Source organism: Acidovorax sp. (assembly GCF_046291265.1).
Taxonomy (GTDB): domain Bacteria; phylum Pseudomonadota; class Gammaproteobacteria; order Burkholderiales; family Burkholderiaceae_C; genus Acidovorax.
Map to the genome: position 1 here is coordinate 109,697 of NZ_JBKBTV010000002.1, position 57,413 is coordinate 167,109.

Annotated in this window: 47 protein-coding genes and 5 tRNA genes (2 of these 52 running past the window's edge); 29 read left to right on the forward strand and 23 right to left on the reverse strand. The window is 63.3% G+C overall.

The window, feature by feature from the left end; all coding sequences use genetic code 11:
* Positions 1-235, forward strand: partial view of a lysophospholipase gene (locus tag ACK41V_RS01430; protein ID WP_409776767.1) — the final stretch only. It extends 647 nt beyond the left edge of the window; only the last 235 of its 882 coding nucleotides appear in the window; its start codon lies off the left edge, out of view; it ends in the stop codon at positions 233-235.
* A gap of 188 nt (positions 236-423) precedes the next feature.
* Here ACK41V_RS01430 and ACK41V_RS01435 read toward each other — a convergent pair whose 3' ends face one another.
* The 6 genes from ACK41V_RS01435 to hemH all read right to left on the reverse strand — a co-directional run bounded on the left by ACK41V_RS01435 (position 424) and on the right by hemH (position 7,553).
* Positions 424-2,334 (reverse strand): AAA family ATPase, encoded by a 1,911-nt coding sequence (locus ACK41V_RS01435; protein WP_409776770.1) that lies wholly within the window; start codon positions 2,332-2,334, stop codon positions 424-426.
* Positions 2,321-2,773 (reverse strand): ABC-three component system middle component 5, encoded by a 453-nt coding sequence (locus ACK41V_RS01440; protein WP_409776773.1) that lies wholly within the window; start codon positions 2,771-2,773, stop codon positions 2,321-2,323. Before ACK41V_RS01440 ends, ACK41V_RS01435 begins: the two co-directional genes overlap by 14 nt.
* 41 nt (positions 2,774-2,814) lie before the next feature.
* Positions 2,815-3,360 (reverse strand): ABC-three component system protein, encoded by a 546-nt coding sequence (locus tag ACK41V_RS01445; protein ID WP_409776776.1) that lies wholly within the window; start codon positions 3,358-3,360, stop codon positions 2,815-2,817.
* A 5-nt stretch (positions 3,361-3,365) separates the two neighbouring features.
* Complete coding sequence (locus ACK41V_RS01450; protein WP_409776779.1) at positions 3,366-3,551, reverse strand: hypothetical protein; 186 nt, start codon at positions 3,549-3,551, stop codon at positions 3,366-3,368.
* 265 nt (positions 3,552-3,816) lie between these two features.
* The gene (locus ACK41V_RS01455; protein ID WP_409776782.1) at positions 3,817-6,315 is read right to left on the reverse strand and encodes a Lon protease family protein; all 2,499 of its coding nucleotides are present in this window, start codon (positions 6,313-6,315) and stop codon (positions 3,817-3,819) included.
* Between the two features lie 125 nt (positions 6,316-6,440).
* Entirely contained in the window at positions 6,441-7,553 is a 1,113-nt protein-coding gene (hemH, locus tag ACK41V_RS01460; RefSeq protein ID WP_409776785.1) for a ferrochelatase, read from the reverse strand.
* A 150-nt stretch (positions 7,554-7,703) separates the two neighbouring features.
* On the opposite strand from hemH, the gene ACK41V_RS01465 reads away from it, so the two are divergent.
* From ACK41V_RS01465 to ACK41V_RS01515, 11 genes are all read left to right on the forward strand, one after another.
* Positions 7,704-8,375, forward strand: a complete 672-nt coding sequence (locus ACK41V_RS01465; RefSeq protein ID WP_409776788.1) for an amino acid ABC transporter permease — start codon at positions 7,704-7,706, stop codon at positions 8,373-8,375.
* Between the two features lie 12 nt (positions 8,376-8,387).
* Positions 8,388-9,041 (forward strand): amino acid ABC transporter permease, encoded by a 654-nt coding sequence (locus tag ACK41V_RS01470; protein ID WP_409776791.1) that lies wholly within the window; start codon positions 8,388-8,390, stop codon positions 9,039-9,041.
* 49 nt (positions 9,042-9,090) lie between these two features.
* Positions 9,091-9,897 carry a transporter substrate-binding domain-containing protein gene (locus ACK41V_RS01475; protein ID WP_409776794.1) on the forward strand — a complete coding sequence of 269 codons (807 nt, stop codon included), beginning with the start codon at positions 9,091-9,093 and terminating at the stop codon, positions 9,895-9,897.
* 36 nt (positions 9,898-9,933) lie between these two features.
* A complete protein-coding gene (locus ACK41V_RS01480) occupies positions 9,934-10,713 on the forward strand; it encodes an amino acid ABC transporter ATP-binding protein (protein WP_409776797.1) in 780 nt (259 codons plus the stop codon).
* 57 nt (positions 10,714-10,770) lie between these two features.
* Entirely contained in the window at positions 10,771-11,517 is a 747-nt protein-coding gene (locus ACK41V_RS01485) for a sugar phosphate isomerase/epimerase family protein (RefSeq protein WP_409776800.1), read from the forward strand.
* Positions 11,514-12,464, forward strand: coding sequence for a sugar kinase (locus tag ACK41V_RS01490; RefSeq protein ID WP_409776802.1), 951 nt, complete (start codon positions 11,514-11,516; stop codon positions 12,462-12,464). Before ACK41V_RS01485 ends, ACK41V_RS01490 begins: the two co-directional genes overlap by 4 nt.
* Entirely contained in the window at positions 12,461-13,480 is a 1,020-nt protein-coding gene (locus ACK41V_RS01495; RefSeq protein WP_409776805.1) for a 2-hydroxyacid dehydrogenase, read from the forward strand. Before ACK41V_RS01490 ends, ACK41V_RS01495 begins: the two co-directional genes overlap by 4 nt.
* Positions 13,477-14,541 carry a LacI family DNA-binding transcriptional regulator gene (locus tag ACK41V_RS01500; RefSeq protein WP_409776808.1) on the forward strand — a complete coding sequence of 355 codons (1,065 nt, stop codon included), beginning with the start codon at positions 13,477-13,479 and terminating at the stop codon, positions 14,539-14,541. The genes ACK41V_RS01495 and ACK41V_RS01500 overlap by 4 nt, the downstream gene beginning before the upstream one ends.
* A 138-nt stretch (positions 14,542-14,679) precedes the next feature.
* Positions 14,680-15,384 carry an HAD family hydrolase gene (locus ACK41V_RS01505; protein WP_409776811.1) on the forward strand — a complete coding sequence of 235 codons (705 nt, stop codon included), beginning with the start codon at positions 14,680-14,682 and terminating at the stop codon, positions 15,382-15,384.
* A 139-nt stretch (positions 15,385-15,523) separates the two neighbouring features.
* A complete protein-coding gene (locus tag ACK41V_RS01510; protein ID WP_409776814.1) occupies positions 15,524-16,369 on the forward strand; it encodes a DUF2189 domain-containing protein in 846 nt (281 codons plus the stop codon).
* The gene (locus ACK41V_RS01515) at positions 16,366-16,578 is read left to right on the forward strand and encodes a DUF2788 domain-containing protein (protein ID WP_409776817.1); all 213 of its coding nucleotides are present in this window, start codon (positions 16,366-16,368) and stop codon (positions 16,576-16,578) included. Before ACK41V_RS01510 ends, ACK41V_RS01515 begins: the two co-directional genes overlap by 4 nt.
* A gap of 192 nt (positions 16,579-16,770) precedes the next feature.
* Here ACK41V_RS01515 and ACK41V_RS01520 read toward each other — a convergent pair whose 3' ends face one another.
* The 7 genes from ACK41V_RS01520 to hpnD all read right to left on the reverse strand — a co-directional run bounded on the left by ACK41V_RS01520 (position 16,771) and on the right by hpnD (position 24,296).
* Positions 16,771-17,805, reverse strand: a complete 1,035-nt coding sequence (locus tag ACK41V_RS01520; RefSeq protein ID WP_409776819.1) for a Bug family tripartite tricarboxylate transporter substrate binding protein — start codon at positions 17,803-17,805, stop codon at positions 16,771-16,773.
* A 38-nt stretch (positions 17,806-17,843) separates the two neighbouring features.
* Positions 17,844-19,241 carry a sensor histidine kinase gene (locus ACK41V_RS01525; RefSeq protein WP_409776920.1) on the reverse strand — a complete coding sequence of 466 codons (1,398 nt, stop codon included), beginning with the start codon at positions 19,239-19,241 and terminating at the stop codon, positions 17,844-17,846.
* Between the two features lie 132 nt (positions 19,242-19,373).
* On the reverse strand, positions 19,374-20,057 hold the full coding sequence (locus ACK41V_RS01530) for a response regulator (RefSeq protein WP_409776822.1): 684 nt from the start codon (positions 20,055-20,057) through the stop codon (positions 19,374-19,376).
* A 147-nt stretch (positions 20,058-20,204) separates the two neighbouring features.
* Positions 20,205-21,218: a Bug family tripartite tricarboxylate transporter substrate binding protein gene (locus ACK41V_RS01535; RefSeq protein ID WP_409776825.1), complete on the reverse strand. Its 1,014-nt coding sequence runs from the start codon at positions 21,216-21,218 to the stop codon at positions 20,205-20,207.
* 131 nt (positions 21,219-21,349) lie between these two features.
* Positions 21,350-22,666, reverse strand: coding sequence for a hydroxysqualene dehydroxylase HpnE (hpnE, locus tag ACK41V_RS01540; RefSeq protein WP_409776923.1), 1,317 nt, complete (start codon positions 22,664-22,666; stop codon positions 21,350-21,352).
* 5 nt (positions 22,667-22,671) lie between these two features.
* Complete coding sequence (locus ACK41V_RS01545; RefSeq protein ID WP_409776827.1) at positions 22,672-23,424, reverse strand: hypothetical protein; 753 nt, start codon at positions 23,422-23,424, stop codon at positions 22,672-22,674.
* 32 nt (positions 23,425-23,456) lie between these two features.
* A complete protein-coding gene (gene hpnD / locus ACK41V_RS01550; protein WP_409776830.1) occupies positions 23,457-24,296 on the reverse strand; it encodes a presqualene diphosphate synthase HpnD in 840 nt (279 codons plus the stop codon).
* A 911-nt stretch (positions 24,297-25,207) separates the two neighbouring features.
* Here hpnD and ACK41V_RS01555 point away from each other — a divergent pair.
* Positions 25,208-25,909: a hypothetical protein gene (locus ACK41V_RS01555; RefSeq protein WP_409776833.1), complete on the forward strand. Its 702-nt coding sequence runs from the start codon at positions 25,208-25,210 to the stop codon at positions 25,907-25,909.
* A gap of 789 nt (positions 25,910-26,698) precedes the next feature.
* Here ACK41V_RS01555 and ACK41V_RS01560 read toward each other — a convergent pair.
* From ACK41V_RS01560 to hpnC, 3 genes are all read right to left on the reverse strand, one after another.
* On the reverse strand, positions 26,699-28,099 hold the full coding sequence (locus tag ACK41V_RS01560) for an L-serine ammonia-lyase (protein WP_409776836.1): 1,401 nt from the start codon (positions 28,097-28,099) through the stop codon (positions 26,699-26,701).
* 10 nt (positions 28,100-28,109) lie between these two features.
* The gene (locus ACK41V_RS01565; RefSeq protein ID WP_409776838.1) at positions 28,110-28,862 is read right to left on the reverse strand and encodes a hypothetical protein; all 753 of its coding nucleotides are present in this window, start codon (positions 28,860-28,862) and stop codon (positions 28,110-28,112) included.
* Between the two features lie 323 nt (positions 28,863-29,185).
* A complete protein-coding gene (gene hpnC, locus ACK41V_RS01570) occupies positions 29,186-30,163 on the reverse strand; it encodes a squalene synthase HpnC (protein WP_409776841.1) in 978 nt (325 codons plus the stop codon).
* Positions 30,164-30,310: 147 nt separating this feature from the next.
* On the opposite strand from hpnC, the gene ACK41V_RS01575 reads away from it, so the two are divergent.
* The 13 genes from ACK41V_RS01575 (at position 30,311) to ACK41V_RS01635 (ending at position 43,144) form a co-directional block, all read left to right on the forward strand.
* Positions 30,311-31,546 (forward strand): efflux RND transporter periplasmic adaptor subunit, encoded by a 1,236-nt coding sequence (locus ACK41V_RS01575; RefSeq protein WP_409776844.1) that lies wholly within the window; start codon positions 30,311-30,313, stop codon positions 31,544-31,546.
* An 8-nt stretch (positions 31,547-31,554) separates the two neighbouring features.
* A complete protein-coding gene (locus tag ACK41V_RS01580; RefSeq protein ID WP_409776847.1) occupies positions 31,555-34,830 on the forward strand; it encodes an efflux RND transporter permease subunit in 3,276 nt (1,091 codons plus the stop codon).
* Positions 34,831-34,920: 90 nt separating this feature from the next.
* Positions 34,921-35,007, forward strand: a tRNA-Leu gene (locus tag ACK41V_RS01585).
* Between the two features lie 75 nt (positions 35,008-35,082).
* Positions 35,083-36,396: a trigger factor gene (tig, locus tag ACK41V_RS01590; RefSeq protein WP_409776850.1), complete on the forward strand. Its 1,314-nt coding sequence runs from the start codon at positions 35,083-35,085 to the stop codon at positions 36,394-36,396.
* Between the two features lie 130 nt (positions 36,397-36,526).
* A complete protein-coding gene (gene clpP / locus ACK41V_RS01595; RefSeq protein ID WP_409776852.1) occupies positions 36,527-37,135 on the forward strand; it encodes an ATP-dependent Clp endopeptidase proteolytic subunit ClpP in 609 nt (202 codons plus the stop codon).
* A 102-nt stretch (positions 37,136-37,237) separates the two neighbouring features.
* Positions 37,238-38,503 (forward strand): ATP-dependent Clp protease ATP-binding subunit ClpX, encoded by a 1,266-nt coding sequence (gene clpX, locus ACK41V_RS01600; RefSeq protein ID WP_409776855.1) that lies wholly within the window; start codon positions 37,238-37,240, stop codon positions 38,501-38,503.
* Positions 38,504-38,628: 125 nt separating this feature from the next.
* Positions 38,629-41,061 (forward strand): endopeptidase La, encoded by a 2,433-nt coding sequence (gene lon / locus ACK41V_RS01605; protein ID WP_409776858.1) that lies wholly within the window; start codon positions 38,629-38,631, stop codon positions 41,059-41,061.
* A gap of 86 nt (positions 41,062-41,147) precedes the next feature.
* Positions 41,148-41,223, forward strand: a tRNA-Gly gene (locus tag ACK41V_RS01610).
* 56 nt (positions 41,224-41,279) lie between these two features.
* Positions 41,280-41,353, forward strand: a tRNA-Cys gene (locus ACK41V_RS01615).
* Positions 41,354-41,530: 177 nt separating this feature from the next.
* A tRNA-Gly gene (locus ACK41V_RS01620) sits at positions 41,531-41,606 on the forward strand.
* Positions 41,607-41,761: 155 nt separating this feature from the next.
* A tRNA-Leu gene (locus ACK41V_RS01625) sits at positions 41,762-41,854 on the forward strand.
* Between the two features lie 13 nt (positions 41,855-41,867).
* Entirely contained in the window at positions 41,868-42,500 is a 633-nt protein-coding gene (locus ACK41V_RS01630) for a DUF6806 family protein (protein ID WP_409776860.1), read from the forward strand.
* 101 nt (positions 42,501-42,601) lie between these two features.
* Positions 42,602-43,144 carry a YgjP-like metallopeptidase domain-containing protein gene (locus tag ACK41V_RS01635; protein ID WP_409776863.1) on the forward strand — a complete coding sequence of 181 codons (543 nt, stop codon included), beginning with the start codon at positions 42,602-42,604 and terminating at the stop codon, positions 43,142-43,144.
* Positions 43,145-43,214: 70 nt separating this feature from the next.
* Here ACK41V_RS01635 and ACK41V_RS01640 read toward each other — a convergent pair whose 3' ends face one another.
* The 4 genes from ACK41V_RS01640 to ACK41V_RS01655 all read right to left on the reverse strand — a co-directional run bounded on the left by ACK41V_RS01640 (position 43,215) and on the right by ACK41V_RS01655 (position 48,593).
* On the reverse strand, positions 43,215-44,153 hold the full coding sequence (locus ACK41V_RS01640) for a glutamate racemase (RefSeq protein ID WP_409776866.1): 939 nt from the start codon (positions 44,151-44,153) through the stop codon (positions 43,215-43,217).
* A gap of 127 nt (positions 44,154-44,280) precedes the next feature.
* Positions 44,281-45,867 (reverse strand): fumarate hydratase, encoded by a 1,587-nt coding sequence (locus ACK41V_RS01645; RefSeq protein WP_409776869.1) that lies wholly within the window; start codon positions 45,865-45,867, stop codon positions 44,281-44,283.
* A gap of 202 nt (positions 45,868-46,069) precedes the next feature.
* Positions 46,070-46,285: a hypothetical protein gene (locus tag ACK41V_RS01650; RefSeq protein ID WP_409776872.1), complete on the reverse strand. Its 216-nt coding sequence runs from the start codon at positions 46,283-46,285 to the stop codon at positions 46,070-46,072.
* Between the two features lie 121 nt (positions 46,286-46,406).
* On the reverse strand, positions 46,407-48,593 hold the full coding sequence (locus ACK41V_RS01655) for a putative bifunctional diguanylate cyclase/phosphodiesterase (RefSeq protein ID WP_409776875.1): 2,187 nt from the start codon (positions 48,591-48,593) through the stop codon (positions 46,407-46,409).
* Positions 48,594-49,007: 414 nt separating this feature from the next.
* Here ACK41V_RS01655 and fumC point away from each other — a divergent pair, with 414 nt between their 5' ends.
* The 3 genes from fumC to ACK41V_RS01670 all read left to right on the forward strand — a co-directional run bounded on the left by fumC (position 49,008) and on the right by ACK41V_RS01670 (position 54,460).
* A complete protein-coding gene (fumC, locus tag ACK41V_RS01660; protein ID WP_409776878.1) occupies positions 49,008-50,396 on the forward strand; it encodes a class II fumarate hydratase in 1,389 nt (462 codons plus the stop codon).
* Between the two features lie 27 nt (positions 50,397-50,423).
* The gene (locus tag ACK41V_RS01665) at positions 50,424-51,791 is read left to right on the forward strand and encodes a sigma-70 family RNA polymerase sigma factor (RefSeq protein WP_409776881.1); all 1,368 of its coding nucleotides are present in this window, start codon (positions 50,424-50,426) and stop codon (positions 51,789-51,791) included.
* Between the two features lie 224 nt (positions 51,792-52,015).
* On the forward strand, positions 52,016-54,460 hold the full coding sequence (locus tag ACK41V_RS01670) for a TonB-dependent siderophore receptor (protein ID WP_409776884.1): 2,445 nt from the start codon (positions 52,016-52,018) through the stop codon (positions 54,458-54,460).
* Positions 54,461-54,467: 7 nt separating this feature from the next.
* Here the strand turns inward: ACK41V_RS01670 and ACK41V_RS01675 are convergent, their stop codons facing one another.
* From ACK41V_RS01675 to ACK41V_RS01685, 3 genes are all read right to left on the reverse strand, one after another.
* A complete protein-coding gene (locus ACK41V_RS01675) occupies positions 54,468-55,664 on the reverse strand; it encodes a DNA topoisomerase IB (RefSeq protein ID WP_409776886.1) in 1,197 nt (398 codons plus the stop codon).
* Positions 55,665-55,996: 332 nt separating this feature from the next.
* Positions 55,997-56,701: a response regulator gene (locus ACK41V_RS01680; RefSeq protein ID WP_409776888.1), complete on the reverse strand. Its 705-nt coding sequence runs from the start codon at positions 56,699-56,701 to the stop codon at positions 55,997-55,999.
* Positions 56,698-57,413: the 3' end of an ATP-binding protein gene (locus ACK41V_RS01685; RefSeq protein ID WP_409776891.1), read on the reverse strand. Its footprint extends 934 nt past the window's final position; only the last 716 of its 1,650 coding nucleotides appear in the window; the start codon falls outside the window, past its right edge; the stop codon is at positions 56,698-56,700. Before ACK41V_RS01685 ends, ACK41V_RS01680 begins: the two co-directional genes overlap by 4 nt.

Sequence of the window (57,413 nt, forward strand, 5' to 3'; positions counted from 1 at the left end):
CGCGCGCATCCGCAGCGACTTGCCCATCCTGATCGCGTCAGGCGATGCGGACCCGCTGGCTGCAGGCGGGGCATTGATTCAGCAACTGGGGCAGCGGTATCGGGATGCAGGTGTGGCCGATGTGACGGTCAAGCTGTACCCGGCGGCTCGGCATGAAATCTTGAATGAGACGAATCGGGATGAGGTGACGGGGGATGTTGTGGCGTGGTTGCGGGAGCGTATGGAGGTGGCGTAGTTGATGCTCGACGCCATTGTTGCGATCTGGTCGATGCTTGCTTTAGGCTGAACACGGTCCTTTGCGGGGGGGGGCTTGCAAATGACGACTACCAACTTATCGAAGCCACTCTGTGCCCCATCGTTTCGTCTTTAAGCCACTTGGTGAACAGCTGTCTTCCAATGGCGTGATTTCGCTCTAGAAAGTGATCACTGCAGAATCTGGATGGCGCGATCGTCTTCGGTGAATTCTCGACCCACAACAAATTCATCGTTATCCAGCTCTGGGGTGATTTGTGAGGTGGCCATGATTAGCTGGTACTCCACATCGTAAGTTGCACACTCTTCCGCAATGATTCGTTGCAGCAAGTGAGACCGAGCAAGCTCCATCCCGCCGTCCTCAATGCCATCCAGGACCAAAAAGCGCGGAAACCGCATCGACTTGATTTTGATAGAGGCACTCAGCAGTGCTACATGGAAGAGTAGACGAAGCACTACCGTCGAGCTCTCAGAGAAGCGGTCAGATCCATCAACAGCCACTTTGTTATCAGTAAAGCTGAAATGCACGTTCTGGGCCGTCTTGAACTCAGCTTGACGGTAAAGGTCCTTTCGTAGCAAGCGACTCAACGTGCTTGAAATCTGGGTAGAAACCTCGCGTTTGAGATTTTCTTGGACGTCCTCAAGCACTGTAATTTTGAGCTCCAAGTCATCAATTCGCTCGACAAGAGAATCCCGCTTTTTCTTCAGCTCTTCGATGACGCTAGCTAGTCGCTGGTTCTCATATAGGCCCTTGATCTCTTGGTCGAGTGCTCCCGCTTCGCGGGAAGCGACCTCAAGAGCTATCTCCAAGTCACTGGACCAAGATTCCGCTGCAGAACTGTATTTCCTCCCGAGCTTGTTTAATTCTTGGCGCAATGAAGGCAACGCTGCTCGTAGTGCTTGAACTTCATCAGCACCCCGCTTCGCAATTGATTGAGATTCCTTAAGCTGCAAACGCAACTCATTTTTCATGCGCAGAAGTTGAGCATCGCCAGCCGGGCCACTAATCGGACTTTTACACAGAGAACAAGAACCTTCAGCAGACTCGATAGATTTAACTTCCGCGAGACAGCATGGACAAATTTGGAAACTCAGTCCACCGAAGTATTTTCTCGCCTGCTCAGATTCTTCGAGACTAACTAACCTCGAACTCAGTTCCAATACAAACTCATTGGTGTCGGCGAGTTCTGCTTCCTTCTGCGCAACTTGGTCCAGAGCCGAAGTAAGAGCCCTTTTGGCTTCGTCCAACTCTTTCCGGGCCGGAGCCTCGTCACTCTTACGCTTCGTATCCTCTTGTATCGTTCTCTCTCTCTTCAGGCGCGAGATCTCTTTGTGAAGGACTTCGCGACGGCTCTCCGCTTCAATAATCTGCTGCCCAAAAAATTCAATTCCAATGTCTTGCTTTGATTTTGCTAAGACAGTGAAAATACTTCGTAACTCAGACTCTGCGCTGCTTAGGTCTTTCTCTAGTTCACGCTTTTCAAGTTGGGCAGAGTAAAGGGTATCGTCGTAAACACCTGAGATATAGTTGCCCACTGTCTCTCGAGTTAGCGCGCTATCCCAATTGTCATTTCTAAAAATTGGTTGATGCAACGATGGCTGGTCTGCATAAATCACGCGAAGAAACTGGTGCATAGTCAGATTGGAAGCGCCGTCTCCTTGTGCCTCTGGCATTCCCAATGCCAAAAATATGCTCTGCGTAAAGCCGAGTTTATTTTCGCTTCGCTTATAAGGGTACAACTCCCAGCCTTGGAATGCCGATGCTTCAGCGTCAGACAACTTTCCCCAAAAGATGTACATAGGGCGCTGCCGCTCTTCGCTAATTTGCCTTTTAAGAGTTACTCGGCGACCATTTAGCGACACTTCAGTGACGACGAAGTCACAAAGCAAGGCCTGTTTCTTCCAGGGTATTTCTTCGGAGCCTAAGCCGAATGCCAGAAAGTCGAGCGTGGTAGTTTTGCCAGAGCTGTTGTGCCCCTTGATTATGTTCAGGCCAATATGGAAACTTTCACTCAATACAACGTAACCGTCCTTCAGGACACGCAGCTCATTCACGACGAGTGTGGGCTCAAATCGGGTCATATCGGTATTCCATCAGTCCTGAACGCTGTTTGAGGCCGCCAGTGCCTCGCAATGGCAACGCACTCAACTGCGTCATTACAAAATTCATAAGCATGCCCGTTTGACTCGAAGAGTCCGGCAGTGGGCGGCTGAACTCATCAGGAAGGGTTCGATTTGTACGACTGATAATTCCCTCTTCGAGTTTTTTCGAATCGAAGACATCCGAAGCAACCAAAAGTCGTGTGGCGGAGTTCTGTATTTGCTCAAGGTCGTGAAAGGTCCTAAGCGAGCTGACCGGGCCTCTAAATTTATTCTTGGCCTCCTTTGCTACCGCTCGAATGCCCTGAAGATTTTGCGGGAGCGCGATTTTTGCAATTTCCGCCGGAAAGCAAAGGTAGAAATCAAGAATTCTCAATTTTGAATATTCAAGCTCTCTAACTGTTTGCGTCAGAATCGTCATGCGATAAATGCAGTGATAGGCGTCAAATGCTGGATGATAAATTAGCATTTATCCCACCTAATGTGGCAGTTGCCGCCGAGGAAGTAGAGCATGCCCAAAACGTCTATTGAGGTTATTTGCAGATCGTTCTCGCCGAGCATTGCATTGGTTGGGGCCAATACCTTTTCACTAATCAGTGCTTCTACATCAACAGGCGATTGGCCAGCCTGGATGGCCGGTCTTACATGCTGCACAAACTCCGTGTGAATGAAACTCAGAATGTGAGTAATGATGTCTTGCGTGACAGGTGAAGTTTGCCAGCGTGCAATAATCATTGCGGCACGTTGCTTCCACAGCAAAGCTTCTGGAATCATATATGCGCGCCCGCTTTCGGTTAGCTTTGCTTCCAAGCCGCGAACATCGAAGGTCGCCGCTGCAGTGTAGTGCTGTAGGAGGTCGGCGATATTGGACTTGTGGGCAGAGGATTGCTCAGCGTCACGAAATACTTCATACAGGTGGGATAACGACGTTGGCTGGGTGTTGTAGACCTTTTTAATGCCAACGACGATGTCTTCCCCAGCCTTATTGTCTGTGACGACGACCGACATTTTGGTCAACGCTTATTGTGCGAGTTGGTCGTCTTGTTGCCGACAATAATGTCGCCGCCTGCTTGGTTGTTTTTCACGACGGTGTGGGAATTATTCGAATTGCGCTTAATGACGAGCTTCAGAGCGATGCCCGCCGCAGCGATCACACCAAGGGCGGCCAGCGCCCACTTACCAATTTCCGTCCAGTCCATAGTCTCCCTCTGCGCAACGTTTGATTTGAATTGCTCACCACTCGGTCTTACGGAGCATAAATCAAAATGTTACATCTGAGGGCAAATTGATGCCAAAGTACGAGCGATCCGAATCTGTCCGCTTATGCTGAAAAATCATGTTTTCGCCCAGAGGCGCTAACCGCTACGGAGCGGAAATCGTGAGGTCGCGGTGTAATTACGGCCAATAGGCCGCTGCCAAGTAGCCAGAACCCAGGCCATTCAATCTCCTGGGTCACTGACCCATCTACCGACCCCGAACCCCTCGCCCCCTCCGCGCAGCCCCCGCGATCTGACAAGCGCGTCGGTAGGCGCGCAAGGTCAACTCCGCCCGCTGCATCACGGTGTCTTCCACCGCAGCAGCGCGGTCGGCCAGCTCATCAGCCTGGGCCTGCAGCAGCTCCGCCGGGCTCATCCCCGACGCCTCGCCCGTCAGCAGCGCAATCCCTTCGCTCACATGCCCCATGGTGTAGACGTGGAACAGGCCTTGCTCCACCGCGGTCAGGATGGGGCGCTCCAGCATCAGGTGGCGGCGGTTGCGGGCGGGGATGAGCACGCCCTGCGTGCCGTCCAGGCCCGCCATGGCGCAGGCGCGGAACCAGCCTTCGATCTTTTCGTTGATGCCGCCCACGGGCAGCACCTCGCCGTGCTGATTGAGCGCGCCGGTCACCGCAATGCCCTGGCGCAGCGGCAGGCCTGACAGGCTGGACAGCAGCGCATACAGCTCGGCGCACGAGGCCGAGTCGCCCTCCACGCCGCTGTATTCCTGCTCGAACACTATGGACGCGTTGAGCGCCAGCGGCGCCACGTGGCTGAACAGCGCGGTGAGGTAGCTGTGCAATATCAGCACGCCCTTGTCGTGGATGGGGCCCGACATATCGACTTCGCGCTCGATGTTGAGCAGGCCCTCTTGCCCGGCAAAGGTGCGTGCGGTGATGCGCACCGGAAAGCCGAAGCGGTAGTCCCCCAGGTCGACCTGCGTCATGGCGTTGATCTGGCCGGTGATGGAGCCTGCCAGCGTGATCAGCCGCTCGCCTTCGGTGATGGAGTCGTGCAGTTCTTCTTCGGGCTGGTTGTGGCGCTGGGTGCGGGCGGCCAGGGCGGCTTGCACGTCGGGTGCTTGCACCAGCACGCCGCCGCGTCGCGTCTTGCACAGCGCGGCGCTTTCGATGACCAGCGCCTCGGTGTGCGCAAAGCGTGCGCTCTGGCGGCCCTGGTCGTCGGCCTCGCGGTGGGTTTGCTCCAGCAGCAGGGCCACTGCGTCGGGCGCGAAGTGGGGCAGGCCACGGCGTTTGCAGCAGTGCGCCACAAAGATGGCGGTGGCGTGGTGGGTGGCGGGGGTGGCGGCAAAGTGGTCTGAAAAATCCACCTTCACACGAAAGCGGCGCGCGGCGTCGGGGTCGGCGTCCTGCAGCGCGTAGTACTCGTCCACCGATCCGATCAGCACGATCTTCACATCCACGTCCACGGGCTCGGGCTGCAGCGCCACCGCGCCGCCGGGGCCATGGCCGGGGCTGCCGCCGCCACCTTCCTCGATCTGCAGGCGGCCGCAGCGCAAAAAGCGGCGCAGGCGTTGCCACAGGCCTTCTTCAGCAGCTAGGTCGTGCAGGTGCAGCAGGATGAAGCCGCCATGCGCCTTGAGCAGGCTGCCCGCGTGCACGCTGGAGTGGTCGGCCTGCACGGTGTCGGCATCCGAGCCGTGTTCGATGCTGCCAAACAGGGTGCGCAGCGTGGGGTTGTCCTCCACCACCACGGGGGCGGCCGTGCGGCCGTGGTTGTCGACCACCAGGTTGACCTGGCAGCGGGCCAGCAGCTCGTCGAGGGCGTCTTTGCGGTCGTCTTCGGCGTCGGCCACCTGGTCATTGCTCGGGTCACCGTCGCCGGGTTCGAACAGGTCGATGTGGTCCAGCACGGTGCGCTCTACCTGGTCGAGCCATTGGGTGAGCTTGATGGCGTCTTTGATCTGCTGGCGCAGGTTTTGGCGCAGGCTGTGCAGCGCGTGGTCGACCAGCGGCTTGACGGCCTGGCGGCGCAAGGTGGTCAGGGCCTCGTCGCGGGCGCGCTCCAGGGGGCGGGCGGCGTCCAGAAAACGCGCTATCTCGGTGCGCAGGGCCTGCTCGGCAATGTCGATCTCGGCGCGGCGCTCGCGGGGCAGGGCGCGGGCCTCGCCTTCGGTCAGCGGCTGGCCTTTGGGGCCCGTCAGCGTGAAAACCATGTGGCCGCCTTCGCGCGACAGGCGAAACTGGCGCGCCTCGGCAAACGCATCCAGCACGGCAAAGGCCTCGGTTTCTTGCGTGTGCCAGGCTTTTTCGATGCGCTCTGCGTCCGCCTTGAAGTCGGGGCTGGTCAGGCGCTTGGGGATGTCGGCCTGCAGATGTTTGGCCATGTCTGCCATGCCTTGGCGCAATTGGCGACCCTGGCCTGCGGGTACGCGCAGTGCGCGGGGCCGGTCGGGCGCGTCAAAGTTGTGCAGGTAGCACAGGTCGGGTGGCACCACGCGCTCTGCCGCTGCGGCCTGCATGGCCTGGCGCAGCAGCGACGCGCGGCCGCTGCCCACTTCGCCCAGCGCGAACAGGTGGTAGTCGGGCTGCTGCATCGCCAGGCCAAACTGCGCGGCGGCCTGGGCGCGCTCCTGGCCGATCCAGGGCAGAGGCAGGTCTTGCAGCTCGGCCGTGCTGGCAAAACCCAGCGTGGAGGGGTCGATGGCGAGGCGCAGTTGGTGGGGGGCAAGGGCAGAAGCGGGCATCGGTGCGGGTGTGGGAGAGGGCAGAGTCACCGAAGTGGGTCTGTGATCTCAGAATATGAGTCAAATTGGCCTCTAGCGCTTATTGGATAAGCGCTAGCAGCTATAAAAATAGTAGTAACTGCCAGTCAGTGTGCCACGGGGCACACGCCTGCGGGGGCGCCGCCCGCCAGCGCGTGGCTGCGCGCATCGGCCAGCGCTGCAGCGGTGGGGGCCTCGGTGGGCCAACCCGCCAGGTGCTGCTGCGCCACGCGGCTCAGGGCAGTGATCCAGTGGTTGTTGTCGTTCAGGCACGGGATGTAGTGAAACTCCTGGCCGCCCGCGTGCAAGAACGCCTCGCGCACTTCCATGTTGATTTCTTCCAGCGTCTCCAGGCAGTCGCTGGTGAAGCCGGGGCACACCACGTCCACCCGCCGCGTGCCCGCTTTGCCCAGTGCCTCGATGGTGGGCTGGGTGTAGGGCTCCAGCCACTTGGCTTTGCCAAACCGCGACTGGAAGGTGATGCGGTAACGGTCCTCGCGCAGGCCCAGGCGCTCGGCCAGCAGGCGGCCGGTCTTGCGCGATTCGCAGTGGTAGGGGTCGCCCAGGTGCAGGGTGCGTTCGGGCACGCCATGAAAGCTCATCACCAACTGGTCGGGCTGGCCGTGGTGCTTCCAGTGGGTTTCGATGGTGCGGGCGAGCGCGTCGATGTAGCCGGGGGCGTCGTGATAACGGTTCACAAACCGCAGCTCGGGCACGTTGCGCGTGCGTGCGGCCCAGGTGTAGACGGCGTCAAACACGCTGGCCGTGGTGGTGGCCGAATACTGTGGATACAGCGGCAGGATGAGGATGCGCGTGGCGCCCTCGGCCTTCAACGCATCGAGCTGGCTGGCGATAGATGGGTTGCCGTAGCGCATGGCGTGGCGCACCAGCACCGCGTGCCCCGCTTCACCCAGCCAGCCGCGCAACAGCGTGGCCTGCTTGGCCGTCCACACGGCAAGAGGCGAGCCCTCGGGCGTCCACACGCTGGCGTATTTGGCGGCGGACTTGGCGGGGCGGGTGCGCAAGATGATGCCGTGCAGGATGGGCCACCACACCAGCTTCGGAATTTCGACCACGCGGTGGTCGCCCAGAAACTGCGCCAGATAGCGGCGCACGGCCGGGGCGGTGGCGGCATCGGGCGTGCCCAGGTTGCAAAGCAGCACCGCCGTGCGTTCGGCCTGGCCGTGGGTGAAAGGGGGTTCTGGCTGGAAAGAGGGCATGCGGCATTTTCACCCACGCGCCCGGCTGGGTCGATGCAGGGCTTTTGCAGCAGTGGCCGCGGCCTTTTTGCAATGCCTCGGGTAATCCCCGATGCGGCTATGAAACCGGTTTCATAAACTGCCCTCACTTTGGAATAACGCCTCTTCACCGTGAATTACCAGTTTCAGTTCGATGCCGTTTTTGCCGCGTGGCCCTTGTTGCTCAAGGGCACGTGGACCACCGTGCAGTTGTCGCTCACGGCCACGCTGCTCGGGCTGGTGGTGGCCATTTTTTGCGCCTGGGGCAAAACGGGCGGGCCGGGTTGGCTGCGGTTTTTGATCAACGCGTACATCGAGGTCATCCGCAACACGCCGTTCATCGTGCAGCTGTTCTTCTTTTTCTTTGCGCTGCCCTCCATCGGGCTGCGCTGGTCGCCGTACACCGCGGCGCTGACGGCCATGGTGGTCAACCTGGGCGCCTATGCAGCAGAGATCGTGCGGGCGGGCATCGAGTCCATCCCCAAGGGGCAGATCGAGGCGGGCAAGGCGCTCAACCTGAAGCCGTGGGAGATTTTTCGTTTTGTCATCCTCAAACCCGCGCTCAAGGCTATTTACCCGGCGCTCACCAGCCAGTTCATCTTGCTGATGCTGAGTTCGGCCGTGGTGTCGGTGATCTCGGCGGACGACCTGACATCGGTGGCGGCCAATCTGCAGTCGCAGACCTTCCGCAGCTTTGAGATCTACATCGTGGTGGCCGCCATTTACCTGCTGCTGGCGATGACGTTCTCTGCGCTGTTCAAGCTGATTTACCAGCGCACGCTGAACTACCCCGACCGCCGCTGAGGAATCTAGGCCATGCGTACTTTCGGACTCTCCGAGTTTCTATTCATCGTGCAGGCCGCGCAGTGGACGCTGGCGCTGTCGGCTATTGCCTTTGTGGGCGGGGCGCTGCTGGGGCTGCTGGTGGCGTTGTCGCGCACGTCTGAAAACGCTGTGGCGCGCAATGCGGCGCGGGCGTTCATCCAGGTGTTTCAGGGCACGCCGCTGCTGCTGCAGTTGTTCCTGATCTTCTTTGGTGCCCCGGTGCTAAGGCTGGATATCAACCCCTGGGTGGCTGCCGGTGCAGCGCTGGTGCTGAACAGCGCGGCGTTCCTCGCAGAGATCTGGCGCGGCTGTATCGAAGCCGTTCCCCGCGGCCAGTGGGAGGCCGCGCAGGCCCTGAGCCTGAGCTACATCAACCGCATGCGGTTTGTGGTGCTGCCCCAGGCTTTCAAGATTGCGCTGCCGCCCACGGTGGGCTACATGGTGCAGATCATCAAGGGCACCTCGCTGGCGGCCATCATCGGTTTCACCGAGATCACCCGTGCGGGCCAGATCATCAACAACGCCACGTTCCAGCCGCTGCATGTGTTCACCACCGTGGCCGCGCTGTACTTCGTGATCTGCTGGCCGCTGTCGCTGCTGGCAGCGCGCATGGAGCGCAAGCGCGCACGGGCTTTTGCGCGCTGACTTTTTATTTTTCCGCTGCCCTTTCATACCAACCTTCTGGAGACATGCCATGACTTTTTCTTTGCACCGCCGCACTGCCACCGCCGCTTTGGCCGCCCTGGGCCTGGGCGCCGCCCTGACAGCGTTTACCCCGCTGGCGTCGGCCCAAAGCGTGGACGACATCAAGAAGAAGGGTGAGATCACCATTGGCATGCTGGTGGACTTTCCGCCCTACGGCACCACCAATGCGCAAAACCAGCCCGACGGCTACGACGCCGACGTGGCCAAGCTGCTGGCCAAGGAGCTGGGCGTTAAGGCCAACATCGTGCCGGTGACCGGCCCCAACCGCATTCCCTTTTTGCTGACCAACAAGGTCGATGTGCTGGTCGCCTCGCTGGCCATCACGCCCGAGCGCGCCAAGCAGGTGCAGTTCTCGCAGCCCTATGCAGCCGCCACCATCGTGTTGTACGGCAAGACGGGCGCCAACATCAAAAGCGCGGCGGACCTGAAGACCGTGCGCGTGGGCGTGGCCCGTGCCAGCACCCAGGATGTGGCCGTGACCAAGGCCGCGCCTGAGGGCACCGAGATTCGCCGCTTTGACGACGACGCATCGGCCATGCAGGCGCTGATCTCTGGCCAGGTGGATGCGATTGGCTGCTCGGTCACGGTGGCGGCGCAGATCGCCAAGCGCGTGCCGGCCAACACGTTTGAGAACAAGTTCAACCTGCTGCAGCAGGCCATGGGCATTGCCATGCGCCCCGGCCAGGAAGACCTGCACAAGGCTGTGAACGAGTTCGTGGCGCGCAACACCGCCAACGGCGAGCTGAACAAGCTGTACCAAAAATGGCTGGGCGCAGACCTGCCCAAGCTGCAGTAAAGCCAACGCCAGACCGGACAGCACAAGGAGCCATTGATGAGCGACGCAGTCACGACCCCGGCGGGCACCCCGCCGATCATCCGCATGGAAGGGGTCAACAAGTGGTACGACAGCTTTCAGGTGCTGACCGACATTGATCTGTCGGTGCGGCCTGGCGAGCGCATCGTGATCTGCGGGCCATCGGGCTCGGGAAAATCGACGCTGATCCGCTGCATCAACCGGCTGGAGACAGTGCAAAAGGGCCTGATCGAGGTCGATGGCATTGAGCTGACCGCGGGCGGAAAGAACGTGGATGCCGTGCGTGCCGAGGTGGGCATGGTGTTCCAGCAGTTCAATCTGTTCCCGCACCTGACCATTCTCGAAAACTGCACGCTGGCGCCCATGCGCTCGCGCGGCATGAACAAGGCCGAGGCCGAAGAGGTGGCCATGAAGTACCTCACGCGCGTGCGCATTCCTGAGCAGGCGCACAAGCACCCCAGCCAGCTCTCAGGCGGCCAGCAGCAGCGGGTGGCCATTGCGCGCGCGCTGTGCATGGCCCCCAAGGTCATGCTGTTTGACGAGCCCACGTCGGCACTCGACCCTGAAATGGTGAAGGAAGTGCTGGACACCATGATCGGCCTGGCCGAAGACGGCATGACCATGCTGTGCGTGACGCACGAGATGGGCTTTGCCCGCAGCGTGGCCGACCGCGTGATCTTCATGGCCGACGGCAAGATCCTGGAGCAGGCGCCGCCCGAGCAGTTCTTTGGCCAGCCCCGGCATGAAAAGACCCGACAGTTCTTGGGCCAGATTTTGAGTTCGCACCACGCGCATTGAGGCAGGCCCGGTGAGCGTGCTGTTGAAGGGCCTCTTCACGGGGCCTGAAAGAAAAACATGAAGGTATTGATTTCGTTGTCCTCCTTTGGCGCGGCTGAAACCGCGCGCCACGGGCAGTGGTGGTGCACCGAACTGGGTCGCCAGGCGGGTGCCGATGGCGTGGAAGTGCGCGGCGAGCTGCTGCGTGATGCGGCCACAGAGCTGCCCGCGCTGGCGGGCCTGGCTGCGGTGTATTCCAGCCCCGAGGGGCTGTGGACCGCACAGGGCCAACTTGATGAAGCGGCCCTGGCGCGTGGCTTGCACGCAGCACAGGTGTTGCAGGCACCGCGGCTGAAGATGGCCATTGGTGGCTTTGGTCCGCAGTCGCGGGCATCGCTGACCCAGCTCAAGGCACTGCTTGACGCTGCGCCACAGGTAGAGCTGGTGATCGAGAACGACCAGACACCCACCGCAGGCACGCTGCCTGCCATGCAGGCCTTTTTTGCGGCCCAGGCGCAGGCGGGCCTGGACCTGGGCATGACCTTCGACATGGGCAACTGGCACTGGCAGGGCGAATGCCCGTTGCAGGCCGCGCAGGCCTTGGCGCCGTATGTGCGCTACGTGCACTGCAAGGGCGTGCAGCGCCTGCCGGGCAAATGGGTAGCCGTGCCGCTGGGTGAATCGGTAGCGCCCTGGCGCGCCGTGCTGCGCGCACTGCCCGCCGATGTGCCACACGCCATTGAGTACCCCCTGATCGGCGATGACCTGGTGGCCGTGACGCGTGACCAGGTGGCTTTCATTCGCGCCGCGCGGGAGGTCGCATGACCGAGCCTGCTTTCGATGTAGCACTGTTTGGTGAGGCCATGCTGCTGCTGGTCGCCAACGAGCCTGGCCCGCTGGAGAACGCCACGGGGTTTCACAAACGCACGGCCGGGGCTGAGACCAATGTGGCGATTGGCCTGGCTCGCCTGGGACTGAAGGTCGGCTGGGCCAGCCGCCTGGGCACCGATTCCATGGGCCGCGCTTTGCTGGGCGCCATGCAGGGCGAGGGCATTGACTGCTCGCACGTGGTGTGTGATGCCACGCAGCGCACCGGTTTCCAGTTCAAAGAGCGAGTGACCGATGGCCGTGACCCGCAGGTGGAATACCACCGCAAGGGTTCGGCCGCCAGCCAGATGGCGCCTGCGGATGTGGATGAAGTCTGGCTGCGTTCAGCACGCCACCTGCATGCCACCGGCGTGTTTGCGGCCATTTCGGACACCAGCCTGCAGGCCGCTATCCGCACGCTGGAGGTCATGCGTGCGGCGGGCCGCACCATTTCGTTTGATCCCAATTTGCGGCCGACACTGTGGTCATCGCCCGAAACCATGCGCCACTGGATCAACACCCTGGCCACCTACGCCGACTGGGTGCTGCCGGGCATGGAAGAGGGCGTATTCCTGACCGGTGAAACCACCCCCGAGGGCGTGGCGCGGTTCTACCGGGAACGCGGCGCCAAACTGGTGGTGGTCAAGCTCGGCGCTGAGGGTGCTTATTACGACAGCGACACACAAGGCACCGGCCACGTGCCCGGTGTGCCGGTGGCGCAAGTGGTGGACACCGTGGGCGCAGGCGACGGGTTTGCGGTGGGCGTGATCAGCGCCTTGCTGGCGGGGCTGCCCGTGCAAGCGGCCGTGCGCCGGGGCGCCTGGATTGGCGCGCGTGCCGTGCAGGTGCTGGGCGATACCGAAGGCCTGCCAAACCAAGCCCAGTTGCTGGAGGCCGGGCTGTGACCCTGTCTGATCAGCCGCACGGCACCGATGCCGAGCGCAAGCAGGTGCTGGTGTTTCGTGCGCTGCCGCCCGACCAGCTCGCGCGGCTGCAGGCCGTGCACGACGTGACCGTGGCCGACCCGCGCAAGCCCGAAGAACGCGCTCTTTTTGATGCCGCGCTGGCGCAGGCACAAGGATTGATTGGCTCTAGCTTTCCGGTGGATGCCGCCTTGCTGGCCCGCGCGCCGCGGCTGGAGGTGGTGTCCAGCGTTTCCGTGGGCGTGGACAACTACGCGCTGGACGCGCTGCAGGCGCGTGGCATTCTGCTGTGCCACACCCCCGGGGTGCTCGATGAAACGGTGGCAGACTCCGTGTTTGCCTTGCTCATGGCCACCAGCCGCCGGGTGGTGGAGCTGTCGCAACTCGTGCGCGAAGGCCGTTGGAGCAAGAACATTGGAGAGGACCTGTTTGGCAGCGATGTCCATGGCAAAACGTTGGGCCTGCTCGGATTTGGCCGCATCGGCCAGGCCATTGCGCGCCGTGCAGCGCTGGGTTTTGGCATGCCGGTGATCTACCACGCCCGCAGGCCGGTGGACCTGGCCGCCCACGCGCCCGAACTACAAGGCAAGGCCGCGCATGTGCCGCTGCCCCGCTTGCTGGCGCAGTCGGACTTCGTGGTGGCGATGCTGCCCTTGTCTGACAGCACACGGAACATGGTCAATGCCGATCTTTTTGCGGCCATGAAACCCGGTGCCATTTTTATCAACGGCGGCCGGGGCGCCACGGTGGTCGAACAAGACCTGTTGCACGCGTTGGACCATGGCACGCTGCGCGCGGCGGGGCTCGATGTGTTCGCCATCGAGCCGCTGCCGCTGGCGTCGCCCCTGCGTACCCACCCGCGTGTCACGCCGCTGCCCCACATCGGTTCGGCCACGCACGACACACGCCATGCCATGGCGGCATTGGCCACCACCAATCTGCTGCAGGCCCTGGCGGGCCAGCGCCCCGCAGCGGTGTACGACGCAGCGCAGGCATGAGCGATCTGCCCGCAGCGCCCCGCGCCCGCTCCACCATTGCCGATGTTGCGGCAGAGGCGGGTGTTTCCAAGGCCACGGTGTCGCGGTTTTTCAACCACCGTGAACGCCTGCTCAGCCCCGACATCGCCGCCCGTGTGGAGGCCGCCATCGCCAAGCTGGCCTATGTGCCCAGCCCCATGGCGCAGGCGTTGAGCCACGGGCGCTCGCGGCTGATTGGCCTGGTGGTGGCCGACATCACCAATCCCTATTCGGTGGCCGTGCTGCGCGGCGCCGAGAAGGTCTGCCAAGAGGCGGGCTACCTGGTGATGCTGTTCAACCTGGGCAACGACCGCGAGCGCGAACGCGCTGCCATCGACGCCCTGGCCAGCTACCAGGTGGACGGCTTCATCCTCAACACCCTGGGGCAGGGGGAGGGGCTGGCGGATGTGAACACCCTGCATGGCAAACCCGCCGTGCTGGTCGACCGGCGCCACACCGGCCTGGCGGCGGACTTTGTCTCGCTCGACAACGAAGGCGCCATGCAGGGCGCCTGCGCCCACCTGGTGGAGCAAGGGTGGCAGCGCCTGCTTTACATCACCCAGCCACTGCTCGGTGTGAGTTCGCGCATGGAGCGCACGGCGGCGTTTCGCGCTTTTGTGGCCGCACAAGGCCGGGGCGTGCGCGGCGAGGTGCTGGAGCTTGCGGCAGAGCAAAGCGACGAGGTGCTGGACCAGGCCCTTGCGCGCTGGCGCCAAAAAGCAAAGCCGGGTGAGCGCTGCGCAGTGGTCGCTGGCAATTCAGTGGTCACACTGCGCGTGGCGGCGGCCGTGTCGCGGGTGGGCTGGACCTTTGGACAGGAGCTGGGGTTTGTAGGGTTTGACGACCCCGAATGGGCGCCGCTGATCCGACCCGGGCTGAGCACCGTGGCGCAGCCCACTGACGCCATTGGCCACCGCGCCGCGCAGTGCTTGCTGGAGCGGCTCGGCGGACTGCAAGGTCCTGTGCGCGAAAGCCTGCTGCCGGGGCGGCTTATCGTGCGCGGGTCATCGCTGGGCCTGCCACCGCCCAAGGCGCCGGGCTGACCCTTTGTCGGTGGGTGCATTGGCCCGTTGGTGCAGGGGGTGCTGCGGTATGCTTTGCGGCTGCCGCCCAGCGTTCTGCAGGGCCGTGCAGCCCGTCTGCTCCATCTTCCCCCGTGCTGTTTTTTCAGGTGCGCCCTTGTGCTGAATCCCTCCCTGGACATCTCCCGCGTTCGCGCCATTTCCATTGATCTGGACGACACCCTATGGCCCATCTGGCCGACCATCACGCGGGCCGAAGCGGTGTTGCTGGACTGGCTCACGCACCACGCGCCCGCCACGGCAGCATTGTTCTCCAACACCGAGGCGCTGCGGGCCATCCGCAACCAGATGGTCACGCTGCGGCCCGATCTGCAAAGCGACTTGAGCGCCTTGCGGCGTGAGTCCATCCGCCTCGCGCTCACGCAGGCGGGCGACGAGCCCACGCTGGCTGAACCCGCCTTTGACCTGTTCTTCGCCGAGCGCCAGCGTGTGGACCTTTTTGAAGACGCCCACGACACGCTGGCATTTTTGTCGGCACGCTACCCAGTGATTGCCTTGTCCAACGGCAATGCCGACGTACACCGCATTGGCATCGGCCATTACTTTCGGGCCAGCATCAGCGCATCGGTGTTCGGCGTGGCCAAGCCCGATGTGCGCATTTTTCATGCCGCGGCCGACGCAGCGCAGGTGCAGCCGCACGAGGTACTGCACGTGGGTGACGACGCGACGCTGGATGCCCAGGGTGCGCTGGATGCGGGCATGCAGGCGGTGTGGATCAACACCGCCAACCATCCCTGGCCGCATGCGGCACTGCCCCACGCCACGGTGGGTAACCTCACCGCTTTGCGCCAGTTGTTCTCGTAGCGTGCTGGCGCCTACTTCTACTTAGTCGGCAATGTTTGGGGCTGCTCAGTCCCATTTTTCTTGTCTCAGATCAAGACTTTGCGGTTGCCGTGGCCCGCGCGCTTGATCGCTCAGGGCGATGGGGCCACACTTTGGCACCATGCCCCGTAACCCACCTGTTCTGCCCGCGGTTCGCACCATTGGATTTCTGCAGCCTCTGCATTGGCTGAAGCTGGGCTGGCGTGACATGCGCTGTGCGGGCTGGATCAGCGTTGTGCACGGCCTGGCTTTGGCGCTGTTGGGTGCGGCCATCATGGCGGTCGCACACCACCGGTTCTGGCTGTTGGCGGGTGCTTTGTCCGGCTTTCTGGTGGTGGCGCCGGTGCTGGCCACCAGTTTTTATGCGCTGAGCCGCGCGTTGGAGCGCGGGGAGCCCGCTACCTTGAGCGTGGTGCTCAAAACCTGGTTCAACTGGCAAAACAGCCACGTCAGCAAATGGGGCAACGACTACTGGTGCATGGTGCAGTTTGGCGCCTTGCTGGCACTGGCCGCGACGGGGTGGGTGATGACCTCGGCAGCACTCATCACTTTGCTCGCGCCCGTGCCCATTGAGACGCCGTCAGATTTTTTGCGGCATGTGGTGCTGGCACGCGAAGGCTGGCTGTTTGAGATCTGGCTGGCACTGGGCAGCCTCATGGCCGCGCCGATTTTTGCATCGAGCGTGGTCGCCATGCCGCTGCTGCTCGACCGCCGCGCCACGCTGTTGCAAGCAGTGCTGGCCAGCTGGCAGGTGGTGCTGGGCAACCCGCTGCCCCTGGCGTTCTGGGCGGCGCTCATCCTGGGGCTCACCTTGCTGGGGCTGGGGTCGTTGATGCTGGGGCTGATTGTCGTGATGCCGGTGTTGGGCCATGCCAGCTGGCATGCCTATCGCGATTTGACCGATGCCTCCAACTTGCCCCAGCGGGATTCTGCGGCCCCTGCAGTCACCAGGGGAGGCGCGCCGTGATCTTCGGCTTCACCGAGGCGCAGATCTCGGGCTTCTTCCTCACCTACGGGGTGGGTGCGTTCATCCTGTACATGTTGTTCATCATTGGACAGCTGGCGTGGGAGTCCAAGGCGGGGCGTTTTGGCACCTTTGTGCTGTTTCTGGGCCTGGGCGTGGGGTTCCTGGGGTTTATCGCCAAGGTGGTGATCCAGTGGTGGCTTGAGAAATAGCGCTTCAGGACCGTTCAGGCAATTTGCGAGGTCGCCTGCACCGTGCGCACTTTTTATCCCCCCGAGGTTGGCAACTACCCCGAAATGGCCGCCCTGTGAAGGTCCTTGGATGATTGATTCTGGAGGGCAACTTGTGGTGTTGCGGGTGCTGACGGCGCCTTTGAGAAAGCACATGCCCTACTACAGATCAGCTCAGCGCGGCCAGGATCGCAGCCCCAGCTCCTGGGCCAGTTGGCGATAGTCGCTCAGGCTGCGCTGCACAAAGTCTTCCAACGCTGTACCGGTGCGTGCAAATGGGTACAACCCATGTTGGCTGCACAGTGCTGCGTAGCCGGGTGCCACCAATGCCTCGGCAAAAGCAGCCACCCAGGCGCGCGCGGCGGCGTCGGGGGTGCTGGCCGCCATATACAGACCGCGCACTGTGGGCCAGACCAGGTCGATACCTTGCTCTCGTGCCGTGGGCAGGTCGGCCAAGGCGTCTGGCAGCCGGGCCTCCGACAGCACTGCCAGAAAACGCAGAGGCGCCCCCTTGTCCAAAGCCTGCCGTGCTTCGGCCGCGTCGCCCGTGAAGACGCCGATGTGGCCGCCGCGCAGCGCTTTCAGGGCCTCGCCGCCGCCTTCGAACGAGACAAAACGCATGCGTTTGGGGTCCTGCCCTGCGGAGCGCGTCAACAGCGCGGCTTTCATCCAGTCCTGGCTGCCCAGCGTGCCACCCGCGCCAAACACCACGCGGGCCGGGTCCTTGCGCAGCGCGGCCACTACGTCCTGCAGGCGCTGGTGGGGTGCATCGCGGTGCACCGCCACCACGCCGTAGTCGGTGCCCAGGGTGGCGATCCAGCGCACGGCGCTCACCGGGTGCGGCCCGAAGCGGCCTTGTGCGATGTTGAGCAGCGAGCCGCTGGAGAAAGCCACCAGCGTGCCCGGCCCGCCCAGACGTCCGGTGGCCACCTGGTCAAACGCCACGGCGCCGATGCCGCCCGGAAGGTAGCGCGTGCTCAGCGGCGGCCGGGTGGGGCGCACTGCCTGCACGGCTTTTGTGGCAAGGCCACAGGTCAGGTCGAACCCGCCACCGGGGCGTGAAGGGGCGACACATTCGGCCGCCTCGGTGGAGGCGTCGGCTGCCTGCGCAACGGGCCACCAGGCGGAGGTCGACGCAGCGGCCAGGACCCGCAGGGCTTGCCGGCGTGGGCTGCTGTTTGGATCAGACAGATTGGAGGTGGGGCGCATGGGATGTGCTGTGTTCGGGGCAGTGTTAGATCAGAACCTCAGGGACGTGGCCACCACAGGATGGCCAGCAGGCCGGGACCACCCGCACGGTCTTCCAGCCGCAGGGTGCCCCGGTGCCGTTCGGCGATGGACCGCGCAATCGCCAGGCCCAGGCCCGACCCGCCCGCAGCCGCCTGCGACCCGCGCCGGTAGCGCTGGCCCAGCGCATCGCGCTCGCTGGCGGGCAGGCCGGGGCCGTTGTCTTCCACGCTGACGCTCCAGCCCAGGCCGTCGCCCGCAGCCGATACGGTGACCGTGCCGTGCGCGGGTGTGTAGGCAATCGCGTTGGCCGCCAGGTTGGTCAACGCCTCGCGCAGCAGGCCGCTGTCGGCCACGGCCATGAACTCCGGCGTGGGGGTGTGGATGCCAAAGTCGATCTGCCGCGCGCGGGCGCGGGGCAGCAGCTCCAGTGCCACGGTGCGCAGCAGGGCGGCCAAGTCGAAAGGGGCCAGTTCCACCGCCGCAGTGTCGCTGCGGCCCAATGCCAGCAGCTGTTGCGTGCTGCGGGTGGCGCGCGCGATCTCGCCGCCAATGGCATCCAGCGTGTGTTGCACCTGGGTCGGATCGGCCTCGCGCCGTGCGTAGTCGATCTGCATTTGCAGCGTGGTGAGGTGGGTGCGCAGCTGGTGCGAGGCATCGTCCAGAAACTGCCGCTGCTGCGCCACCAGGTCCTGCGTGCGCGCCATCTGCTGGTTGGCGGCGGCCACCAGCGGGCGGATGTCGGCGGGCAGGTCGGTGTCGGCCATGGGGGTCATGTCGTCGGGGCTGCGCGCCTGCACCTCTCGCGCCAGACGCGCCAGGGGGCGCAGCGCCACGGCCAGGGTGGCGGCGGTGCCCAGCACCATCAGCGCCAGCACCAAGCCGTCGCGCAGCGCAGCCCGGCGCACAAACCGGTGGGTAAACTCCTGCCGCGAGCGGGTGCTTTCAGCCACCTGCACCAGCACGCTGCTCGCACCGGAGTCCGGGGTTGCACCTTCCACAGCACGGCGGTAGGCGGCCAGCCGCACGGATTCGCCGAAGTAGGTGGCGTCGTAGAAGCGGGGCACGCCCGGCTCCAGCAGGCCGGGCGGCAAGGGCAGGTCGGCGTTGCCCAGCTCCACCAGCCCATCGGACGAAGCCACTCGGAAGTACACATTGCCACTGGCCGTGAGTTCAAAAAATTCGAGCATGGTGTAGGGCAGCTCGGCCGACAGGCCACCCGATGCCGTGGAGATGTTGGCATCGATGGATTTGAGTGCTCCCAGCAGCGAGCGGTCGTAGGCCGCGTTGGCCGCCTCCAGTGCATCGTGCCGCGTCATCCACAGCTCCACGCCGGTGACCACGGCCAGCAGCGGCAGCAGCAGCATGGCCAGCAGCCGCCACAGGCTGGCGCGGCGCAGGCGCTGCATCAAAAGCATGGCAGCGGACTCCGCCGCAAAGAATAGTGCGCGGCCCTGAACATGCGCGTGGCCCACGCCAGTGCCACCGTGGAACTGGCTTTGCCAGGCCACGGGTGGCGTCCCCCCTCAGGGGGGAAGACGCGCAGCGTCTCAGGGGGGAGCCACGTCACTTGATTCAAGGGCATAGCCCAGGCCGCGCAGCGTGGTGATGCGCACACCGCTGCCATCGAGCCGCTTGCGCAGGCGGTGCACAAACACCTCCACCGCCTCGGGGTGCACGTCTTCGTCGCCCACGAACACGCGGTCCAGGATCTGCTGCTTGGAGAACGGCTCGCCGCTGCGCTGCACCAGAACGCGCAGCACGGCATGCTCGCGCGGTGAAAGTGCCAGCGGCTCGCCGCGCAGCGTGAACTGCTTGCGCGCGTTGTCGTACACCAGCGCGCCACAGGCCAGGCGCGGGTGCTCGTTGCCGCGCGCGCGGCGCACCAGGGCGTGCAGGCGGGCCTCCAGCTCGGCCAGCTCAAACGGTTTGGCCAGAAAATCATCGGCCCCGGCGTTGAGCGAGCGTACGCGCTCGTCCAGCGAGTCGCGCGCGGTCAGGATCAGCGCGGGCAGGCGCTGGTCCCGGTCGCGCAGGCGCTGCAGCACGGCCTGGCCGTCCAGCCCAGGCAGGCCCAGGTCCAGCACCAACGCGTCGTAGTTGTCGTGCTGCTGCAGCGCGTGGTCGGCCAGGCGCCCGTCGTTGACCCATTCCACCTGGATGCCCGCGTGCTCCAGCGCCCGGCTGAGCCAGGTGCCCAGGCTGTGTTCGTCTTCGGCCAGGAGGATGCGCATGGGGGATGCTACTGCCATTGTTCGATGGCACGGCTGCGTTCGCTTGCCATCACCGCTGTCCGATGAAGTCGGCCCGTTCCCGCGTCAGAGCCACCGGTAGGTTTCACCGTTGCGGGAAGGCGCCACAGGCGACTCAACAGGTTTTCATCAGTCTGGCTTCACCTTGGCCCGCAGCAACACCTTTTGCCAGCGCGCCTGTTCGGAGGCGATGAATTTTGCGAATTCCGCTGGTGTGCTGCCAATGGCTTCCGCCGCATCGGCGTTCAGGCGCTTGAGCGAGTCGGGCGCTTTCACCGCCTTGGCGGCTTCGATGGCCAGCTTGTCTAGGTGCTCCTTGGGCAGCGTGGACGGGGCCAGCATGCCGTACCACTGCGTCATCTCAAAGCCCGGAAAGCCTTGTTCGGCCACGGTGGGCACGTCGGGTAGCTGCGGCAGCCGCTGGATCGAACCCGTGGCAATGCAGCGCACCTTGCCCGACTTGATGAGCGGCAGCATGGCGGCGGCGCCCACCGCTGCGGCGTCAAGCCTGCCCGACATCAGGTCGGTCGTCATGGGGCCGGTGCCTCGGTAGGGCACGTGCAGTATGAAGATCTCGGACGTCATCTTGAGGTATTCAAACGCCAAGTGACCCGCGCTGCCATTGCCCGCCGAGCCATAGCTGAGCTTGGCGGGGTTCTTCTTGGCGTAGGCGATGAACTCCTTGAGGTTCTTGGCGGGCACATCGGGGTGCACCACGTACAGGCTGGGCACCTTGGCCAGCAGGCTCACGGGTTTGAAGTCCTTGGTGGCGTCGTAGGGCAGCTTGTCGAAGATGTAGGGGTTGACGGCCAGCGTGCCGATGTGGCCTAGGATCAGCGTGTGCTGGTCGTCGGCGCGGGCCACTTCGGACATGGCGATGTTGCCTGCCGCACCGGGTTTGTTTTCCACATACACGCTCTGGCCCAGGGTCTTGCTCAGTTCGGCCGCCGTGGAGCGCGCCACGATCTCGGAGCTGCCGCCCGGTGCAAAGGGCACGACAAAGCGGATGGACTTGGCGGGCCACGCGGCCTGGGCCGAAGCCAGGCCGGGCAACAGACCGCCCAGCGCCAGGGCGCCGCTGGCCCCCAGCAGGTGGCGGCGGGTGGGGTGCAAAAGAGCGGAAAGGGTGGGGTCGATAGGCATGCTTGTCTCCGTAAAAGCCGTGGGGGCATTAGCGGATGCCATGGTGTGCGCCGCGTGCTTTCGGAATGCTGTCAGTCGGCCTGGGGTTTTCCCGATGTCACTGGCGCTGCCTGGGCGCGTTGCCCGATGGGTCAGAACCGGGCCGCCACCGCTGTGCCGCAGAGCACGGCGCCTTCCAGCGTGGCGGGGTAGGGGCCATCCACATAGTCGCCGCAGGCGGTCAGCCCTGGCAGCACCTGCATGCCGGGGCGCTGCAGGCCGGGGGTGCAGGCAAAGGTGGCGCGCTTTTCGACCACCGTTTGCACCGGCTGCAGTGCCGAAATGCCCAGCTGGGTGGCGGCCTGCTGCAGCACCTGCTGTTCAATCTGCGAGCGGTCCCCGTCACTGGCGCTGACCACAAAGGCCAGCAGGCCGTGCGTGCCATCGAGCTGGCCTCGGTCGAACACAAACTGCGCGGGGTGTTCGGCCGTATTGCGCAACGCCAGCATGGGCAACGGCAGGCGCGCGCCGGGGGCATGGGCATAGACGGTGGTGATGGCCTCAAAGCGCAATGCACTGGCCTGGGCACTCCAGGGGCTGGCGCTGGCCAACCCGGCAGTGCCAGCCAGGCCCGCTACCAGCCGGCTCGCCTCCCACGACGGGCAGGCCAGGGTGATGTGGTCAAAGACTTCGTGGGTACCGTCTGCTCCGTTGGTGGGGCCACTCGCGCACACCACCTGCCAGCGCCCGCCCGGCTGCGGTTGCAGCCGCTGCACCCGTTGCCCGGTGACCACCTGGCCGCCGTTCTGCTGGACCCAACGGGCCGCAGGTTCGGGGAAAAGCGCGCCCAGGTCGGTGCGTGGCAGCAGCAGGTTGGAGCCGCCGCGCCCGCTGAACAGGCTGTCTTGCAGCACCCGCAGAAACACCTGCCCGCTGGCCTGCGCTGCCGGGGTGTTGAGGGCCGACACACACAGCGGGTCAATGAACTCGGCCATCAGCCGCGGCGTGAGCGTGGCGCACAACTGCGCCACCGAAATCCGGGATGCGCAGCGAAAGCCGCGCAGCTGCCAACCGGTGGCTGTGCGCAGCAGTGCCATCTTGTCGGCCCAGCCCCAGCCCTTGGCACGGACGATGCCCAGCAGGGCGTCCAGCGGTGGCGGCAGGTCGGGCAGCTGCAGTCCCTGACCGTCGGGAAACTGCAGCGTGAGCGGCAAACGCAGCAGGGCGGTGTCAGGGTCCATGCCCACCAGCCGCATCAGCCGCAGGCATTCGGCATACGCACCGATCAGGATGTGCTGGCCGTTGTCCAGTGTGGCGGAAGTGCCATCCGGCAGCGTGGCCTCTACGGCCCGCGCGCGCCCACCCACGGTGCGCGCGGCTTCGAACACGGTGACCTGGCGGCCCGCCTGCGTGTGCGCAATGGCGGCAGCCATGCCCGCCCAGCCTGCGCCGATCACGGCGACCTGCATGCGGCTCATGCCTTGGTGGCTTTGCACTGGGCCTGCATATCGGCAGACGCCTTGCGCAGGGCCGGGTCGGCGCAGCGTTGCCGGAGTTCGCTTTGGGCAGCCCGATTGCCAGCGCTGGCAGCATGGGCGAGCAACCGCAGGGCGTGCAGGCTGATCTCTGCGCCCGCACTGGCGCTTGTACCAGCGGCTGCCGGTGTTGTTGCGGTTGCGGTTGTCGCTGGCGCTGCTGTGGCGGCAGGGCCCAGGGTTTTGGGCGCTGCGTGGGCCGAGGGCAGGCGCTCTGCCACCGTAAAGTCCCCCGTCTTGCCCGCCTGCGCCACCATGCGGTGGTACAGGTCCATCATGTGTGCCGTATCTGTGGCGGTGAGGCTGGCCGCGGGCTTGGCCAAGTACATCGCAACCTCTGGGGGCAGGGCCGCATTGACGCTGCTTGCCAGCGCGCCACTGCCCGGCGGCACCGCACCATCCACCGCAGCCGCTTTGCCGCCCACACGCGCTGCGTCGTCGGCCAGCGTGGCGGCGCCAGCTGCCGCACCCACACCCGCGGTTTTGCCCGCAGTGCCTGCCGCCGCCTTGCCTGCACCGCTGGCCGCCTTGCCCAGAAGCCCCAGGAAAGCATGCGCGGGCAGGGCGGCGCCCGCCAGTGCCAGCGCCATCAGAACCACTAGGGCTGCGGCTGCCATGCGCTGCAGAGGCAGCACGCGGCTTACCGTGGGCTGGGTGCCAGGGCGGTACGCGGGCAATAGGGAAAAGGCCATGGGTGTGGGCGTGAGGGGTGTGGATTGCGCGGTTACATGCGCCCCAGCGCCTGCACCTTCCACGCCAGCCAGAACTTGCGCAGCGGCGTCAGGCGGATGCGCTGGTGCAGCACCTGAAAGTTCTCGTGCTCGATCTCGCGCAGCAAGGTGCGGTAGATGCTGGCCATCATCAGGCCTGGCTTTTGCGCGCGGCGGTCGGCGTCAGGCAGCAGGGCCAGAGCCTCGTCGTACAAGCGGTGCGCGCGCTCGGCCTGAAACCGCATCAGCGCCGTGAACCGGTCGGAATACGTGCGCTTCAAGATCTCATGCGCTTTCACGTCAAACTGCTGCAGTTCGCTCACCGGCAGGTAAATGCGGCCCAGCATGGCGTCTTCGCCCACGTCGCGGATGATGTTGGTGAGCTGGAACGCCAGGCCCAGCGTGTGCGCGTATTGGGTGGTGCGCTCATCAGTCTGACCAAAGATGCGCGCAGTGACCTCGCCCACGATGCCCGCCACCAGATGGCAGTAGCCTTTGAGGCCTGCAAAGTCGAGATAACGCGTTTGCTCCAGGTCCATCTGGCAGCCGTCGATCACGGCCTGCAGATGGCGCTGCTCAATGCCGTAGTCGGCGGTGTGCGGCATCAGAGCCAGCATTACGGGGTGGGTCGGCTGGCCCGCGTAGGCCTTAGCAACCTCGGCCTGCCACCAGGCCAGCTTGGTGCGGGCCACGCCGGGGTCCGTCACTTCGTCCACCACATCGTCCACCTCGCGGCAGAACGCATAGAACGCCGTGATAGCCGCGCGGCGCGGCGCTGGCAAAAAGAGAAAGGCGTAATAAAAGCTGCTGCCGGAGGCCACGGCTTTTTGCTGTACGTACTGCTGCGGTGTCATGGGGCGGAATTGTCCCATGGCCCGCCGTGCCCGGCGGGGTGAGCGGATTTGAAGTGTTTTTGGGCTCTAGCGCTTATTGGATAAGCGCTGATAGCTATTGTTTTTATAGTTTTGGTGGTGCGAGCCGCCGGATGCCTGGCCACATCTGCTGCCGCCTGATGTTCGGCTGCGGCGCCTGATGCTGCCGATCCTCGCCGAAGCACATTAGCGAAATTCATCCGCTTTGCGCCCTAAGTCGCCGTTGGAAAAAACTACCCCAAAGCTGCCGTTGGGTCACTACCCGCTGGCTTGCCGTCCAAACCTCGCTGCCTCAGTGCCCGGTGCTTGCCAACTGGCAAGCTATATATAGTTAGAAGCTCATAACGGAGAGCCTCGCAGTGACAAGCATCGGAAACGGCGTTCGAGTTGCCTTGTTGGTTGGATGGACGGTGCTAGCGTTGGCTGCGCTATTGCCCCCATCCATGCCAGTGCCCGTTTCGGTTCACGTTCAGGCTGCTATCTTTGTGCTCCTCGTTGCCGTACTGGTGGTGGTTGCAGTGCTCGAGCCTCAACGGTTCACGTGGACCGTGTCTATGAGCTTGCACTTGCGCATGTGTCTCGTACTGATGGTTGTTGCCAGCTCAATGTTTCGCGGACGCATCGACTACGGGTACTTCGTCGCAGGCCTTCTGATATCTATCGCGCTCGGCATCGCAGTCGGCCTTTCCCTGAGAACTTCCAGAACACTGGGGGAAAATCGTGACAATGAGCTCTAAATTGTCAATCGAGCGGAGATTAACAGGCAAGCCTGCTATTCCCGCTCATGGTAAACGTTAGCCATCGCAGAATTAATTTGAGATATGGATTTTTCGCGCTTTTGATTAATAAAAGCAAGGCGTAAATCCGACAGTTACCAAAATATCAAGGAAATCATGCTCTGTCAAATTTGGAAACCGCTGGTTGGAGTGTTGTTTGGTTTGAGCATGCTTCAACTTTCAGGTTGCGCATCGGTTCCGTCCGAACTTCGAAATGAAAAAGAAATCACGGTCGTATATCGGCAAAACGCGCTGCCTGTCGGGGTCCACCTCATCACGGGTGCCGGCGTGTCTCTGGGTCTAGTGGGGGCTGCAATAGATGAAGCAACAAAAGAGAAAAATGAGGCTAACCAAGCACGTTTCGCGGCCATAAATTCTCCTGAAAATAGGGAGCAATTGTTCGCACTGTTTAAAAAATCCTTTGCAGAGGCTCTAAAAATCAGAGGCTTACCATCGATTGAGGTGCCTTCTCTTGGAGGGGAACGGCTGGATGCTAGGACACATATTCCTTCGTTTGATCGAAAATCCATAACAACAAGATGGGTGATTCAGATCGATGAAGTGGTTATTAGATATAACGCCAGCAGTATGTTCTCCAATTACCAGCCATGGGTTTGGATAAAATTTGCATTGTTCGATATGGAGGATAATGCGTTGACACCAATCGTACCCTTGACTCCGGCGAATTTCGGAAACGAGAAATATCATTACAAGAACGCCGATGCATTGGCGGCCGCACGTACGGCGGAGCTTCTTACTGGATTGCAACTTACGGTAAAGGCAGCTGCGTTAGATACTTCTCAGCGAGTCCGACCTTAATTTAAAAGATTCGGATGTCGCTTTGAAAGGCGATAGTTAACCGGTTGCTCGAGCCAACGTCCGTCGGCAAGCCTCCGTCAGCGACTCAGCAACATTGTTGAGCGTCCGCTTTCAGCCGTCCTCACTGGCTGCTCCTGGCCGAGTTCGGCCTCACGGCTCGGCTGATTGTGCTGGCACACGGGGTCCGACGCGAACATGGGACACGGCACGCTACTCCAAGATAAGCGCGACGCCGCCAACGATACATGCCAGTCCGCAAGCACAGAAGACGAGCCCCATGAGCGAGGCAAGCGACGAGCCTTGAATGAGCCACCTCGTTCTTGCGCGAAGCTCAAGATGCTCAGGTAGTTCGGGAGCGCCAGCACCATAAACCCGCTCCGCTATCTCACGGCTGGAGAGGTGCTTTGTCTTGATCGTGCCGAAGGCATCCCACCCCATCCAGAGCAATGCAGCACCGAAGCCCATCCAGACCCATCCCGTCGGTACTCCCCTCAAGTCAATGTTTGCTTTTAGCCCCAAACGCCAAGTATCCCAGCGGAGTCGCTGTGTGGGCTCCATTGCAGATATGTGCGCGGGGTAGCGTAAATATTGGTACGGTCTTCAAATTTGATAGCTGCTAGCGCTTATGAAATAAGCGCTAGCGCGTGTTTTGGCTTGATTTTCGTTTTGCAAGGTGGCTCATCCGCCAACCGTTCGGGCTGAGCCTGCCGAAGCCGGGGCGCATCTGGGCAGCCCTTCTACGGGCTCAGGGCGAACGGAGAGGCCAAGGCTGACGGCGCTCGGGTTCCCTCAACACTCCACCACATTCACCGCCAACCCCCCGCGCGATGTCTCCTTGTATTTGCTCTTCATGTCCGCGCCGGTCTGCATCATGGTCTTGATGACCTTGTCGAGCGACACCACGTGCTGGCCGTCGCCACGCAGTGCCATGCGGGCGGCGTTGATCGCCTTGATGGCGCCCATCGCGTTGCGTTCGATGCAGGGAATCTGCACCAGCCCGCCCACGGGGTCGCAGGTCATGCCCAGGTTGTGCTCCATGCCGATCTCGGCGGCGTTCTCGATCTGCTCGGGGCTGCCGCCCATCACGGCTGCCAGCGCGCCTGCGGCCATGGAGCAGGCCACTCCGACCTCGCCCTGGCAGCCCACCTCGGCGCCGGACAGGGACGCGTTCTCTTTGTAGATGATGCCGATGGCGCCTGCAGTGAGCAAAAAGGTGGCGATGCCGTCCTCGTCCGCACCGGGCAAGAAGTTCACGTAGTACTGCAGCACGGCCGGGATCACGCCCGCGGCGCCGTTGGTGGGGGCGGTCACCACGCGGCCACCGGCGGCGTTTTCTTCGTTGACGGCCATGGCGTACAGGTTTACCCAGTCCATCATCGACAGCGGGTCGCGCTGGGCGGCTTCGGACTGGGTGGTCAGGCTTTTGTGCAGGTCGGCCGCGCGGCGGCGCACGTTCATGGGGCCGGGCAGGGTGCCTGTGCTGGCGCAACCGCGCAACACGGCGCCCGCCATGGTGTGCCAGATGGCCAACAGCTGGCGGCGCAGCTCGGTGGGGCTGCGCCAGTGCTGCTCGTTGGCGGCCATGAGTTGCGCGGGGGTGAGGCCGGTGGCCTGGCACTGGGCCAGCAACTCAGCCCCGGTGCGGAAGTGATGGGGCAAGCCCTGGGCGTGACCTGCAGCGCCTGGCTGCGCGTGTGCGGCTGCGTTGAGCACGCGCTCGCCCGCCGCATCAATCACAAAACCGCCGCCCACCGAGAAGTACTCGCGCGCCGCGATCTCGGCGCCCTGCGCGTCAAACGCATGAAGCGCCATGCCGTTGGGGTGCAGCGGCAGGCTTTTGCGGCGAAACAGCAGGTGCTCCTTTTCGACAAACGGCACCAGGTGCTCGCCCAGCAGCGCCAGCTTTTGCCGGGTGCGGATGTCTGCAATCGCGGGGGTGATCTGGTCGGGGTCGATGCGATCAGGCTCATGCCCCGCCAAGCCCAGCAGCACCGCCTTGTCGGTACCGTGGCCGACGCCAGTGGCCGAGAGCGATCCAAACAGCTCCACGGTGACTTGGTGCACGGCGGCCAGGCCCAGCGTGTCGCGCAAATGGCAGGCAAACTGCCGCGCGGCAATCATGGGGCCCACGGTGTGGGAGCTGGACGGGCCGATGCCAATCTTGAAGAGGTCGAAAACGCTGACGGACATGGTGGGGCTCTCAGGGGCGGCGCATTGGGTGGGCCGAGGGGTGGGGGCGGGAGGGCGGGTTGGCCCGCTGCGACAGATGCGATTTCAGGGCGAACGTGGCACCGATCAATGCCAGCCAGCCCAGCAGCACATCCCAGAACCCCATCACCAGCCACACCGGCGCCAGCAGGGGCCCCGCCAGGGGGATGAAGTAGAGGGACAGCCGGGGCGTCCAAAAGCCGGGGGCTTTCATGCAGGGCGATGAGAAGGGGTCGAACGTGCCGGGCGAGCAGCCCAGGCTTTCCATGATGGCCCGCGCGTTCTGGTTGCCCACAATGGGCACGCCCAGTGCCAGGCAGAACACGATGAACCCTGCCAACAGCAGCCAGAAGGTTCCAGTCACGCTCCAGCGCAGTACGTCAGCCTGTGTGGCGTTGATGCGGCGCGGCAGCCATTGCTGCAACAGCGCAGCCGCTGCGGCGGGGTGGCGGTCTGCCCAGCGTGCGGCCACCAGCGCCAGCCCCCACACCAGCAGCAGTCCCCAGAAGTGGGTCAGCAGCACAAAAGGGTAGTCGACGATGCTGCCCGCAGACAGAAAAGGCGTCAGCCGCACCGCAATCGGGTTGGTGAGCCACGAGCACGAGCGCAGTGCGGGGTCGGCGTGGGGTTGGCACTGCAGCACGTCCAGCACCCGCTCTGCGGCCACGCCCCCGACGATGGAAAAGACCAGGCAGAAAAGGATGAGCCCCCACTGGAGGGTTTTGAAAAGTTGTCTGGCAGTCAAACGGATAGCCCTCCTGGCCCGCCACGGGTAGCGGTTGCGGATGTTGTTGTTGTTGTTGTTATATGTATCGGGCCTTGTAGGCTCGGGCGGCTGGTTCCCCGCAATGGGCGCAAGACTAGCCTGCTGCAAAGACGGTGCCATGCGCGCTATCCCTGCCTTGCCACTGCTTCGGGGCGTGTCCATGCGCCGCCGAAAGCGATGGAATGCTTAGAAATTGATAGCTACTAGCGCTTGATGAATAAGCGCTAGAGGCCAATTTGGCTTGAAATTCATGACCCAGGCCCAGGCGGATGTCAGCGCGCCTTGTGGCCCATGAATCTTTCTTACATCACCAGCGCGCGGCCCAGCATCACGCACCAGTCCCACGCATGCAGGCGCGGGCGGGTGTGCAGGCTGCCGCCTTTAAGGGCATCGACCTTGTCCAGAATGCGCAGGCCGCCTTGCACGACCAAGCGCAGCTCCCACCCCGCGCGGCCTGGCAGGCGGTGCACCAGGGGCGCGCCGGTTTGCATGCTGGCGCGGGCCCAGCGGGCACAGCCGGTGATGAGGCGGATGTTCTCGGGGGTGTTGCGCAGGGCCAGCAACTCCGCCTGGCAGGCGCCGTGGGCGGCGCAGTCGGCGCGGGGCAGGTAGTGGCGGCCGCGGGGGATGTCCACGGAGAGGTCCTGCCAGAAGTTGATGAGCTGCAGCGCGGTGCAGATGGCGTCGCTTTCTTGCAGCGCTTTCGCGTCCGTCACGCCATACAGATGCAGCAGCAGGCGGCCCACGGGGTTGGCGGAGCGGCGGCAGTAGTCGAGCAGCTCGTCCCGGTCGGCGTAGCCCTCGGCGTCGCGGGTTTTTTCGACGTCCTGGGCGAACGCGCTGAGCAGGTCGGCCAGCAACGGCACAGGCAACTGGTGGCTGCGCAGCACCGCTTGCAGCGGCACAAACACGCTGGCCCAGCGGGGTGAGGGCGGCTGGCCCTGGGCGACGGCCATCAGGTCGGCGTGGTAGTCGGCCAGGTCGGCCAGGCGGGTGGCGGCCGGGGCGTCGCCTTCATCGGCAATGTCGTCGGCCGTGCGGGCAAAGCCGTAGATGGCCGCGATGGGCTGGCGCAGGTGCGGGGGGCACAGCACCGATGCGACGGGAAAGTTTTCGTAATGGGTGACAGGAGCGGCCAATGTGGCAGCGCCATGTTGGGGTGGCTGTGGCGCGGAAGTTGCGGCGGCTGGGGCGGCTGCGGGCGGTACTTCGGGTGTAGGGGGGCGGGGTCGGTCGTTCACACCCCGGATTGTCGCTTGACAAGGCGGGGGGCTTCTCATAGATTACTAACCGGTCAGTCAGTAATCAAAAAAGCCAATTCAATCAGGGACAAGGAGGCTGACCTTACAGCGCAGGCATTCGTGCCTGCGTTTTGCGTGCAGCCCCTGCAGCTTCCTTGTAGCCCTTCTTTATTCACCGGATTTCCCATGCGCACACCCTCCGCCTCGCGGCCTTTTCAACGGCACTGCCGGACTTTGCTGGTGCTGGCCACCGCGGCGGTGCTGGCCGCCTGCTCGCGCCCCGCACCGCCCGAGGAGCCCGTGCGCTCCGTCAAGTTGCTGACCGTGGGCGTGGGTGCTTTGCAGTCCAGCCTGGAGTATTCGGGTGAGGTGCGGGCACGGGTGGAATCGCGTCTGGGCTTTCGCGTAGCGGGCAAGATCGTGCAGCGCCAGGCCGAGCTGGGCCAGCGCGTGCGGGCCGGGCAGGTGCTGGCCCAGCTGGACCCCAAGGACTACCAACTGGCCGCTGACGCTGCCCGCGCCCAGCTCGCCTCGGCCACCACGCAGCGTGACTTGGCGGCTGCTGACTACAAGCGCTACCAGGCACTGAAAGACCAGAACTTCATCAGCGGCGCGGAGTTGGAGCGCCGCGATGCGACGCTGAAAGCCGCCCAGGCCACGCTGGACCAGGCCCGCGCGCAGCTGTCGTCGCAAGGCAATCAGGCCACCTACACCACGCTGGTGGCCGATGTGTCTGGCGTCGTGACGGGGATTGATGCCGAACCGGGCCAGGTGGTGTCGGCCGGAACGCCCGTGGTGCGCATTGCCCAGGACGGCCCCCGCGATGTGGTGTTTGCGGTGCCCGAGGACAAGGTGGCGCAGATCACGCAGGGTTCTGAAGTGGCGGTGCGCGGCTGGTCTGGCGGCGCCAACCTGACGGGGCGCGTGCGCGAAGTGGCGGCCAGCGCCGATGCGGCGACGCGCACGTTCCAGATCAAGGTGTCCATTGATGGGGCCGATGCCCCCGCGCTGGGCTCGACGGTGTATGTCACGCCCAAGGCGCTCAGCCATGCGGGCATCGCCGCCATCAAGCTGCCCACCAGCGCCCTGCGCCAAGAGGGCCAGTCCACCGCAGTTTGGGTGTACGACGCGGCCAGCAGCACCATCAAGTCGCAAGTGGTGCAGATTGCCACGGCCGACGGCAACGAAGCCGTGGTGGCTGCGGGCCTGACCCCGGGCATGCAGGTGGTGGCCACGGGTGTGCATGTGCTCTCGCCAGGGCAGAAGGTGTTAATTTATCAGCCAAAATTGGCCTCAGCGCCCTCTGGTAAAGCGCAGACAGCTATTAATCCAGTAGCAATGCCAGATGCGCCGACCGCGCCTGTTGCGCCCGTCGTGCCCGCTGCCACGGCTGCGGCACCTGCAGCGTCCACTGCGAACTGAGGTCGACCATGACGCAAGTACAACCCAAAGAGGGGTTCAACCTCTCCAAGTGGGCGCTCGACCACCCGGCCCTCACGCGCTACCTCATGGTGGTGCTGATGTTGCTGGGCTTTGCAGCCTATTTTCAGCTGGGGCAGGACGAAGACCCGCCGTTCACCTTCCGCGCCATGGTGGTGCGCACCTACTGGCCCGGCGCCACAGCGCAGCAGGTGGCAGAGCAGGTCACCGACAAGATCGAGCGCACGCTGCAAGAGGTGCCGTACGCGGACAAGATCCGCAGCTATTCAAAGCCCGGCGAGTCGCAGATCATTTTCCAGATCAAGGACTCGTCCAAGGCCAGCGAGGTGGCCAACGTCTGGTACAGCGTGCGCAAGAAGGTGGGCGACATGCGCTACACCTTGCCCACGGGCATCCAGGGGCCGTTCTTCAACGACGACTTTGGTGATGTGTATGGCGTGATCTACGCGCTGGAGTCCGAAGGCTTCAGCTACGCCGAAGTCAAGCAGTTTGCCGACGATGCACGCCAGCAACTGCTGCGCGTGCCCGACGTGGCCAAGGTGGAACTGTTCGGGGCGCAGGACGAGAAGCTGTTCATCGAGATGTCGCAAAAGCGCCTGTCGCAACTGGGCCTCGACATGAACCAGGTGCTGGCCCAGCTGGGCCAGCAGAACGCGGTTGAAAGCGCGGGCGCCATCCAGACGCCGCAGGACCAGGTGCAGGTGCGTGTGGAAGGGCAATTCAACGCGATTGAAGACCTGCGCGCCATGCCGATCCGCGGGCCATCGGGTGCGCAACTGCGTCTGGGGGATATCGCAGAAGTCAAGCGCGGTTACGTAGACCCGGCCACCGTGAAGGTGCGCCACCAAGGGCAGGAAGTGATCGCGCTCGGGGTCTCCATGACCAAGGGCGGCGACATCATCGCGCTGGGCAAGGCGCTGCACGCAACCACGGACCGCATTGCGTCCTCGTTGCCTGCCGGCGTGAAGCTGGTCAACGTACAAGACCAGCCCAAGGCGGTGTCCACCTCGGTGAACGAGTTCGTCAAGGTGCTGATCGAGGCCGTGGTCATTGTGCTGGCGGTGAGCTTTATTGCGCTGGGGCTGCACAAGCGGCCCGGCAACCAGCCGCTGTGGAAGCGCTGGTACATCGACCCGCGCCCCGGTTTGGTGGTGGGCATCACCATTCCGCTGGTGCTGGCCGTGACCTTTTTGGCCATGTGGTACTGGGGCATTGGCCTGCACAAGATTTCGCTGGGCTCGCTGATCATTGCGCTGGGCCTGCTGGTGGACGACGCGATCATCGCGGTCGAGATGATGGTGCTCAAGCTCGAAGAGGGCTATGACAAGGTGCGCGCCGCCACCTTTGCCTACGAGATCACGGCCATGCCCATGTTGACGGGCACGCTGATTACCGCAGCGGGCTTTTTGCCCATTGGTTTGGCCAAGTCCACCACGGGCGAATACACGTTTGCCATCTTTGCGGTGACGGTGATCGCACTGGTGCTCAGCTGGATTGTGTCGGTGTACTTTGTGCCGTACCTGGGCACGTTGCTGCTTAAGCCGCCGCCGGGCCGCCCCAAGGCGGCTTACGCCCCCCTGGGGGGCAGCGAAGCACACGCAGTGGCGAGCGTGGGGGCTGAAAGCTCGCCGCCGCATGTGCTGGCCGCGCAGGCCAACCAAGCCAACCAAGGCATCGCAGACGACCCGCATGAAGTGTTTGATAGCCCGTTTTACCGCACCTTCCGCCGTTTGGTGAATTGGTGTGTGGAGCACCGGTGGCTGACCATTGGTGCGACGGTGTTGACCTTTGCGCTGGGCATTGTGGGCATGGGCCAGGTGCAGCAGCAGTTCTTCCCGGACTCAAGCCGTCCGGAAATCATGGTGGATGTCTGGTTCCCAGAAGGCACCTCCTTTGCGGGCAATGAAGCGGTCACCAAGCGGGTGGAGCAGCGTTTGTTGTCCGAACCGGGCGTGAACACCGTTAGCACCTGGGTGGGCTCGGGCGTCCCCCGTTTCTATTTGCCGCTGGACCAGGTGTTCCCGCAGAGCAATGTGTCGCAGTTCATCGTGGTGCCCAAGGACTTGAAGGTGCGCGAATCGCTGCGCGTGAAACTGCCTGCGCTGCTGGCTGAGGAGTTCCCAGAGGTGCGCGGCCGCGTCAAGCTGCTGCCCAACGGGCCGCCGGTGCCATACCCCGTGCAGTTCCGGGTGGTCGGACCTGAGCCGCTGGTGCTGCGCGAGCGCGCTGACGAAGTGAAAGCAGAGCTCCGCAAGAACCCCGACATGCGTGGCGTGAACGACAACTGGAACGAATCCGTGAAGGTGCTGCGCCTGGAGGTTGACCAAGCCAAGGCGCGCGCCTTGGGTGTGACGAGCCAGTCCATCGCCCAGGCGTCCAAGACCATCCTGTCGGGTACACAGGTGGGGCAGTTCCGCGAAGGCGACAAACTGATCGACATTGTGCTGCGCCAGCCGCTGGACGAGCGCAACGCGATCACGGACATTGCCAATGCCTATCTGCCTACGGCGTCGGGCAAGTCGATCCCGCTCACGCAGATCGCCAAGCCCGTGTTCACCTGGGAGCCCGGTGTAATGTGGCGCGAAAACCGCGACTACGCCATCACGGTGCAGGGCGACGTGACGGAAGGCCTGCAAGGCGCCACGGTGACGGCTGCGTTGCTGCCTGCGCTCAAGGAGATCGAGGCAAAGTGGCATGCAGCGGGACAGACGGGCTACCGCATTGAAGTGGCGGGCGCTGTCGAAGAAAGCTCCAAGGGGTCAGCCTCGATTGCGGCAGGCATTCCGGTCATGCTTTTCATCACCTTCACGCTGCTCATGCTGCAGCTGCACAGCTTCAGCCGCGCGATGCTGGTGTTTCTGACCGGGCCGCTGGGGCTCGCAGGCGTGGCTGGCGCGCTGATTTTGCTCAACCGTCCCTTTGGCTTTGTGGCGCTGCTGGGTGTGATCGCGCTCATGGGCATGATCCAACGCAACTCGGTGATCCTGATCGACCAGATCGAGCAGGACCGCGCCCGGGGAGTGCCAGCCTGGGACGCCATTGTGGAATCGGCCGTGCGGCGACTGCGCCCCATCGTGCTGACCGCTGCGGCTGCCGTGCTGGCCATGATCCCGTTGTCACGCAGCGTGTTCTGGGGCCCGATGGCTGTCGCCATCATGGGCGGGCTGATTGTTGCCACGGTGCTGACGCTGCTGGCCCTGCCCGCAATGTATGCCGCGTGGTTCCGCGTCAAGCGACCTTCGCCAGAGGTTCTGGGTGGCGTTTGATAGGGTGGGTGCCCGCATCAGGTAAAATAGAAGGTTGACCGATTTCACACAGGCGGCAGCTCAGCTTGCCGCCTGTTTGTTTGTAGAACCGCGCGGGTGGCGAAATTGGTAGACGCACCAGGTTTAGGTCCTGACGGTAGCAATACTGTGCGGGTTCGAGTCCCGCCCCGCGCACCACCCATGTGAGACTTTGCGGAACACGGCGCTGCTGCGCTGCAGCCAGCACGATCCACATTCATAAGAGGAATAGCCATGGCCGTTACTGTTGAAACCCTTGAGAAGCTCGAGCGCAAGATGACGCTGAGCGTGCCCGTTACCCTGATCCAGTCCGAAGTCGACACGCGCCTCAAGCGCTTGGCACGCACGGTCAAGATGGACGGTTTCCGTCCTGGCAAAGTCCCCATGACCGTGGTCGCCCAGCGCTACGGCTATTCGGTGCAGTACGAAGTGCTGAACGACAAGGTCGGTGAAGCCTTTGCCGTGGCGGCCAACGAAGCCAACCTGCGTGTTGCCGGCCAGCCCCGCATCACCGAAAAGGAAGGCGCTCCTGAAGGCCAAGTCACGTTCGACGCGATTTTCGAAGTGTTCCCTGAAGTCAAGATCGCGGATCTGGCTGACGCTGAAGTCGAAAAGCTGTCTGCTGAAGTGACCGATTCGGCCATCGACAAGACCATCGACATCCTGCGCAAGCAGCGCCGCAGCTTTGCGCAGCGCGCCATGGACGCTGCTGCACAAGACGGCGACCGCGTGACGGTCGACTTCGAAGGCAAGATCGACGGCGAGACTTTTGAGGGCGGCAAGGCCGAAGACTTCCAGTTCCTGGTTGGCGAAGGCCAGATGCTCAAGGAATTCGAAGACGCAGTGCGCGGCATGAAGTCGGGCGAAAGCAAGACTTTCCCCCTGGCATTCCCTGCTGAATACCACGGTAAGGACGTCGCCGGCAAAACCGCTGACTTCCTCGTGACCATCAAGAAGATCGAAGCCGCTCACCTCCCTGAAGTGAACGACGCTCTGGCCAAGTCGCTGGGTATCGCCGACGGTTCTGTGGACGGCCTGCGCGCTGACATCAAGAAGAACCTGGAGCGCGAAGTCAAGTTCCGTCTGCTGGCCCGCAACAAGGCGGCTGTGATGGACGCCCTGGTGTCGAAGGCCGAGTTGGACTTGCCCAACGCCAGCGTGCAATCTGAAATCGCCCGCCTGCTGGAAGGCGCGCGCGCCGAACTCAAGCAACGCGGCATCAAGGACGCCGACAAGGCCGAGATCCCTGAAGACGTGTTCCGCCCCCAAGCCGAGCGCCGCGTGCGCCTGGGACTGGTCGTGGCTGAGTTGGTTAAGGCCAACGAGCTGCATGCCAAGCCCGAGCAGCTCAAGGCTCACATCGACGAGCTGGCTGCCAGCTACGAAAAGCCCGAAGACGTCGTGCGCTGGTACTTTGGTGACCGTCAGCGTCTGGCGGACGTTGAGGCCGTTGTGATCGAAAACAACGTGACCGAATTTGTGCTGAGCAAAGCCAAGGTGGTTGAAAAGGCCGTATCGTTCGACGAACTGATGGCGCAACAGGGCTGATAGCCCGTGCCACGATGACCAGCGCTTTTTCTAAGGCGGTTGGTTGTCGAGGAGTCCACCAGGGGCTTGTGCTTTCGTGCACAAGCCCCAATTCATTTCTGGGTACAGTACCTGCTTGTCTGGAGAAAACATGAGCGCATTGGAATTACAAGGCCTGGGCATGGTCCCCATGGTCATCGAGCAGTCAGGCCGCGGTGAGCGGTCCTATGACATCTACTCGCGCCTGCTCAAGGAGCGCGTGATTTTCCTGGTGGGACCGGTCAACGACCAGACGGCCAACTTGGTGGTGGCGCAGTTGTTGTTTTTGGAGAGCGAAAACCCCGACAAGGATATTTCGTTCTACATCAATTCCCCTGGCGGTTCCGTCAGCGCTGGCATGGCGATTTATGACACCATGAATTTCATCAAGCCTGATGTGTCCACCCTGTGCACCGGCATGGCGGCCAGCATGGGTGCGTTTTTGTTGGCTGCTGGCGCCAAGGGCAAGCGTTTTGCGCTCCCCAACTCCAAGGTCATGATCCACCAGCCGCTGGGCGGCATGCAGGGTCAGGCGACCGAGATCGAGATCCATGCCCGCGAGATCCTCAAGACCCGCGAACAGCTGAACAAGATCCTTGCCGAACGCACAGGCCAGCCGCTGGAAAAAATCCAGCGCGACACTGAGCGCGACTATTTCCTGTCGGCCGAAGAGTCCAAGGAATATGGCTTGGTCGATCAGGTGATCAGCAAGCGCGCCTGATAGCCAAAAGCTCACGCGGCGGCGTTTTCCATTGCGGAAGACGCCGTTTTTTATTTGGTTATCATCCCGACAACTTTCCGTAACAAGCAAGGCATTGCCCCCATGGCCGAGAAAAAAGGCTCTTCCAGCGAAAAAACCCTGTACTGCTCTTTTTGCGGCAAAAGCCAGCATGAAGTGAAGAAGCTGATCGCTGGCCCGTCTGTCTTTATCTGCGACGAGTGCATTGACCTGTGCAACGAGATCATTCGCGACGAGCTGCCGGCCGGTGATCTGGCGCGTGAAGGCCGCAGTGATCTGCCCACCCCGATAGAGATCAAGACCAACCTCGACAACTATGTGATTGGCCAGGATGTGGCCAAGCGCACGCTCGCGGTGGCGGTGTACAACCACTACAAGCGTCTGCGCCACAAGGACAAGGCCCACAAGGATGATGTGGAGTTGTCCAAGAGCAACATCTTGTTGATTGGCCCCACAGGTTCTGGCAAGACGCTGCTGGCACAAACGTTGGCACGGATGCTGGACGTGCCATTTGTAATGGCCGACGCCACGACGCTGACCGAAGCCGGTTATGTGGGCGAAGACGTGGAGAACATCGTTCAGAAGCTGCTGCAAAGCTGCAACTACGAAGTCGAGCGTGCGCAGCGTGGCATTGTCTACATTGATGAGATCGACAAGATTTCGCGCAAATCCGACAACCCCAGCATTACGCGCGACGTGTCGGGCGAGGGCGTGCAGCAAGCGTTGCTCAAGCTGATCGAAGGCACCATGGCCAGCGTGCCTCCGCAGGGCGGGCGCAAACACCCTAACCAGGATTTTCTGCAGATCGACACGACCAACATCTTGTTCATCTGCGGTGGCGCGTTTGCGGGGTTGGAGAAGGTCATCGAGAACCGCACCGAGGCATCGGGCATCGGTTTTGGTGCCTCCGTCAAAAGCAAAAAGCAGCGTTCGCTGACCGAGGTGTTCACCGAGATCCAGCCCGAGGACCTGATCAAGTTCGGTCTGATTCCTGAGCTGGTGGGGCGCATGCCGGTGGTGACGGCGCTGGCCGAGTTGAGCGAGGACGCGCTGGTCGAGATCCTGACCGAGCCCAAGAATGCGCTGGTGAAGCAATACAGCAAATTGCTGGCCATGGAAGGCGTGGATCTTGAGATCCGTCCTGCGGCGCTCAAGGCAATTGCCCGCAAGGCGCTTGCCCGCAAGACGGGTGCCCGCGGTCTGCGCTCCATCCTGGAGCAATCCCTGATCGGTACGATGTTCGATTTGCCCAATACCAGCAATGTCGAAAAAGTGGTGGTGGACGAGTCCACCATCGAAGAAAACAAGCCTCCGCTGCTCGTCTACCGCGAAGCGGCCAAAAAGGCCTGAGATGACTGGAACGGGCGCCCTGAGGCGCCCCCTGTCCCATCAACCCTTGCGGCAGTGCGGCTGCATGCAAGGGTTGAAAATCCCCACATGTGGACCATATTCCACAGAGCACTTTGAGGATTTCCATGTCCGGACATACCCCCCTGCCAGCCACCCCTATTGACCTGCCGCTGTTGCCCTTGCGTGACGTGGTGGTGTTCCCCCACATGGTTATCCCGCTTTTTGTGGGTCGCCCCAAGAGCATCAAGGCGCTTGAGATGGCCATGGAGACTGATCGCCGCATCATGCTGGTTGCACAGAAGGCAGCCGCCAAAGATGAGCCCTCCGTCTCGGATATGTTTGACGTGGGCTGCGTGTCCACGATCTTGCAGATGCTGAAACTGCCTGATGGCACGGTGAAAGTGCTGGTCGAAGGTCAGCAGCGTGCCTTGGTGTCTTCCATCGAAGATGCTGAGACGCATTTTTTGGCGACGGTCACGCCAGTCGAGGCCACGCAGGAAGCTAACAAGCCCAGTGAAATCGAAGCTTTGCGCCGCGCTGTGATGCAGCAGTTCGACCAGTACGTCAAGCTCAATAAAAAGATTCCGCCTGAGATATTGACGTCGATCTCCAGCATCGATGATCCTGGCCGTTTGGCCGACACCATTGCGGCCCACCTTCCGCTGAAGTTGGAGAACAAGCAGGTGGTGCTGGATCTGTCCGATGTGAAAGCGCGTCTCGAAAACCTGTTCGAGCAACTGGATCGTGAAGTCGACATCCTGAACGTCGATAAAAAAATCCGTGGGCGTGTGAAGCGCCAGATGGAAAAAAACCAGCGCGACTTCTATCTGAATGAGCAAGTCAAGGCCATCCAGAAGGAACTGGGTGAGGGCGACGAAGGCGCCGACATCGAAGAGATCGAAAAGAAGATCAAACTCGCCAAAATGTCCGCCGAGGCGCGCAAGAAGGCAGAGGGCGAACTCAAGAAGCTCAAGCTGATGTCGCCCATGTCTGCCGAGGCGACCGTGGTGCGCACCTATATTGACGTGCTCATCAACCTGCCATGGAGCAAGAAGACCAAAATCAAGCACGACCTTGTCAATGCCGAGGGTGTGCTTAACGAGGACCACTTCGGCCTCGACAAGGTCAAGGACCGCATCCTTGAGTACCTTGCAGTGCAACAGCGTGTTGACAAGGTGAAGGCGCCCATCCTGTGCCTGGTGGGCCCTCCTGGCGTGGGCAAGACCTCGCTGGGCCAGTCGATCGCCAAGGCCACTGGCCGCAAGTATGTGCGCATGGCCTTGGGCGGCATGCGCGACGAGGCCGAGATCCGTGGGCACCGCCGTACTTACATCGGCGCGCTGCCTGGCAAGGTGCTGCAAAGCCTCTCCAAGGTGGGCACGCGCAATCCGCTGTTCCTGCTGGATGAGATCGACAAGCTGGGTACCGACTTCCGGGGCGACCCGTCGAGTGCGCTGCTGGAGGTGCTGGACCCCGAGCAGAACCACACCTTTGGCGATCACTACGTCGAGGTGGACTTCGACCTCTCCGACGTGATGTTCGTCGCCACGTCGAACTCGATGAACATCCCGCCGGCCCTGCTCGACCGCATGGAAGTGATCCGCCTTTCGGGTTATACCGAGGACGAGAAGACCAGCATCGCCATGAAGTACCTGCTTCCCAAGCAGTTGAAGAACAATGGCGTGAAGGATGAAGAGCTCAACATCACCGAGCCCGCCGTGCGCGATATGGTGCGCTACTACACGCGTGAAGCGGGTGTGCGTTCACTGGAACGCGAGTTGTCCAAGATCTGCCGCAAGGTGGTCAAGGGCCTGCAACTCAAGAAGCTTGAACCTCAAGTTGTTGTCACTGCAGATAACTTGCCTGACTTTTTGGGCGTGCGTAAGTACACCTACGGTCGTGCCGAGGCGCAGAATCAGGTCGGCCAGGTGGTCGGCTTGGCGTGGACAGAGGTGGGTGGCGATTTGCTCACCATCGAAGCGGCAGCCATGCCTGGCAAGGGTGTCATCACGCGTACCGGGTCGCTCGGGGATGTGATGAAGGAATCTGTGGAGGCCGCGCGCACTGTAGTGCGCAGCCGTTCACGGCTTCTTGGTATCAAGGATGAGGCGTTTGAGAAGCGTGATATTCATATTCACGTTCCAGACGGAGCGACTCCCAAGGATGGTCCCAGTGCGGGCGCGGCAATGACGACAGCTTTTGTATCTGCGCTGACGGGTATTCCTGTACGTGGTGATGTAGCCATGACGGGTGAGATCACCTTGCGTGGCGAAGTCACGGCCATTGGTGGGTTGAAAGAAAAACTGCTGGCGGCATTGCGCGGCGGCATCAAAACGGTCTTGATCCCCGAAGAGAACGTCAAGGATTTGCAGGAAATTCCGGACAACGTCAAAAGTGGCCTGGAAATCGTTCCGGTGCGCTGGATCGACAAGGTGCTGGAGATAGCGCTGGAGAGCAAACCGGTACCGCTGACCGATGAAGAAGTTGCGGTCGTAGCGGCCGCCGCTGCAGACAAATCAGCGACCACTTCGGCATCTGCAGATGGCCTGAAACATTGAGGCAAAAATTTCTTTGAAGTCTCAAAAAATGCGCTACAATTCATTCCATCGCAGCAAACGTTGTAGAATGTAAGGCTTCGATAAATGCGGGAATAGCTCAGTTGGTAGAGCGCAACCTTGCCAAGGTTGAGGTCGAGAGTTCGAGCCTCTTTTCCCGCTCCAGTTTGAAAAAAGGGAAGCAATAGCTTCCCTTTTTTTTCAAACGACAATGAAATTTTGGCGCGGTAGCAAAGCGGTTATGCCCCGGATTGCAAATCCGGTTAGTCCGGTTCGACTCCGGACCGCGCCTCCAGATACGGTCGCAATCGCCATCTGGTTCTGCCTCCTCGGAAGTAGCCTCGTGGGATCGTAAAAGGGTGGCATTGAGTGATAAAGTTTTTTGGTTTGCAATCGTATGAGCCAAAAAATAGCGATATAATTTGAGGCTTACTGATTCGCTCTGATGCTTGCATCAGAAGGGTTAGAAAATGCGGGAATAGCTCAGTTGGTAGAGCGCAACCTTGCCAAGGTTGAGGTCGAGAGTTCGAGACTCTTTTCCCGCTCCAAATTTGTAAGGGAAGCTTCGGCTTCCCTTTTTTCTTGGAGGCGCAGGGCGAGTGGGTTTGTAATCTACACCCTTGTGACCACAGAAGCGACAGGGCATTGCGCGCGTGCGCAGCCCGGGTTACGCTGCGACGCAGGTGTGCGCTGGGCAGCCGGCGCCCCGATGGTGAAATTGGTAGACACTGCGGACTTAAAATCCGCCGCTTTCCTGAAAAGGGGCGTGCCGGTTCGACCCCGGCTCGGGGCACCACTACGATTCAATCATGTCAAGTTACAACGCTCCTTTCGAAATCCACGTCCACGGACAGGTTCAGCTGCGCGCCGATGCCGGTTTTGACCAGATCCAGGAGGCGCTCAAACCCCTTTGGACCTATGCTGGTGCCCGCTCGCTGGCCGATGGCGCCGCCAGCGCCTATGAAGAGGAGCCTGGCATCAAGTTCGATGCGCAGGAGCATCTGCTGCAGATGTGTTGGACGGTGCGTGGCGATGAAGACTTTCGCCAGTCGCTCGACGAGATGTGCATGAGCCTCAATGAGCTGGCCGAGCAAGGTGCCGCCATTGAAGTGACCTTCTACGACACCGACTTTGATGAAGACGAAGAAGGGCAGAGCACCGAGTCGCGCGATGACTTTGTCATGCTGTTCGTAGGGCCCACGCCAGCAGCCATCATGCAGGTGCAGCGTGATTTGCTGGTGCAAGACGTGATCAACATGATGGAACGTCATTTTGACGGTGCCGAGTTGGGTGGCGTTGTCACCGAAATTGACAAGCTGTTCAGCCAGCGTTTTGACGCTTTGGTCAATTCCCTTGAAATTGGCAAGCCGCCCCGCGGCTCTGGTGGCTCTGGCAGTGGCCATGGTGGCGGCGGTGGCCGTCGCCCGCGCCATCTGCACTGATCTGGCCTTCGTGCAGTCGGCGCTGCGTCGGTTTTTCACACCGTTGACGCTGCTCCGGGGCACAACGTTCCGGGCTGTACGGCCTGTGTGGTTTCCAGCCCATGAAATCCGACCTTCCTTATTTGCGTTCCTACCCTGAGTCCTTGCAGGATCAGGCACGTGAGCTGCTCGCGTCTGACGGTCTGGGAGCCGTGCTTCAACGCAAGTATCCACAGGCGCACGCGGTGCGCAGCGACAAGGCTTTGTACGACTACGCACAGACGCTGAAGTCGCGCTACCTGCGCAATGCAGGCACGGTCAACAAGGTACTTTTCGACAACAAGATCCACGTGGTGCGGCATGCGCTGGGGTTGCATACGTCCGTATCCCGTGTGCAGGGCAGTCGGCTGGCGGCCAAACACGAGATTCGCATTGCGGCAATGTTCAAGCAGGCGCCCGACGAGTTTTTGCGCATGATCGTTGTGCACGAACTGGCCCACCTGCGCGAGAAGGACCACGACAAGGCCTTTTACCAGCTTTGTACGCACATGGAGCCGCAGTACCACCAGTATGAGTTTGACCTGCGCCTTTATCTCACCCACATGGAGCACGCGGGCGAGCGCCTTTGGGGTACGGAGCCTGCTGAAAAGCAGCGGCTCGGCTAGCGTTTTTTGCTATGTATTTGGTAGCTATATGCGCTTGATGGTAAAGCGCTAGAGCCCTATTTGATTCAAACTACGGCACCAAAACGGCTTCGCAGCAATCTGGGGGCAGGTCGAGCCAGCGCTGTGCTGCCGCTTGCAGCATCGGCAAAGGGCCGGTCGTGAGCAGGCGGACGCTGCAGGGCGCGGGGTCACTTTTTCCTAAAGCGTTGGGCAAAGCCATCGAAATCCCGCCCGCCCCCAGGCCGTCCCCGTTCAACAGTCCTGCCGTCTCCAGCAATCGACGCGTCTGCCGTGCCACCGGTTCGCCGGTCTCAATGAACGTGACATCAGGCCCCACGAGGGCGCGCAGTTCGTGCGCCACAAAGATGTAGTGCGTGCAGCCGAGCACAAGGGTGTCCATCTGGCCGGGCCCCTTGCCAAACGCGCCCATGGCGCGAACATACCGCTCGCACAACACACCCGTCTCGGTGGTTGAACTGATGGGGGGTGTTGCTGAGATTCCAGGCGAAGCGCCGGGGGCTGCCAGAGGTTGAGCCACGCTGCGCTCGATGGCATGGGCCAGACCGTCACAGGGCTGCACCACAAAATGGGCTTGGCCTGCCAGTGAAGCCATGAGCTTGCCGAACTTGGCACTCGTGAGCGTTCCCCGCGTGCCGACCACTCCCACATGCCCTGTGCGCGTCACCGCAAGGGCTGGCTTGATGGCGGGCTCCAGGCCCACCAGGGGCAGATCAGCGTGGCTGTGGCGTACCTCGTGGATCGCGGCTGCGGTGGCGGTATTGCATGCCACCACCAAGGCTTTGATGTGGTGCTTTTCCCGCAGGAACCGGGTGATGGCGTGTGTGCGGGCACCCACGTAAGCGTCGCCCCGTTCGCCGTAAGGTGCGTTGGCGCTGTCGGCCAGGTACACAAAACGTTCGTGGGGCAGCTCCGCCTTCAGTGCGCGCAGAACGCTCAATCCGCCCACACCGCTGTCAAAAACGCCGATGGGCTGCTGTGCCGGGTTCATAGGGTGATCGCAACGTGAAATGGGCGGGAAACTGAGGGCGAGTAGGCAGCAGAACGCACAACACTACCCAGACCAATCATGGTGCTGGCGCGGGTAGTTTGGGTTGGCGGTATCAGACCCCAGTCACTCAGGCGGCCGCCACACCGATGCCTTTGAATTCACCCGTGGCGATGCGCTTTTGCCACTCGGCCGGGCCGGTGATATGTGCGCTGGTACCGCCCGAATCCACGGCCACGGTCACAGGCATGTCGACCACGTCGAATTCGTAGATGGCTTCCATGCCCAGGTCGGCGAAGCCGACCACCTTGGCGGTCTTGATGGCTTTGCTCACCAGGTAGGCGGCGCCGCCCACGGCCATGAGGTAGGCGCTCTTGTGGTTCTTGATGCTTTCGATGGCGACCGGGCCGCGCTCGGCCTTGCCGATCATGGCAATGAGCCCGGTTTGCTCCAGCATCATGTCGGTGAACTTGTCCATGCGCGTGGCGGTGGTAGGGCCTGCGGGGCCGACGGCTTCGTTCTTGACGGGGTCCACGGGGCCGACGTAATAGATCACGCGATTGGTGAAGTCCACGGGCAGTTTTTCGCCCTTGGCCAGCATGTCCTGGATGCGCTTGTGCGCTGCGTCGCGGCCGGTCAGCATCTTGCCGTTCAGCAGCAGCGTGTCACCGGGCTTCCAGCTGGCCACTTCTTCCTTGGTCAGGGTGTCCAGGTTCACCTTCTTGCTCTTATTGTAGTCAGGCGTCCAGTTCACGTTGGGCCACAGGTCCAGGCTCGGCGGGTCCAGGTACACGGGGCCCGAGCCGTCCAGCACAAAGTGCGCGTGGCGCGTGGCGGCGCAGTTGGGGATCATGGCAATCGGCTTGCTGGCCGCGTGCGTGGGGTACATCTTGATCTTGACGTCCAGCACCGTGGTCAGGCCGCCCAGGCCTTGGGCGCCAATGCCCAGGGCGTTGACCTTCTCAAACAGCTCCAGGCGCAGGGCCTCGACCTTGTCGAGTGCGGGGCCACCCGTTTTGGCGGCTTCGGCTTTGGCCTGCAGCTCGTACATGTCGAGGTCGTCCATCAGGCTTTCCTTGGCCATCAGCACGGCTTTTTCTGCCGTGCCACCAATGCCGATGCCCAGCATGCCGGGCGGGCACCAGCCAGCGCCCATGGTGGGCACGGTCTTGAGCACCCAGTCCACCACGCTGTCGCTGGGGTTCAGCATGTACATCTTGGACTTGTTCTCCGAGCCGCCGCCCTTGGCCGCCACGGTGATGTCCACGGTGTTGCCGGGCACGATCTCGGTGAAGATCACCGCGGGGGTGTTGTCCTTGGTGTTCTTGCGGTCGAACTGCGGGTCGGCCACCACGCTGGCGCGCAGCGTGTTGTCGGGGTGGTTGTAGCCGCGGCGCACGCCTTCGTTGATGGCGTCGTCCAGGCTGCAGGGCTTGCCGTCGCTGTCGGCATCAAAACCCTCCCAGCGCACATTCATGCCCACCTTCAAGAAAACGTTGACGATGCCGGTGTCCTGGCAGATGGGGCGCTGGCCGGTGGCGCTCATCTTGCTGTTGGTCAGGATCTGGGCAATCGCGTCTTTGGCCGCCGGGCTCTGTTCGCGCTCGTAGGCGCGGGCCAGATGGGCGATGTAGTCGGTGGGGTGGTAGTAGGAGATGTACTGCAGCGCCGCAGCAACGGACTCGACGAGATCGTTGTACCGGATGGTCGTGGTCATGGTGGGGTTTTTTTAGAGAAGGACAAACCCGGCAATTATCGCCGCCTGCCTTGCACCACGCTGATGCGGGGCTGTGCCCGTTGGGCTGATCTCCAAATGACAGGTCCGCCCCAAGTCACTGGATGCGGAAACGTGGGAGATCCCTGCTGTGAGGCCGGACGCGTGCCAGCGGCACTACCAAACCGTCAAATCGCCGGACCCTTCACTTGATCCACTTGCGCTGTGCGCGCGGTTCGACCGTGATCTCCACCGATTGATGCAGGGTGGGTTTGCCGCTGTCCTTGTCGGTTTCAATGACATCCTCCAGGTCAATGTCTTTCACGTCCGAATGGATGTCATCTTCCAACTCGTCCAGGATCGCGCCCACCTTGCGTTCTGCCTCGTCGATCTCGGATTGGGGGAGTGGGGTGATGCGCATGGGGCCTCCAGGGTTTGTTGGAAACCCATTTTTTAGCGTGCGCGAGTGCCTGGCGTGTCAGCCGTTTCCGCAATCGCTGTAGTCCTGTCCGCTGGGCCAGCGGGGCCCCGCTGCGTGTGTTCTACAAGTTGCCCAGGCTACCGATCACCGAAGGCGCGAAGTCTGCTGAGCCGTCGGGTTTGTCGCCCTGTGCCCAGGACAGCAAGGTGTCTGGCGGCATGGGGCGGGCGTAGAAAAAGCCCTGCAACTCGTCGCAGCGCATGGCCAGCAGAATATCGCGCTGGCCGCTGGTTTCCACGCCTTCGGCCACCACGCGCAGCCCCAGCGCATGCGCCAGCCGAACCACCGCGTGCACTACGGCACGTGCGTCTTCCTGGTGCTCTAGGTCGTTCACAAAACTGCGGTCGATCTTGAGTTGTTTGGCTGGCAATTGGCGCAGGTAGTTCAGGCTCGAATAGCCCGTGCCAAAGTCGTCGATGGACAGAAACACGCCAATGTTGGCCAGCCCCTCAAACGCACGCTGCGTGGCCTGTGTGTCTTCCATGGCAACCGATTCCGTGATCTCGCACAGCAGTTGTGACGCGTCCACCCCATGGAACGTCAACGCGGCCCCAATGCGTTCGGCCAACCCACTTTCGCGCAACTGGTGTACCGACAGGTTGATGGCCACCCGCATGCGCATGCCGCTGCGGGCCCAGTCCGCCATCTGGCGACAGGCCTCGTCGATGACCCACGCGCCCAGCTGGTTGATGATGCCAAAGCGCTCGGCCAGGGCGATGAAGTCCAGCGGGCTCACCATGCCACGTTCTGGGTGGTTCCAGCGCAGCAGCGCCTCTACGCCATTGATACTCCCGCGTTTGCCGTCGATCTTGGGTTGGTAGTGCAAGGACATCTGGCCCCGCTTGATCGCCTGGCGCAGGTCATTTTGCAGCTCCAGCTGGTCGGACGCGTCCGAACCCATGTGGGGCTCGAACAGCGCATAGCAGTTGCCTCCGGCCCGTTTGGCCGCGTACATGGCCGCATCAGCGTTGGCCACCAGTTTGTGGCGATCCCCGTGGTCGGGGTGCACCACCACACCGATCGAGCATGCAATCTGCACCTGTTTGCCCGCCACTTCAAAAGGCTGTGACAGGGCGGCAAGCACGCGGTTGGCGATGGCGATGCAGTCGGCTGTGTTGTTCACGTCTTCGAGCAACATCAAAAACTCGTCGCCCCCCACGCGGGCCACCGTGTCGCTCTCGCGGGCTTCGGCGCGCAGGCGGTCGGCGGCTCCCATCAAGATGGCATCTCCTGCGGCGTGCCCAAACGAATCGTTGATGGGTTTGAAGCCGTCCAGATCCACAAACAGCACCCCCAGGCGCTCTTCGACGCGGTGGTGGTTGGCGCGCTCCAGGCGCAGCAATGCATGGATCAACCGGTCTTCAAACAACAGGCGGTTGGGCAGCCCAGTCAGCGCATCGGCAAACGCACGTTGCTGCAATTCAGCGTTGGCGTCTTGCAACTTGGCGTTGCTCTCTTGCAGCGACTGGGTGAGCAAGCGCGCTGTGCTTTGCAGGCGGGCGTCCAGGATGGACGTGAACAACGTGCTGATCAGCAGCATGCCCGTGGCGATGATGATCACTGCGGTCAGGCCCGGGCCTCCGAGGGCATTGGCGCTAAGGCACACGCTGCCTTCCGGAAAACTGGCCGCTGCCATACCGGTGTAATGCATGCCGCAGATCGCAATCGCCATCACCACCGACGCAACTGCCTGGTACAGCGGCCGCCGCGTGTTGTTCACCCTGTGCAGCAGATGAAAAAGCGACAGGGCAGAAGCAGACGCCAGCACCGCCACCGCGACCGACAGTGCCACCAGTTTCCAGTCCCACACGATGGCGATCGACATCTCCATGGCCTGCATGCCGATGTAGTGCATGGCGCAGATGCCGCCCCCCATGGCCAGCGCGCCCACCGCCAGTTGCCCCGCGCGAAACCGCGGCAAGCTGGCCACGCCCAGCGCCACCGCCGATGCACCCACGGCCGCCACCCAGGACAGCAGCGTCATCAAGCCGGTGTAGCCCAGCGCGATGGGCAGCCGAAATGCCTGCATGCCCAAAAAGTGCATGGCCCAGATGCCAGTGCCCATCACCAGCGACCCCGCCAACCACCAGGTCAGCCCAATACGGCGCTGGGACGTGCGCACACGCCGCGCCAGGTCCAGCGTGACAAAAGACGCCAGCACCGCAATCACGAACGAGGCGGCCACCACCAGCGGGTCGTGGCTGGAGGGCATGAAGCCGAGCGACGGCGGTGCGATTTCGGGGAACATGCGGAACAGAAAGAAAAGGGAAGAGGGGCCCGCCGCAGGCGGTGGGGGACAACCATACCGCGAGGTGGCAAGGTTGGGAACGCGCTGGCAACACGTTCTTACGGGTTCAGTGCCCGCATCGCTGGGTAAATTCGCGCATCGCGCACGAATTGTCCGATTTTATGAAACAAGCTGTAACCTTCGTTGGCATGGGGGTGCTAAAGAAATGTGGGGCCTAGGCAAACCAGTCAAACGTTGGGATGCCCAGCATCAGCCTGGGAGAGCCTGGAGGTTTTAACGGTTGTTAAATGAGAATGGTTTTTGTTTCAAGTATGCTTGACCGCTTGCCCGTGACCCTGGAAAGCCGCTGACGTGTTGGTCTGCCGCTTCCCGTGGCGGGTGTTTCTTTCAGTTGACGACGGAGAACTGCCAGCCATGACGACCACCCGCATCGAGCGCGATACCTTTGGCCCCATTGAAGTCCCTGCAGACAAGCTCTGGGGCGCGCAGACGCAGCGATCCTTGCAGAACTTCGACATCTCGGGCGAGCAGCAGCCGCGGGAGATCATCAAGGCGCTGTCCCAGGTCAAGCGCGCCTCGGCCGTGGTCAACCAGGCGTTGGGCCTGCAGGACGCGAAGAAAACCGACGCCATCGTGGCCGCTGCCGACGAGGTGATCGCTGGCAAGCACCCCGGAGAGTTCCCGCTGGTGGTGTGGCAGACGGGCTCGGGCACGCAGACCAACATGAACGTCAACGAAGTGCTGGCCAACCGCGCTAGCGAGATCCTGGGCGGCGAGCGCGGCGAAGGCCGCCTGGTGCACCCCAATGACGACGTGAACCGCAGCCAGTCGAGCAACGACGTGTTCCCCACTGCCATGCATGTGGCCGCTGTGGAAGCGCTCACGCACAGGCTGCTGCCCGCCATCGCCAAGCTGCGCTCCACGCTGGACCAGAAGGCTAAGGATTTCGACAGCATCGTCAAGATCGGCCGCACCCACCTGCAGGACGCCACCCCGCTCACGCTGGGCCAGGAGTTCTCGGGCTACGTGGCCCAGCTCGACCATGGCGAGCGCCACGTGCGCGCAGCGCTGCCCCACCTGTACGAGCTGGCCCTGGGCGGCACCGCCGTGGGCACGGGCCTGAACGCCCCCAAGGGCTATGCAGAGCAGTCCGCCGCCGAACTGGCCCGCCTCACAGGCCTGCCCTTCGTCACCGCACCGAACAAGTTCGAGGCCCTGGCCTCGGTCGATGGCCTGGTGCACGCCCATGGCGCGCTCAAGACCCTGGCCGCCAGCATGATGAAGATCGCCAACGACGTGCGCTGGCTCGCCAGTGGCCCACGCAGCGGCATCGGCGAACTCAGCATCCCCGAGAACGAGCCCGGCTCGTCGATCATGCCCGGCAAGGTCAACCCCACGCAGAGCGAAGCGGTGACGATGCTGGCCGCTCAGGTGTTCGGCAACGACGTGGCCATCAACTTCGGCGGTGCCTCGGGCAATTTCGAGCTCAACGTGTTCCGCCCCATGGTGGCGCACAACTTCCTGCAGAGCGTGCGCCTCTTGGCCGACGGCATGGTCAGTTTCAACGACCAGTGCGCCGTGGGCATCGAGCCCAACCGCGAGCGCATCACCGAGCTGGTGGACCGATCGCTGATGCTGGTGACGGCGCTCAACACCCACATCGGCTACGACAAGGCGGCCTTCATCGCCAAGAAGGCGCACGAGGAAGGCACCAGCCTGCGCGAAGCGGCCGTCGCCTCGGGCCATGTGACGGGCGAGCAGTTCGACCAGTGGGTGGTGCCGGGCAACATGGTGGGCCGCTGATTTCGCCAGACCCCGGGGCCGCACACCATGGGCACAGGCACGCTCTCGTCGCCGCTGCTGACGAGCTTTCGCGACAGCTACCGCGACCTGCTGCGCTACCTCTCGCACCGCACCGGCAGCGCCGATGAGGCGCGCGACGTGGCACACGACACCTGGGTGCGCCTGGCGGACATGAACCTGCGCGGCGAGCAGCCCGCGCTGTGCGACGGCGAAGCGCGGGCCTATGTGTTTGCCATGGCGCGCAACCTCGTCATTGACCGGCAACGCCATGCGGGTGTCGTGGCGCGCCACGCGCAGACACACGCGTTGCAGCAGGGCGGCATCGGCAGCATGGGCGCTGCCCAGCACGTGCCCGATGCCTGCGAGTCACTGATGTACCGGCAAGCGGTGGACGTGCTGGAAGCGGCGCTGGCCACCGTGCCTGACCGGGCGCGGCAGGTGTTTTTGCGCCACCGCGTCAATGGCGAAGATCAGGGCGCTCTGGCGGCTGAATACGGCATTTCGCGCAACATGGTGGAGCGCGACATGATGCTGGCCATGGACCGCGTGCAGGCTGCCATGGAGCACTGGCACGCCGCAGGCCGCGCGCCGGAAGCGGCTGTCGCTGCCCAAGGTGCAGCGCGGCGCACCGGTCGCCGCCGGTCACTGGCCGCCTTGCTGGGCGTGGCGGGTGTGGGCGTCGCCGGTGGGCTGGGCGCATGGCGCTGGTGGCGCCTGGCCGTGGCCGATTGGCAGCAGGTGGCCAGCACGGGCCACGGCAAAACATTGCGCCAACCGCTGCCCGACGGCAGCCACGTCACGCTGGATGCGCAAAGCCGCGTGCACATGGCTTATTACGCAGGCCAGCGGCGGGTGACGCTGCTGGCGGGGGCAGCGTTTTTCGACGTGGTGCGCGATGTGGACCGGCCCTTTGTGGTGGACGTGCCCGCCGACGCGAACGGCAACGCCGTGCGCGTCACGGTGCTGGGCACGCGGTTTGCCGTGGAGCGTGGCGCTGGCGGCTTGGATGTGCAGGTGCAGGTGGAAGAGGGCCGCGTGCGGGTGCAGTCGCTTGGACGCGATGGGCAGATGACCGCCACGCGCGAACTGGTCGACGGCCAGACGCTGCACGTGGTGTCCGGCGAGCCTTTGCCGCCGTCCCGCGCGCCCATCCACGAGGCCGCAGCCTGGCGGCATGGTGTGGTGGCCTTTGCCGACACACCGCTGGCCGATGCGGTAGAGCGCCTGCGCCGCTACCTGCCGCGTGCTGTGTCGGTTGATGCGGATGCTGCCGCGTTGCGCCTGTCGGGCCAGGTGCGCATTGCGCAGGCCGAGGACTTTGTGCGGGCCCTGCCTGCCGTGGTGCCGGTGCAGGTGCGGTTGGTGGCGGGGCAGTGGCAGGTCCAGGCGCGGTGAGCGTATGGGGGAGTCTGGCGCTTGGATGCGGCAGGCACTTGGCGGAGTCAGCAAACCATCCGTGCAGTGAATTTATAGTCAAATTGGCCTCTAGCGCTTATTCCATAAGCGCTGGTAGCTATTGTTTTGATACTGATGGGTTTTCTCGCTTTCGGTATCCCTTCTTCCCATCCCGTTCAGGAAATGGCCCCGCCCATTCGTTGTAGTGGTGAAAGGACTTCACCATGACCCGACCACAGCCCCGCACCCCGGGCTATTCCACTGTCAACAGGCTCTTAAAGCCTTCCACCCGTTTTCATTGCCACGCACTGGCTGCCGCCGTGCTGGCGGTGGTGTCATCGCTCCACGCGCCAACGGCCGCAGCGCAAGTCGCGCCCGTCACGGCGGCGTTTGACATTGCGGCCCAGCCGCTGCCCGATGCGCTGGCGCAGTTTGCGCGCCAGTCCGGCGTGCAGTTGGTGTACCCGCCTGACCTCGTGCAGGGCCGCCGTGCCCAGCCGGTGCAGGGCGCACGCAACCCCGATGCAGCTCTGGCCGAGCTGCTGCGCGGCAGCGGCCTGCGCATGCGGCGCGACGGCGCCACGCTGGTGCTGGAGCGCGCCCCGGCCGACGGCGCTGCCGCACTGCCTGAAGTGCGCGTGGCCGCCGAGGCCGAGGTTGAAACCGCCACCGGCCCCGTGCGTGGCTGGGTCGCAAAACGCAGCGCCAGCGCCACCAAGACCGACACACCGATCCTGGAGACGCCGCAGACCATCATCGTGGTCACGGCCGACCAGATGCAGGTGCAGCGCGTGCGCGACCTGGAGCAGGCGTTTGAATATTCGGCCGGCGTGCGCCCGGTGTCGGGCTACAGCGGCTCCTACGACGCGATCTACAGCCGTGGCTTCTGGGCCGATGCGCGCAACGGCAGCCTGTTTGCCGACGGCCTCAAAGTGTCCGACAACTCCTGGGCCTCAGGCAAACAAGAGCCTTATGGCCTGGAGCGCGTGGAGCTGGTCAAGGGCGCGGCGTCGGTGCTGTACGGCATGTCCGCCCCGGGCGGCGTGCTGGCCACGGTCAGCAAGCGCCCCACGGCTGACGCGGTGCGCGAGGTGGTGGCCGAAGTCGGCACCTACGGCCACAAGCAGATCGGCGTGGACCTGGGCGGCGCCGTGGCGCCGGGCAGCGACTGGACCTGGCGCCTTACCGCGCTGGCGCGCGACAGCGACACGCCCGTGCGCCCGCTGCAGGACGACAACGTCTACATTGCGCCTGCGCTGCGCTGGCAGCCCTCGGCGGCCACGTCGCTCACGCTGCTGATGCAACACCAAAAGCGCCGATTGGGGTATTCGTACCCGCTGCCGCAGGCGGGCACGCTGCTGCCAGGCCCCGGGGGCCAACGCATCGCACGCTTTCGTTTTGTGGGCGAGCCTGCCTATGACCGGCAAGACGTCGACCAGACCAGCCTGACCGCGCTGTTCGAGCACCAGGTGAACGAGCAGGCCACCTTGCGCCAAGGCCTGCGGTTCTTTGATTCCGAAGCCGACATCTTCTTTACCAACACTACGCCGGACGCTGCCGTGCCCACGCGGGTGCAGCGCCGCGCCATCGACGAGTTCGAGCGTGTGCGGGGCTTTTCGTCGGACACCAGCTGGCAGCAGCGCTGGCGCAGTGGCGACGTGCAGCACACGCTGATCGCCGGGGTGGACTACACGCGGTACCGGTCCGAATCCGAGTGGTACGCCCGCACGCTGGCCCCGCTGGACCTGTACCAGCCGCAGTACGGCGCGGTGCCCGGCGCCCCGGCGCCGCTGGCGTTTTCATCCACATCGCAGCGCTGGCAGGCGGGCCTGTATGTGCAGGACCAGATCAAGCTGGGCGAGCGCTGGGTGGCGCTGGCCGGCCTGCGGCACGACTGGAGCGACTACCGCACGCGCCCGTTCTTCACGGCGGCGCCGTGGTCGGTGGAGCGCACCGATGCGTTCACGGGCCGCGTGGGCGTGGTGTACCTGGTCCCCGGCGGCTGGGCACCGTTTGCGGGCTACAGCCAGTCGTTCCAGCCGCAGGGCGGCACCGATGCGCAGGGCGGGCGCTTCAAACCCACCGAAGGCGAGCAGTTTGAAGTGGGTGTGCGCTGGCAGCCGCAAGGCGAGGGTGGATTGCTGCTGTCTGCTGCTGTGTACGACCTGCGCCAGGACAACGTGCTCACGCCCGACCCGGCCAACCCGCAGTTCAACGTGCAGACCGGCCAAGCGCGGTCCCGTGGGGCCGAGCTGGAAGTGCGCGGCCAGGCCACGCGCCATCTGGAGGTGGTGGGTGCCTATGCGTACACCGACCGTCGCATCACCCGCAGCAACCGGCCAGCAGAAGTGGGCCGCCGCGCGGCCGAGGTGCCCTACCACCAGGCCTCGGTGTGGGGCAACTATCGTCTGGCCGCCTGGGGCCTGCCCGCGTGGACCGTCGGCACGGGCCTGCGCTACACCGGCGACATGGTGGACGGCACGGCCAATGCGTACCGTGTGCCGGGCTATGGTGTGGTCGATGCCATGGTGGCCTGGCAAGACGGGCCATGGCGGGTGGCGTTGAATGTGCGCAACCTGCTGGACAAGCAGTTTTTGATCTGCAACGGCGCCAATTGCCGCGACGGCAACCCACGCACGGCGACCTTGTCGGCAGCGTACCGGTGGTGATGGCGAGCTAGGGTTTTGCGGGTGCGCGCTGCGCGCCCGCTGTACGTGGCTTGACCGGTTTGCCTTGTTTGCGGGGCTGGCGCAGAAAGGTCAGCAGCCGCCGCTCTGCCGCACTCAAGCCCCTTGGGGACGCCGTGCCGCCAATGCGGTCCCACACCTCCTGCATGCCGGGCCCTGCGTCAGACGCCAGGCGCGAGCCCAGGTCCAGCACAGCCGGGTGCACATACGACTTTTTGCACACGGCGGCTGTGTTGCCCAGCTGCCGCGCCACCTCGGTCAGGATGGCTTTGGCGCTGTAGCGCACGTGGATGTCGGCCGCATCGCTAGGTGTGCATGCCAGCCGCGTCAGCTCCAGCGCCTGTGTGGTGCCGTGCCAGGTGCGGAAGTCCTTGGCGGTGAAGTGCTCGCCTTCGGCCCCGGAGGCGGTGTGGGTGATCTCGCGAAGGTAGTCGTTCACATCGCTGGAGCCCACGGTGCGCGGCGTGCCGTCTTCGTCCACGTACTGAAACAGCTCTTGCCCCGGCAGTTGCTGGCAGTGGCGCACCACGCGGGCCACGCGCGGGTCGTTCAGTTCGACCTCTTGCTGCACGCCGCTTTTGCCCCTGAAGCGCAGCCTGAGCTGGCTGCCTTTGAGCCGTGCATGGCGCGTGCGCAGCGTGGTCAGCCCGTATGAGCGGTTGCTGCTGGCGTATTCCTCGTTGCCCACGCGCAGAAACGTGGTGTCCAGCAGGCGCACCAGCGTGGCCAGCACCAGGGTGCGCGTCAGCGGCTTGCCGGTGCGGTGCGCGGCCAGGTCGCGCGCCACGCGGGTGCGAATGCGCGGCAGCACGCGGCCAAAGGCCTGCATGTGTTCAAACTTGCCTTCGTCGCGCTGCTGGCGCCATTCCGGGTGATAGCGGTATTGGCGCCGCCCGCGTGCGTCGAGCCCTGTGGCCTGCAGATGGCCGTGGGGCAGGGGGCAGATCCACACATCGGTATAGGCGGGCGGAATGGCCAGGCGGTTGATGCGGTCGATTTCGCCGGGGTCTTTGATCCACTGGCCGTCGGCCTGGCGGTAGCGAAACTTCTTCTCGCCACTGCGCACGCGCGCCAGGCCGGGCAGCGTGGGGCTGACATACACCAGCCCGCCCGGCAGCGGTGTGGGCCGAGGGTGGGTGGTGGTCGGTGGTGAAGCAGGTGGAGGAGCAGTGCGCGATGAGGGCATGGGCGGTGCAATGGGTGCGGGCCAACAGGCAGGATTGACTGTGTAGTTGAAGGCGGTCGTGACGCTCCTGATTGCACCGGCGCGCTGGCGCGGTGGGTGTAGGTGTGATTCAACGGGAGTGGTGAGACGGCAGGCACATTTCAGAATGCGCTGCTGCATCTGCCGCATCGACTCTGCGCTGGTGGCACACAGCGCATTGCCCCGCGCCGCGTCAGCGCAGAGTGGGTGTATCTGGAGAGTTTTAAGTAAAAACAGGCTCTAGCGCTTATTGGATAAGCGCTAATAGCTATAAAAATAGTAGTAGGTGCGCGTTGCGCTGGTGGACAAGCGCCTCAACCGTGCCCTGCGGGCTCCAGCGCAAAGCCCACGCCATATACCGACCGGATCCAGTCCGTGTCGTCGCCGCTGGCGCCCTTGAGTTTTTTGCGCAGGTTCTTGATGTGGCTGTCGATGGCGCGTTCGTTCACATCCAGCGTGTCGTCATAAGCTTGGTCGAGCAACTGTGCGCGCGAGAAGATGCGGCCCGGCTGGCGGGCCAGCACCTTGAGCAGCCGGAACTCGCGCCGCGTCAGGCCCAGCGCCACGCCGTGCAGCGTGGCTTGCCACAGGTCGTCGCTCATCTGAAGCGCGGGGGCTGTGGCACTGCCCAGGGCGGGCGTTTCGGCATCTGGCGTGGCCGCGCGGCGCAGCACGGCCTTGACGCGGGCCACCACCTCGCGCGGCGAGAAGGGCTTGCAGATGTAGTCGTCTGCGCCCAGCTCCAGCCCGATCAGGCGGTCCACCTCTTCGACGCGGGCCGTGAGCATGATGATCGGGTGGTGCGTGTGGCGCCGTGCCTGGCGCAGGATTTCCAGCCCGTCCATGCCGGGCAGCATGATGTCCAGCAGTGTCAGCGCAGGTGGCGCGGCAACGATGCTGGCCAGGGCTGCGCGGCCCTCTGCCTGGTGCTCGACGGTGTAGCCCGCGTGGCGCAGGTAGTCCACCACGATGGTGGCGATGTCGGGTTCGTCTTCAACAACGAGGATGCGGTGGCTCATGGTGCAGAGTTTTCGAGAAGGGGAAGCGCCAGCGTGATCCGCAGGCCACCCAGGGGGGACGCTTCGGCCGTCAGCGTGCCGTCGTGCGCCAGCACGATGGCGCGGCAGATGGCCAGCCCCAGGCCCGAGCCACCGTGGTCACGGTTGCGTGAGGTTTCGGCGCGGTACAGGCGGTCAAAGATGCGTGGCAGTTCGTGCGCGGGCACGCCGGGTGCGCTGTCGTCCAGTCGCACTTGCAGATTGGGTACACCGTCGGGCGATTTCGCTTCGCACGCCGAAATGTGCAGCAGGCCGCCCGCGTCGGTGTAGCGCAGGCTGTTTTCCAGCAGATTCATAAACACCTGGTGCAGCTGCTGCGCATCGCCCCGCACCAGCGGCGGGGGGGACTGCGTGGCCAGCGGGTTCAGGCCTGCGGTGTCTACGTGAATGGAGGCCTGTGCCAGGCGTGGGCGCATGGACGCCAGCGCCTCGGTCAGCAGCGACAGCGGGTGCACGGGCACCTGGGCCGACGGCGCACCGGTGCCTGCGGCGTCCAGGCTGGTGCGCAGGTCGCCCACCAGCTGGATCAGGCGCATCACCTGCCGGTGCAGGCGCAGGGCGGTTTTGTCGTCAAAGGGGCGCACACCGTCCTGCACGGCTTCGATCTCGGCGCGCATGGCGGCCAGGGGCGTGCGCAGCTCGTGGGCCACGTCGCCCAGCCATTGGCGGCGGC

Bases quoted from the DNA above. Each gene is read 5' to 3' on its own strand.
- ACK41V_RS01630 (WP_409776860.1), top strand. From the start codon at position 41,868: ATGTCAAGTTACAACGCTCCTTTCGAAATCCACGTCCACGGACAGGTT.
- clpP (WP_409776852.1), top strand. From the start codon at position 36,527: ATGAGCGCATTGGAATTACAAGGCCTGGGCATGGTCCCCATGGTCATC.
- ACK41V_RS01580 (WP_409776847.1), top strand. From the start codon at position 31,555: ATGACGCAAGTACAACCCAAAGAGGGGTTCAACCTCTCCAAGTGGGCG.
- ACK41V_RS01535 (WP_409776825.1), bottom strand. From the start codon at position 21,218: ATGCCTATCGACCCCACCCTTTCCGCTCTTTTGCACCCCACCCGCCGC.
- hemH (WP_409776785.1), bottom strand. From the start codon at position 7,553: ATGCCCTCTTTCCAGCCAGAACCCCCTTTCACCCACGGCCAGGCCGAA.
- ACK41V_RS01545 (WP_409776827.1), bottom strand. From the start codon at position 23,424: ATGGCCTTTTCCCTATTGCCCGCGTACCGCCCTGGCACCCAGCCCACG.
- ACK41V_RS01560 (WP_409776836.1), bottom strand. From the start codon at position 28,099: ATGTCCGTCAGCGTTTTCGACCTCTTCAAGATTGGCATCGGCCCGTCC.
- hpnD (WP_409776830.1), bottom strand. From the start codon at position 24,296: ATGACACCGCAGCAGTACGTACAGCAAAAAGCCGTGGCCTCCGGCAGC.
- fumC (WP_409776878.1), top strand. From the start codon at position 49,008: ATGACGACCACCCGCATCGAGCGCGATACCTTTGGCCCCATTGAAGTC.
- ACK41V_RS01675 (WP_409776886.1), bottom strand. From the start codon at position 55,664: ATGCCCTCATCGCGCACTGCTCCTCCACCTGCTTCACCACCGACCACC.
- ACK41V_RS01450 (WP_409776779.1), bottom strand. From the start codon at position 3,551: ATGGACTGGACGGAAATTGGTAAGTGGGCGCTGGCCGCCCTTGGTGTG.
- ACK41V_RS01525 (WP_409776920.1), bottom strand. From the start codon at position 19,241: ATGCTTTTGATGCAGCGCCTGCGCCGCGCCAGCCTGTGGCGGCTGCTG.
- ACK41V_RS01575 (WP_409776844.1), top strand. From the start codon at position 30,311: ATGCGCACACCCTCCGCCTCGCGGCCTTTTCAACGGCACTGCCGGACT.
- ACK41V_RS01470 (WP_409776791.1), top strand. From the start codon at position 8,388: ATGCGTACTTTCGGACTCTCCGAGTTTCTATTCATCGTGCAGGCCGCG.
- ACK41V_RS01500 (WP_409776808.1), top strand. From the start codon at position 13,477: ATGAGCGATCTGCCCGCAGCGCCCCGCGCCCGCTCCACCATTGCCGAT.
- ACK41V_RS01555 (WP_409776833.1), top strand. From the start codon at position 25,208: ATGCTCTGTCAAATTTGGAAACCGCTGGTTGGAGTGTTGTTTGGTTTG.
- ACK41V_RS01490 (WP_409776802.1), top strand. From the start codon at position 11,514: ATGACCGAGCCTGCTTTCGATGTAGCACTGTTTGGTGAGGCCATGCTG.
- ACK41V_RS01655 (WP_409776875.1), bottom strand. From the start codon at position 48,593: ATGTTCCCCGAAATCGCACCGCCGTCGCTCGGCTTCATGCCCTCCAGC.
- ACK41V_RS01650 (WP_409776872.1), bottom strand. From the start codon at position 46,285: ATGCGCATCACCCCACTCCCCCAATCCGAGATCGACGAGGCAGAACGC.
- ACK41V_RS01665 (WP_409776881.1), top strand. From the start codon at position 50,424: ATGGGCACAGGCACGCTCTCGTCGCCGCTGCTGACGAGCTTTCGCGAC.
- ACK41V_RS01485 (WP_409776800.1), top strand. From the start codon at position 10,771: ATGAAGGTATTGATTTCGTTGTCCTCCTTTGGCGCGGCTGAAACCGCG.
- ACK41V_RS01480 (WP_409776797.1), top strand. From the start codon at position 9,934: ATGAGCGACGCAGTCACGACCCCGGCGGGCACCCCGCCGATCATCCGC.
- ACK41V_RS01475 (WP_409776794.1), top strand. From the start codon at position 9,091: ATGACTTTTTCTTTGCACCGCCGCACTGCCACCGCCGCTTTGGCCGCC.
- ACK41V_RS01520 (WP_409776819.1), bottom strand. From the start codon at position 17,805: ATGCGCCCCACCTCCAATCTGTCTGATCCAAACAGCAGCCCACGCCGG.
- hpnE (WP_409776923.1), bottom strand. From the start codon at position 22,666: ATGCAGGTCGCCGTGATCGGCGCAGGCTGGGCGGGCATGGCTGCCGCC.
- ACK41V_RS01640 (WP_409776866.1), bottom strand. From the start codon at position 44,153: ATGAACCCGGCACAGCAGCCCATCGGCGTTTTTGACAGCGGTGTGGGC.
- ACK41V_RS01435 (WP_409776770.1), bottom strand. From the start codon at position 2,334: ATGACCCGATTTGAGCCCACACTCGTCGTGAATGAGCTGCGTGTCCTG.
- clpX (WP_409776855.1), top strand. From the start codon at position 37,238: ATGGCCGAGAAAAAAGGCTCTTCCAGCGAAAAAACCCTGTACTGCTCT.
- ACK41V_RS01680 (WP_409776888.1), bottom strand. From the start codon at position 56,701: ATGAGCCACCGCATCCTCGTTGTTGAAGACGAACCCGACATCGCCACC.
- ACK41V_RS01670 (WP_409776884.1), top strand. From the start codon at position 52,016: ATGACCCGACCACAGCCCCGCACCCCGGGCTATTCCACTGTCAACAGG.
- lon (WP_409776858.1), top strand. From the start codon at position 38,629: ATGTCCGGACATACCCCCCTGCCAGCCACCCCTATTGACCTGCCGCTG.
- hpnC (WP_409776841.1), bottom strand. From the start codon at position 30,163: ATGAGAAGCCCCCCGCCTTGTCAAGCGACAATCCGGGGTGTGAACGAC.
- tig (WP_409776850.1), top strand. From the start codon at position 35,083: ATGGCCGTTACTGTTGAAACCCTTGAGAAGCTCGAGCGCAAGATGACG.
- ACK41V_RS01455 (WP_409776782.1), bottom strand. From the start codon at position 6,315: ATGCCCGCTTCTGCCCTTGCCCCCCACCAACTGCGCCTCGCCATCGAC.
- ACK41V_RS01440 (WP_409776773.1), bottom strand. From the start codon at position 2,773: ATGACGATTCTGACGCAAACAGTTAGAGAGCTTGAATATTCAAAATTG.
- ACK41V_RS01510 (WP_409776814.1), top strand. From the start codon at position 15,524: ATGCCCCGTAACCCACCTGTTCTGCCCGCGGTTCGCACCATTGGATTT.
- ACK41V_RS01645 (WP_409776869.1), bottom strand. From the start codon at position 45,867: ATGACCACGACCATCCGGTACAACGATCTCGTCGAGTCCGTTGCTGCG.
- ACK41V_RS01530 (WP_409776822.1), bottom strand. From the start codon at position 20,057: ATGCGCATCCTCCTGGCCGAAGACGAACACAGCCTGGGCACCTGGCTC.
- ACK41V_RS01445 (WP_409776776.1), bottom strand. From the start codon at position 3,360: ATGTCGGTCGTCGTCACAGACAATAAGGCTGGGGAAGACATCGTCGTT.
- ACK41V_RS01635 (WP_409776863.1), top strand. From the start codon at position 42,602: ATGAAATCCGACCTTCCTTATTTGCGTTCCTACCCTGAGTCCTTGCAG.